45 protein-coding genes and 1 tRNA gene (1 of these 46 running past the window's edge) are annotated in these 51,084 nt (G+C 71.4%); 22 read left to right on the top strand and 24 right to left on the bottom strand.

What is annotated here, in order from left to right; genetic code table 11:
• On the bottom strand, positions 1–277 hold the beginning of the coding sequence (locus tag N5I75_RS12060; RefSeq protein ID WP_476676701.1) for a methyltransferase domain-containing protein. The gene continues 716 nt to the left of window position 1, outside the view; 277 of the gene's 993 nt are visible here — the first part of the coding sequence; the start codon lies at positions 275–277; its stop codon lies off the left edge, out of view.
• Between the two features lie 82 nt (positions 278–359).
• Here N5I75_RS12060 and N5I75_RS12065 point away from each other — a divergent pair, with 82 nt between their 5' ends.
• The 4 genes from N5I75_RS12065 to N5I75_RS12080 all read left to right on the top strand — a co-directional run bounded on the left by N5I75_RS12065 (position 360) and on the right by N5I75_RS12080 (position 8,093).
• Positions 360–764, top strand: coding sequence for a globin (locus N5I75_RS12065; RefSeq protein WP_476676702.1), 405 nt, complete (start codon positions 360–362; stop codon positions 762–764).
• A 106-nt stretch (positions 765–870) separates the two neighbouring features.
• Positions 871–4,233 carry an FtsX-like permease family protein gene (locus tag N5I75_RS12070; RefSeq protein ID WP_476677028.1) on the top strand — a complete coding sequence of 1,121 codons (3,363 nt, stop codon included), beginning with the start codon at positions 871–873 and terminating at the stop codon, positions 4,231–4,233.
• A 1-nt stretch (position 4,234) separates the two neighbouring features.
• Positions 4,235–7,024, top strand: coding sequence for an FtsX-like permease family protein (locus N5I75_RS12075; protein ID WP_476676703.1), 2,790 nt, complete (start codon positions 4,235–4,237; stop codon positions 7,022–7,024).
• Between the two features lie 106 nt (positions 7,025–7,130).
• Entirely contained in the window at positions 7,131–8,093 is a 963-nt protein-coding gene (locus N5I75_RS12080; protein WP_476676704.1) for an ABC transporter ATP-binding protein, read from the top strand.
• A gap of 26 nt (positions 8,094–8,119) precedes the next feature.
• Here the strand turns inward: N5I75_RS12080 and N5I75_RS12085 are convergent, their stop codons facing one another.
• From N5I75_RS12085 to N5I75_RS12100, 4 genes are all read right to left on the bottom strand, one after another.
• Positions 8,120–8,818 (bottom strand): DUF8010 domain-containing protein, encoded by a 699-nt coding sequence (locus N5I75_RS12085; protein WP_476676705.1) that lies wholly within the window; start codon positions 8,816–8,818, stop codon positions 8,120–8,122.
• On the bottom strand, positions 8,815–9,228 hold the full coding sequence (locus N5I75_RS12090; protein WP_476676706.1) for an acyl-CoA thioesterase: 414 nt from the start codon (positions 9,226–9,228) through the stop codon (positions 8,815–8,817). The genes N5I75_RS12085 and N5I75_RS12090 overlap by 4 nt, the downstream gene beginning before the upstream one ends.
• Positions 9,228–10,892: an energy-dependent translational throttle protein EttA gene (gene ettA / locus N5I75_RS12095; protein ID WP_476676707.1), complete on the bottom strand. Its 1,665-nt coding sequence runs from the start codon at positions 10,890–10,892 to the stop codon at positions 9,228–9,230. The genes N5I75_RS12090 and ettA overlap by 1 nt, the downstream gene beginning before the upstream one ends.
• 284 nt (positions 10,893–11,176) lie before the next feature.
• The gene (locus N5I75_RS12100) at positions 11,177–11,803 is read right to left on the bottom strand and encodes a hypothetical protein (protein ID WP_476676708.1); all 627 of its coding nucleotides are present in this window, start codon (positions 11,801–11,803) and stop codon (positions 11,177–11,179) included.
• A 240-nt stretch (positions 11,804–12,043) separates the two neighbouring features.
• Between N5I75_RS12100 and N5I75_RS12105 the strand changes: the two genes are divergently transcribed.
• Positions 12,044–12,967 carry a hypothetical protein gene (locus tag N5I75_RS12105; protein WP_476676709.1) on the top strand — a complete coding sequence of 308 codons (924 nt, stop codon included), beginning with the start codon at positions 12,044–12,046 and terminating at the stop codon, positions 12,965–12,967.
• Between the two features lie 14 nt (positions 12,968–12,981).
• Complete coding sequence (locus N5I75_RS12110) at positions 12,982–13,515, top strand: hypothetical protein (protein WP_476676710.1); 534 nt, start codon at positions 12,982–12,984, stop codon at positions 13,513–13,515.
• A 373-nt stretch (positions 13,516–13,888) separates the two neighbouring features.
• On the opposite strand, the gene cutA is transcribed toward N5I75_RS12110, so the two are convergent.
• Positions 13,889–14,209: a divalent-cation tolerance protein CutA gene (cutA, locus tag N5I75_RS12115; protein ID WP_476676711.1), complete on the bottom strand. Its 321-nt coding sequence runs from the start codon at positions 14,207–14,209 to the stop codon at positions 13,889–13,891.
• Positions 14,206–14,817, bottom strand: a complete 612-nt coding sequence (locus N5I75_RS12120) for a helix-turn-helix transcriptional regulator (protein WP_476676712.1) — start codon at positions 14,815–14,817, stop codon at positions 14,206–14,208. Before N5I75_RS12120 ends, cutA begins: the two co-directional genes overlap by 4 nt.
• Before the next feature lie 163 nt (positions 14,818–14,980).
• Here N5I75_RS12120 and N5I75_RS12125 point away from each other — a divergent pair, with 163 nt between their 5' ends.
• From N5I75_RS12125 to N5I75_RS12180, 12 genes are all read left to right on the top strand, one after another.
• Complete coding sequence (locus N5I75_RS12125) at positions 14,981–15,337, top strand: SCO3933 family regulatory protein (RefSeq protein WP_476676713.1); 357 nt, start codon at positions 14,981–14,983, stop codon at positions 15,335–15,337.
• A gap of 3 nt (positions 15,338–15,340) precedes the next feature.
• Positions 15,341–16,699, top strand: coding sequence for an FtsK/SpoIIIE domain-containing protein (locus N5I75_RS12130; protein ID WP_476676714.1), 1,359 nt, complete (start codon positions 15,341–15,343; stop codon positions 16,697–16,699).
• A gap of 18 nt (positions 16,700–16,717) precedes the next feature.
• On the top strand, positions 16,718–16,936 hold the full coding sequence (locus N5I75_RS12135; RefSeq protein WP_476676715.1) for a hypothetical protein: 219 nt from the start codon (positions 16,718–16,720) through the stop codon (positions 16,934–16,936).
• A gap of 4 nt (positions 16,937–16,940) precedes the next feature.
• Positions 16,941–17,144, top strand: coding sequence for a hypothetical protein (locus tag N5I75_RS12140; protein ID WP_476676716.1), 204 nt, complete (start codon positions 16,941–16,943; stop codon positions 17,142–17,144).
• A gap of 216 nt (positions 17,145–17,360) precedes the next feature.
• A complete protein-coding gene (locus tag N5I75_RS12145) occupies positions 17,361–17,534 on the top strand; it encodes a pRL2-8 (RefSeq protein WP_476676717.1) in 174 nt (57 codons plus the stop codon).
• Between the two features lie 87 nt (positions 17,535–17,621).
• The gene (locus N5I75_RS12150; RefSeq protein WP_476676718.1) at positions 17,622–18,263 is read left to right on the top strand and encodes a DUF2637 domain-containing protein; all 642 of its coding nucleotides are present in this window, start codon (positions 17,622–17,624) and stop codon (positions 18,261–18,263) included.
• 13 nt (positions 18,264–18,276) lie between these two features.
• A complete protein-coding gene (locus N5I75_RS12155; protein ID WP_476676719.1) occupies positions 18,277–18,432 on the top strand; it encodes a hypothetical protein in 156 nt (51 codons plus the stop codon).
• 28 nt (positions 18,433–18,460) lie between these two features.
• Positions 18,461–18,781: a SpdD-like protein gene (locus N5I75_RS12160; RefSeq protein ID WP_476676720.1), complete on the top strand. Its 321-nt coding sequence runs from the start codon at positions 18,461–18,463 to the stop codon at positions 18,779–18,781.
• Between the two features lie 89 nt (positions 18,782–18,870).
• Positions 18,871–19,059 carry a hypothetical protein gene (locus N5I75_RS12165; RefSeq protein WP_476676721.1) on the top strand — a complete coding sequence of 63 codons (189 nt, stop codon included), beginning with the start codon at positions 18,871–18,873 and terminating at the stop codon, positions 19,057–19,059.
• The gene (gene repSA, locus N5I75_RS12170; RefSeq protein WP_476676722.1) at positions 19,056–20,441 is read left to right on the top strand and encodes a replication initiator protein RepSA; all 1,386 of its coding nucleotides are present in this window, start codon (positions 19,056–19,058) and stop codon (positions 20,439–20,441) included. Before N5I75_RS12165 ends, repSA begins: the two co-directional genes overlap by 4 nt.
• Positions 20,442–20,443: 2 nt before the next feature.
• Positions 20,444–20,641 carry a helix-turn-helix transcriptional regulator gene (locus N5I75_RS12175; protein ID WP_476676723.1) on the top strand — a complete coding sequence of 66 codons (198 nt, stop codon included), beginning with the start codon at positions 20,444–20,446 and terminating at the stop codon, positions 20,639–20,641.
• On the top strand, positions 20,641–21,903 hold the full coding sequence (locus tag N5I75_RS12180) for a tyrosine-type recombinase/integrase (protein WP_476676724.1): 1,263 nt from the start codon (positions 20,641–20,643) through the stop codon (positions 21,901–21,903). The genes N5I75_RS12175 and N5I75_RS12180 overlap by 1 nt, the downstream gene beginning before the upstream one ends.
• A gap of 253 nt (positions 21,904–22,156) precedes the next feature.
• On the opposite strand, the gene argG is transcribed toward N5I75_RS12180, so the two are convergent.
• The 5 genes from argG to N5I75_RS12205 form a co-directional block, all read right to left on the bottom strand.
• Complete coding sequence (gene argG, locus N5I75_RS12185; protein WP_476676725.1) at positions 22,157–23,605, bottom strand: argininosuccinate synthase; 1,449 nt, start codon at positions 23,603–23,605, stop codon at positions 22,157–22,159.
• Between the two features lie 138 nt (positions 23,606–23,743).
• Entirely contained in the window at positions 23,744–25,186 is a 1,443-nt protein-coding gene (locus N5I75_RS12190) for a Cys-Gln thioester bond-forming surface protein (protein WP_476676726.1), read from the bottom strand.
• A gap of 337 nt (positions 25,187–25,523) precedes the next feature.
• Positions 25,524–26,012, bottom strand: a complete 489-nt coding sequence (locus tag N5I75_RS12195; protein WP_476676727.1) for a single-stranded DNA-binding protein — start codon at positions 26,010–26,012, stop codon at positions 25,524–25,526.
• A gap of 96 nt (positions 26,013–26,108) precedes the next feature.
• Positions 26,109–28,427 carry a GTPase gene (locus N5I75_RS12200; RefSeq protein ID WP_476676728.1) on the bottom strand — a complete coding sequence of 773 codons (2,319 nt, stop codon included), beginning with the start codon at positions 28,425–28,427 and terminating at the stop codon, positions 26,109–26,111.
• A 9-nt stretch (positions 28,428–28,436) separates the two neighbouring features.
• Positions 28,437–30,083 carry a dynamin family protein gene (locus tag N5I75_RS12205; RefSeq protein ID WP_476676729.1) on the bottom strand — a complete coding sequence of 549 codons (1,647 nt, stop codon included), beginning with the start codon at positions 30,081–30,083 and terminating at the stop codon, positions 28,437–28,439.
• Between the two features lie 378 nt (positions 30,084–30,461).
• Between N5I75_RS12205 and N5I75_RS12210 the strand changes: the two genes are divergently transcribed.
• A tRNA-Arg gene (locus N5I75_RS12210) sits at positions 30,462–30,534 on the top strand.
• 115 nt (positions 30,535–30,649) lie between these two features.
• Here the strand turns inward: N5I75_RS12210 and N5I75_RS12215 are convergent.
• Complete coding sequence (locus N5I75_RS12215; protein WP_356494882.1) at positions 30,650–30,871, bottom strand: hypothetical protein; 222 nt, start codon at positions 30,869–30,871, stop codon at positions 30,650–30,652.
• A 171-nt stretch (positions 30,872–31,042) separates the two neighbouring features.
• Between N5I75_RS12215 and N5I75_RS12220 the strand changes: the two genes are divergently transcribed.
• Entirely contained in the window at positions 31,043–31,504 is a 462-nt protein-coding gene (locus tag N5I75_RS12220) for a cytidine deaminase family protein (RefSeq protein WP_476676730.1), read from the top strand.
• On the opposite strand, the gene N5I75_RS12225 is transcribed toward N5I75_RS12220, so the two are convergent.
• The 3 genes from N5I75_RS12225 to N5I75_RS12235 form a co-directional block, all read right to left on the bottom strand.
• Entirely contained in the window at positions 31,489–33,276 is a 1,788-nt protein-coding gene (locus N5I75_RS12225) for a GMC oxidoreductase (protein WP_476676731.1), read from the bottom strand. The two genes, N5I75_RS12220 and N5I75_RS12225, sit on opposite strands and share 16 nt — an antisense overlap.
• A complete protein-coding gene (locus N5I75_RS12230) occupies positions 33,269–35,251 on the bottom strand; it encodes an AMP-dependent synthetase/ligase (protein WP_476676732.1) in 1,983 nt (660 codons plus the stop codon). The genes N5I75_RS12225 and N5I75_RS12230 overlap by 8 nt, the downstream gene beginning before the upstream one ends.
• A 200-nt stretch (positions 35,252–35,451) precedes the next feature.
• Complete coding sequence (locus N5I75_RS12235) at positions 35,452–36,132, bottom strand: TetR/AcrR family transcriptional regulator (protein WP_476676733.1); 681 nt, start codon at positions 36,130–36,132, stop codon at positions 35,452–35,454.
• 95 nt (positions 36,133–36,227) lie between these two features.
• On the opposite strand from N5I75_RS12235, the gene N5I75_RS12240 reads away from it, so the two are divergent.
• A complete protein-coding gene (locus tag N5I75_RS12240; RefSeq protein WP_476676734.1) occupies positions 36,228–36,695 on the top strand; it encodes an SCP2 sterol-binding domain-containing protein in 468 nt (155 codons plus the stop codon).
• Between the two features lie 20 nt (positions 36,696–36,715).
• The gene (locus N5I75_RS12245; protein ID WP_476676735.1) at positions 36,716–37,936 is read left to right on the top strand and encodes an acyl-CoA dehydrogenase family protein; all 1,221 of its coding nucleotides are present in this window, start codon (positions 36,716–36,718) and stop codon (positions 37,934–37,936) included.
• Positions 37,937–37,946: 10 nt separating this feature from the next.
• On the opposite strand, the gene N5I75_RS12250 is transcribed toward N5I75_RS12245, so the two are convergent.
• The 8 genes from N5I75_RS12250 to N5I75_RS12285 all read right to left on the bottom strand — a co-directional run bounded on the left by N5I75_RS12250 (position 37,947) and on the right by N5I75_RS12285 (position 50,670).
• The gene (locus N5I75_RS12250) at positions 37,947–39,500 is read right to left on the bottom strand and encodes a vWA domain-containing protein (protein ID WP_476676736.1); all 1,554 of its coding nucleotides are present in this window, start codon (positions 39,498–39,500) and stop codon (positions 37,947–37,949) included.
• A 196-nt stretch (positions 39,501–39,696) separates the two neighbouring features.
• A complete protein-coding gene (locus tag N5I75_RS12255; protein WP_476676737.1) occupies positions 39,697–40,599 on the bottom strand; it encodes an ABC transporter permease in 903 nt (300 codons plus the stop codon).
• A complete protein-coding gene (locus N5I75_RS12260; RefSeq protein ID WP_476676738.1) occupies positions 40,596–43,364 on the bottom strand; it encodes an alpha/beta fold hydrolase in 2,769 nt (922 codons plus the stop codon). Before N5I75_RS12260 ends, N5I75_RS12255 begins: the two co-directional genes overlap by 4 nt.
• Positions 43,365–43,493: 129 nt before the next feature.
• On the bottom strand, positions 43,494–44,960 hold the full coding sequence (locus tag N5I75_RS12265) for an APC family permease (protein WP_476676739.1): 1,467 nt from the start codon (positions 44,958–44,960) through the stop codon (positions 43,494–43,496).
• 407 nt (positions 44,961–45,367) lie between these two features.
• Positions 45,368–46,900: a CoA-acylating methylmalonate-semialdehyde dehydrogenase gene (gene mmsA, locus N5I75_RS12270; RefSeq protein WP_476676740.1), complete on the bottom strand. Its 1,533-nt coding sequence runs from the start codon at positions 46,898–46,900 to the stop codon at positions 45,368–45,370.
• A gap of 34 nt (positions 46,901–46,934) precedes the next feature.
• Entirely contained in the window at positions 46,935–48,863 is a 1,929-nt protein-coding gene (gene iolD / locus N5I75_RS12275; protein WP_476676741.1) for a 3D-(3,5/4)-trihydroxycyclohexane-1,2-dione acylhydrolase (decyclizing), read from the bottom strand.
• Positions 48,860–49,726 carry a 5-deoxy-glucuronate isomerase gene (iolB, locus tag N5I75_RS12280; protein WP_476676742.1) on the bottom strand — a complete coding sequence of 289 codons (867 nt, stop codon included), beginning with the start codon at positions 49,724–49,726 and terminating at the stop codon, positions 48,860–48,862. Before iolB ends, iolD begins: the two co-directional genes overlap by 4 nt.
• Before the next feature lie 44 nt (positions 49,727–49,770).
• Positions 49,771–50,670, bottom strand: a complete 900-nt coding sequence (locus N5I75_RS12285; protein ID WP_476677029.1) for a Cgl0159 family (beta/alpha)8-fold protein — start codon at positions 50,668–50,670, stop codon at positions 49,771–49,773.
• Positions 50,671–51,084 lie beyond the last annotated feature (414 nt).

Below are 51,084 nucleotides of genomic sequence, written 5' to 3' on the forward strand. Positions count from 1 at the left end.
GGGTGGCCAGGGGCTGGTCGGCGTAGGCCCCGCGCAGCCAGCGTTCGCGCCGCTCGGGGTCGGGGTGCTCGCCCCAGAGCCGTTCGTAGCCGCCGGGTACGCCGAGGAAGTAGTACGGGACGAAGAGGTGGCGCGGCACTTCCTCGAACGCGGTGCGCCAGCGGCCGCCCGGGTCCCCGTCCGCGTCCCACACCCCGCTCTGCGCGATCTCCCGCGCGAGCGCGGCCCGCGCCCGTACGGCGAGCAAATCGAGGTCACCGACAGCACCAGGTCCCATACGTCCACTGTGCTGCCGCGACGCCGGATCAGCGAGACCTAAGCCCCGAGTCCTCGGTCCGGCCGTCTGAGAGCATGGACGGGTGACTGAGATCCCGCGCGACACGCTTCAGGAGCAGACGTTCTACGAGCAGGTGGGCGGCGAGGAGACCTTCCGCCGCCTGGTGCACCGCTTCTACGAGGGCGTCGCCCAGGACCCCCTGCTCCGCCCCATGTACCCGGAGGAGGACCTGGGCCCCGCAGAGGAGCGTTTCGCCCTGTTCCTCATGCAGTACTGGGGCGGCCCCCGCACGTACAGCGACAACCGGGGGCACCCGCGCCTGCGGATGCGGCACGCCCCGTTCCAGGTGGACCGGGCGGCGCACGACGCGTGGCTCGGCCACATGCGGGACGCGGTGGACAGCCTGGGGCTCAGCGAGGAGCACGAGCGGACGCTGTGGAACTACCTGACGTACGCGGCGGCGTCCATGGTGAATACAGCCGGATGAACACCGCGGGCTGACAAAGCCCTCCCCTCGTGACAGCATCCGGACATAGTTTCGGGGGCGCACGACCAGCGCGTGCAGCGTGTACGGGGATGTGGGGACGGCACGGGTGTGGGGTTTTGTCCTCCTACGGGTACGGGCGCACCGCCTGCTGCTGACCGCGGCGGTGCTCGCCGTCCTCCTCACCACCTCGGTGCTCGCCATGCTGAGCGCCTTCTCCGCGGCGGTCGGTGACGCCTCGCTGCGCCACTCCCTGCGCACCCGGGACGCGGCGGCGACCGCGCTCGTGGTCCGCGCCGACGTCCCCGCCGAGGGGCGGGAAGCGGCCGTCGTCGCGCTCGACAAGGGCGCCCGGCACACCTTCGACGGACTGCCCGTACGCCGTGAGTCGTTCCTCACCTCGGGCCCGTACGCGCTGCCGCACGTCCCGCGCGGCAGGCAGCCGGACCTGACGAAGTTCGCGGCGATCGAGCGCGCGGAGGTGCGGATCACCGCGGGCAGGATGCCGCGCGCGCCCCGCGGCCGGGTGATCGAGGCGGCGCTTCCGGCCGTGGCGGCGCGGCAGTTGCGGCTGGAGCCGGGCGACCGGCTCACGCTCACCGACCGGCTCGGCGGGCCGCAGGTCACCGTCGCGCTGACCGGCGTCTACCGCCCGGCCCGGCCGCAGTCCCCGTACTGGACGCTCGACGAGCTCCGCGGGCGCGGGGTGCAGAAGCTGGGCTTCACGACGTACGGGCCGCTGCTCGCCGACGCGTCGGTGCTGACCGGCGGCGAGGTGAGCGACGGGAAGTCGGCGTGGCTGACGTCGGCGGACTTCCGGACGATGACGACCGGGCGGCTCGACGCGCTGCGGGACGCCGCCCGCTCCGGCACGCGTGAGCTGCTGGCGAGCAAGGCGCTCGCGGGCACGACGGCGGTGGGCACGGACCTGCCCGACGTGCTCGACCGGGCCGAGCGGGCGCTGCTCGTGGCGCGTTCGACCCTGCTGATCGTCGCCCTGCAGATGGTGTTGCTCGCCGGGTACGCGCTGCTGCTCGTCGCGCGGCTGCTGAGTGCCGAACGGGCGGGCGAGACCCGGACGTTGCGGGCCCGCGGCGCCTCCCGCGCCCGGATCACCGGGCTCGCGGCGGCCGAGGCGCTGCTCCTGGCACTCCCCGCCGCGCTGGTCGCACCGCTCCTCGCGGGCCCGCTGACCCGGCTCGTCGCCTCGCAGGGCGCCCTGTCGCGGATCGGCCTACGGCTGGACGGCGCGGGGGCGGGCGGCTCGGTGTGGCTGGTCGGCGTGGCCGTCGCCGTCGGCTGCGCGCTCGCCGTGACCGTGCCCGCGCTCACCGCGCAGGCCCCGGAGCGCGGCCGGGCCCGCGCGCTGCCCGCGCCGCTGCGGGCCGGGGCCGATCTGGGGCTGCTCGTCCTCGCCGGTGTCGCGTACTGGCAACTGGACCGGCAGACCGGCGGCTCGGGCGCGATCAACGCCGACCGCGGCGGCCGTCTCGGCATCGACCCGCTCCTCGTAGTGGCCCCGGCGCTCGCGCTGCTGGCGGGCACCGTCCTCACCCTGCGGCTGCTTCCGCCGGTGGCACGGCTCGCGGAGCGGCGGGCGGCGGGCGGGCGCGGGCTGCCCGCCGCGCTCGCGGGCTGGCAGTTCAGCCGCCGCCCGATGCGCGGCGCGGGGCCGGTGCTGCTACTCGTCCTCGCCGTCGCCATGGGCATGCTGGCGATCGGGCAGGGCGCCTCGTGGGACCGTTCGCAGGAGGACCAGGCGGACTTCCGCTCCGGCGCCCCGGTCCGCGTCCTGGAGACCGAACCCGGCATGGACCAGGCCGCCCGCTACGGCGAGACGCCCGGCGTGCGCGACGCCGCACCCGGCTACCGGCTCCCGGTGCCGCTCGGCGACGGCCGCACCGCCACCGTCCTCGCGCTCGACACGGCGCACCTGAAGGACGACCTGCTGCTGCGCGACGACCTCACCGACGCGTCGCCGCGCGAGGTCGTCGCGGCGGTCCGGCCGGAGAAGGCGGCGGCCCGCGGCATCCAGCTCCCGGCGAACACCTCGCACGCCCGGTTCGCCCTGCGCGCGACGAACCTGTCCGGCACCGGCAGCAGCGGCCACGGCGAGAGCCCCGGGGAGATCACCACCGTCTCCGCGACGCTCCAGGACCGGTACGGGCTCAGCTACCAGCTGCACGTCGGCGACCTCCCGGTGGACGGCCGCGTACACCGGCTCGGCCTGGACCTCGGCCCGGCGGCCGGCCCGCTCTCCGTCATGGGCCTCGACTTCGACACCGACCTGCGGGTCGGCAAGGGCGCACGGCACCGCATCGCGCTGGAGGGAGTCACCGCCGCAGGACCCGGCGGGCGGGCACGGGCGGTGGACGCGGAAGGCACCGCGTGGACGACCTCGTTGGAGGGGCGCGGCACCCAGGAGGCGGGCAGCCAGGGCGCCCCGACCCCGCCGGAACTGGACACGGACCGGCCCGACAACACCCTGGCCCTCCTCTACGGCACCGGTTTCGTGCCCCCTCTGACGGAGACCGGCGGGGCCCCGCCGAGCGTGAACGTCCGCCTCGACATCGCCCGCCCTGAGGTCAAGGAGGTCACCGCCGTGGCCACCGACCGCTACCTCGACTCATCCCACACGCGCACGGGCCAGCGCGTCGACGTGAACCTGGGCGGCGCCACCGTACGCGTGCGCATCGTGGACAGCGTCCGCGCGCTGCCGACGACCGGCCCCGAGGCCGGTGCCGCCACCGGCACGGGTACGAGTACGGGTACGGGTACGGGTACGGGTACGGATACGGCTGCGGACACGGCCTCCGACGGAACGAAGGACGGCGGCGCGCTCCTGCTCGACCTGCGCGCTCTCAACCAGGCCCTCGCCACCGGCGGCAGCGACCCGGTCGCCCCGAACGAGTGGTGGCTGTCCACGGTCCCCGGCGGCGCGGAGAAGGCGGCGGCCTCGCTGCGCGCCCTCCCCGACCTCGACCCGTCGCAGGTCGTGGTGCGCGCGGAGACCGGTGAGCAGTTGCGGGACGACCCGCTGGGCGCGGGCCCGCAGTCGGCGCTGGTCGCGGCCGCGCTCGTGGCGGCCCTGCTCGCGGCGGTCGGCTTCGCCGTGAACACGGCCGGGTCCCTGCGCGAGCGGAGCGCGGAGTTCGCGATCCTCGGCGCGCTCGGGGCGTCGCGCCGCCGCCTGGCCCGCCTGGTCGCTGCCGAGCAGGGCATCCTCGTCGCGCTGGCGCTGCTCGTCGGGGCGGCGCTCGGCACGGTCCTGACCCGGGCGGTGGTCCCGCTGATCGTGCTGACCGGCGAGGCGACGAGGCCCGTACCGGACGTGCTGGTGCGGCTGCCCCTGTCCCAGGCGGCGTTGCTGCTCGCGGGCGTGGCCTGCGCCCCCGTGATGATCACCGCGGGGCTCGCGCTGCGGCGGCCGCCGCGCGCCGCTGTCTCGCTGCGCGTCCAGGGAGGCGAGTGAGATGGCCGCTCCGACGAGGGCGCGTGCCGGGCGTCGCGACGGCACGGGAACCCGTCCGAAGGACGTGCGGGCCGTGGCGCCCTGGGTGCGGACCCGGCTGCGGACCGCGCCGGGGGCGGCGGCGGGCCTGTTCCTGCTCGTCCTGCTCACGTCGTGCCTGGCGGCGGCGTTCCCGCGGGCCGTGGACCGGTACGAGGACCGCGGGCTGCGGCAGGCCGTCGCCGCCGAGGCGCCCAGCCGCATGATCCTCGACGTCGCCTCGACCGACCCCGGCGTCGAACTCCCGCCGGACGAACTGGACGAGTCGCTCACCGGGGCCGTCACCCGGGCCGCGTTCGGGAAGATCGTCGCCACGGTCCCGAAGCCGTTCGTCACGGACACGGACGAGTCCTCGTACGGGGTGCGCACCACCTCGGACGAGCTGCCCGGCCGGGACGACTGGCTGCCCCGTCCTGACGGTCTGGCGCCGCAGCTCGCCCTGTACGCGCAGAACGGGCTCGCCGACCACGCGAAGGTGGCCGCGGGGCGGCTGCCAGGGCCCGGTCACACGGCCACGCGCGTGGAGGCCGCCGTCACCCGGGAGACCGCGCGCACGCTGCACCTGAAGCCGGGATCGGTCGTCCATGTGCCGAGCGTAGACGCGCGACTGATCGCCGTGCACATCACCGGCGTCGTCGTACCCCGGAACGCCTCGGGCGCGTACTGGTCGGCGACGCCGCTGCTGCGGACGCCGCAGACGCGCCTCACCCAGTCCATGCCGCCGATGCGGTTCTGGTCCGCCGCGCTGCTCCTGCACCCGGACGCCGCGCCGACGCTGCCGAAAACGGGCCCGGTCGAGCGGTACTGGCACCTGTCCCCAGACACGTCGACGCTCAAGGCCCGCGAACTGCCGGCGCTGCGCGACGCGTTGGCGTACACGACGGACGGCCCCGGTTCGCTCGAGGTGCAGGACGCCGCGCGGAGCACGTCCACGGACGTCACCACCGGCCTCGTCGAGGTCATCGCCCGCTTCGACGAGCTGCGCGGCGGCATCACCCCGGTCGTGTCGGTCGCCGCATATGGCACCGGGACCGTCGCCTGCGTCGTGCTGTTCATGGCGGCCGGGCTGACCGCGGACCGGCGGCGCGGCGAACTCGCCCTGCTGCGGGCGCGCGGCGGCTCGCTGCGCGGCATCGGCGGGCGGCTGCTCGCCGAGACGGCCGTGGTCGCGGTGCCCGCCGGGGCGCTCGGCTGCCTCCTCGCGGCCGCGGCCGTGCCCGGCGGCCGTCTGTCCCCGGCCGTGTACGGCGCGGGCGCGGTGGTCCTCGTCGCCTGCGCGGCGCTGCCCGTGCGCGCGATGGCCGCGCACCGCCGCGCCCACCTGCACGACGCCCGCGACGACGTGGCCACGGCCCGCCCCTCCGCCCGCCGCACGGTCGCCGAACTGACCGTGCTCGTCCTCGCGGTCGGCGCCATCGTGGCGCTGCGCCGCCGGGGCGCGACGGACGGCGGCGACAGCCTCGTCGCCCTCGCGCCGGTCCTCGTCGGCGTGGTCGCCGCGTTCGTCCTCGTACGGGTGTACCCGCTGCCGCTGCGTCATCTGGTCGGCCCCGCCGGTCGGCTGCGCGGGGCCGTCGGCCACCTGTCGCTCGCCCGCGCGGCGCGCGCCAAGGCGGGCACGGGAACGACCGTCCTGCCACTGCTCGCCCTGCTCACGGCGTTGACGACGGCCGCGTTCGGCGGCAGCGTCCTCGCCGGGATCGACGCCACCCGCGACCACGCGGCGCTCCTCGCGACGGGCGCGGACGCGCGGGTGGACGGCGACGCCCCGCTCTCCGCGGCGCGCGTCGCCGAGGTCCGGCGGACCCCCGGCGTCGCCGCCGTCACCCCGGCCACGATCCGCCACGACGCGCAGGTCAAGGAGGGTACCCGCCACCTGTCGCTCGCGGCGGTGGACCCGGAGTCGTACGCGCGCCTGGCGCACCGGACGGGTCTCGGCGCCTTCCCGGCCCGGGAGTTGACGGCGGCGGGGGGCGGCGACGCGCTCCCGGCCGTCGTCTCCCCGTCCATGGCGGCCCTCTTCGCGGACGGCCGTCTCGACCTGTGGATGGACGGCGAGGTCGTGCCCCTGCGCGTCGCCGCCGTCCGGGACACGACCCCCGCCCTCTCCGACGACTTCCTGATCGTCGACCGCGCGGCCCTCTCCCGCGTGACGGGCACCCCGAACCGCCCGACGACGCTGCTCCTCACGGAGTCGGACACGGGTGCGGGGATCGACGCGGCGGCCCTGCGCGCGGCCGCCGCCCCCGACCGGCTCTCCGTCACCCTGTGCGCCACGGAACGCGCCCGCTACGTCGACTCCCCCCTCCAGACCGGCGCCACCGGCATCTACGTGGCCGCGGTCGCCGCCGGCGCGGGCTTCGCCGCCCTGGCGCTGCTCCTGGCCCTCGCCCGCGCGGCCCCGGAACGCCTCGCGCTCCTGGCCCGCCTGCGCACCATGGGCCTCACCCGGCGCCAGGCCCGCCGCCTCCTCGTCCTGGAGGCGCTGCCCCAGGCCCTGCTCGCGGCGGCGGGCGGCGCGCTGACCGGCTGGGCCGCGATCCGCCTCCTCTCCCCCGGCCTCGACCTGACGAGCCTGGCCCTGGCACAGACCCCGGGCACGGCGGCGAACCACCTGTCCACGGACCCGTTGTCGCTGCTCCTGCCCGCCGCGGCCGTGGTGCTCCTCGCCGTGGGGGTGGCGTCGGGCCAGGCGTGGTGGGCGGGCCGGGCCGGGTCCGTACGGGAGCTGCGGGCGGGTGAGGGGACGTGAGGACGCGGATGCGCGCGGGCCACGACGAACGCAGCACCTCGGGAGACGTGATCACGCGGATGCGCGCGGGCCTTGACGAACGCACCACCTCGGGAGACAGGACCTCATGACGACCGACCACACCGGGACCCCGACCCTCGCGGAGCTGGAGGCGCGGGCGTCCGCCCACCGGGACCGCCCCGCCTACGGCCACTCCGCGCTGATCACCTGCGACCGCCTGGTCCGCATCTTCACCACGGACGGCGTCGAGGTGCAGGCGCTCCAGGGCCTCGATCTCCTCGTCCAGGAGGGCGAGTTGATGGCCCTGGTGGGCGCGTCGGGCAGCGGCAAGTCGACGCTGATGAACATCCTCGCGGGCCTGGACGAGCCGACCGCGGGCGCCGCCAAGGTCGCGGGCTACGACCTGCTCACCATGGGCGCCAAGGAGCGCCTGCGCTACCGCCGCGAGGCCGTCGCCTTCGTCTGGCAGCAGACGGCCCGCAACCTGCTCCCCTACCTGACGGCCGCGCAGAACGTGGCGCTGCCGATGCAGTTGCGCGGCCGGACGCGTCGTACGAAGAAGGCGGAGCGCGCCATGGAACTGCTCGACCTCCTCGGCGTCGCCGACTGCCGCGACCGCCGCCCCGCGCAGATGTCCGGCGGGCAGCAGCAGCGCGTCGCCATCGCCGTGGCCCTGGCCAACGAGCCGAAGGTGCTGCTCGCCGACGAGCCCACCGGCGAGCTCGACTCGCACACCGGGGAGCAGATCTTCGCCGCGTTCCGCACGGCCAACGAGGAACTGGGCACGACCGTCGTCATCGTCACGCACGACCAGACGGTCGCCGGCGAGGTGCGCCGTACGGTCGCGATCCGCGACGGCCGCACCTCGACGGAGGTGCTGCGCCGCACCCACGTGGACGCGGCGACGGGCCAGGAGTCCCTGGTCTCCCGTGAGTACGCGATGCTCGACCGGGCGGGCCGCCTGCAACTCCCGACGGAGTACACGGAGTCGCTGGGGATGCGGGACCGGGTGCTGCTTGAGCTGGAGGAGGACCACATCCAGATCTGGCCGGACGATCAGGAGAGGTAGGAGGGGGCAGGGCGGCTCGCCCCGGTTCAGGCAGGCGTGACCGAGAGTCCGCCGAGCCCCCCGGAGCCGCCCCGGCGCAGCGCCACCGACCCGTACGGCGTACGCAACCGCACCCACGCCCCGGCCGCGAGCACGTCGACGAGGTCGCCGCGGAGGAAGCCGAGCGAGGCCGCCGCGTGGGCGAGCCGCACAGGGACGCCGCTGGCGCCGATCTCGCGGGACCAGATCTCGCGGCCGATCCCGTCGAGCCCGGCCCGGGTCCGCGCCTGCGGCGCAAGCTCCTCGACCCGCGCCTTGAACTCCCGTACGGCGGCCTGCACGAGGCCGCGCAACGTCTCGGCCCCCGGGAATCCGGCGAGCCGCTCCCAGCCGCCGCGCGGCGGCAGCATCCCGGCCCACGGCGGACCGGTGACGGCCGCCGGGACGCGGGCCGTGGCTTCACCCTCGTCGACGGATTCGAGCAGCTCACCGGCCGAGACGGTCACGTCGAGCGCGTCGTCGATCCCGTTCTCGTACGGCTTGAGGAGCCGCGCCGTACGGATCGCGAGGACCTCGAACGACGGCGGGCGCCCGAACACGGCGAGCGCCCGCCCGCCGGCCTGGGCCTGAAGGCGTACGGCGGCCGCCTTGTCGTAGTGCACGAGCCGGCCTAGGAAGGCGGCGACGTCCGCCGCCTCCCCCGCGTCGGCGAAGTGCAGCACCGGAGACGGTGCGGGCGCGCTCATGCGGCGAGCGCCTCCGCGCCGTCGTCGAAGTACTCCCGCAGGAACGACTTCTCGTCGTCGGTGATCCGGCGGGGCCGCTGGGCCTCGAAGTCGAACGGCACGATGACCGTCGAGGCCCGGACGTACACGGTGTCCGCGTCCTTCACCTCGTAGGCGAGGGTGAAGGAGGCGGCCCGTATCTCGGAGACCCACAGCTCGATGTCGACCGGCGCGTGCCGGTGGACGAGCTGCCGCTTGTAGTCGATCTCATGGCGCGCCACGACGGACCCCTGCTGGAAGTCCTTGTCCGGGCGGAACAGGAAGTCGATACGGGCTTCTTCGAGGTACCGAAGAAACACCACGTTGTTGACGTGGCCGTACGCGTCCATGTCCGCCCAGCGCAGGGGGCAGGCGTATACGTGGCGAGCCATCAGCCGCGGGTCAGCTTCTTGTACGTGGCCCGGTGCGGACGGGCGGCGTCGGCGCCGAGCCGCTCGACCTTGTTCTTCTCGTACGACTCGAAGTTGCCCTCGAACCAGAACCACTTGGAGTCACCCTCGTAGGCGAGGATGTGCGTGGCGACCCGGTCGAGGAACCAGCGGTCGTGGGAGACGACGACGGCGCAGCCGGGGAACTCGAGCAGCGCGTTCTCCAGCGAGCTGAGCGTCTCGACGTCGAGGTCGTTGGTCGGCTCGTCGAGGAGCAGCAGGTTGCCGCCCTGCTTGAGGGTGAGCGCGAGGTTGAGGCGGTTGCGCTCACCGCCGGAGAGGACGCCGGCCGGCTTCTGCTGGTCCGGGCCCTTGAAGCCGAAGGCGGACACGTAGGCACGGGACGGCATCTCGACCTGGCCGACGTTGATGTAGTCCAGCTCGTCGGAGACGACGGCCCACAGCGTCTTCTTCGGGTCGATGTTGGCGCGGTTCTGGTCGACGTAGGAGATCTTGACGGTGTCGCCGACCTTGATGGAGCCGGAGTCCGCCTCCTCCAGGCCCTGGATCATCTTGAACAGGGTCGTCTTGCCGGCGCCGTTCGGGCCGATGACGCCGACGATGCCGTTACGGGGCAGGGTGAAGCTGAGGTCGTCGATGAGGACCTTGTCACCGAACGCCTTGCTGAGGTGCTCGACCTCGACGACGATGCTGCCCAGGCGCGGGCCCGGCGGAATCTGGATCTCCTCGAAGTCCAGCTTGCGCATCTTGTCCGCCTCGGCGGCCATCTCCTCGTAGCGGGCGAGGCGCGCCTTGGACTTGGCCTGACGCCCCTTGGCGTTGGACCGCACCCACTCCAGCTCTTCCTTGAGCCGCTTCTGCCGCTTCTCGTCCTTCTTGCCCTCGACCTTGAGCCGCTCGGACTTCTTGGTGAGGTAGGTCGAGTAGTTGCCCTCGTAGGGGATGGCGCGACCGCGGTCGAGCTCAAGGATCCATTCCGCGACATTGTCGAGGAAGTACCGGTCGTGGGTGACGGCCACGACGGCGCCCTTGTACTGGGCGAGGTGCTGCTCCAGCCAGTTCACGGACTCGGCGTCGAGGTGGTTGGTGGGCTCGTCGAGGAGGAGCAGGTCGGGCGCCTCGATGAGGAGCTTGCAGAGCGCGACGCGGCGCTTCTCACCACCGGAGAGGTTGGTGACGGGCCAGTCGCCGGGCGGGCAGCCCAGGGCGTCCATGGCCTGCTCCAGCTGACCGTCGAGGTCCCACGCGTCGGCGTGGTCGAGGTCCTCCTGGAGCTTGCCCATCTCCTCCATCAGCGCGTCCGAGTAGTCGGTGGCCATCAGCTCGGCGACCTCGTTGAAGCGCTTGAGCTTGCCCATGATCTCGGCGGCGCCGTCCTGCACGTTCTCCAGGACGGTCTTCGACTCGTCGAGCTTCGGCTCCTGCATCAGGATGCCGACGCTGAACCCGGGCGAGAGGAACGCGTCACCGTTCGACGGCTGCTCCAGGCCCGCCATGATCTTCAGCACGGTCGACTTACCGGCACCGTTCGGACCGACGACACCGATCTTCGCCCCCGGCAGGAAGTTCAGGGTGACGTCGTCGAGGATCACCTTGTCGCCGTGCGCCTTACGCGCCTTGCGCATGGTGTAGATGAACTCAGCCAAGAGAAACCGTCCGGCAGTCGAGTGTGGCAGCGAGGGGCCCGCGTATGCGGCTCCACCGCGTGAGGGCAGATACACCCCATCTTGCCTGACCGCCACCCCTGGGGGGAAACCCGTATGGCCCCGGGCTTCCGACCTGGGCGTTATCCGCGGACGGTCGTGAGTGACCTGTCACTGTCGGTCGCCTTTGGCCAGCCCTGAGCACCCTCGCACGGCCCAGAGACGGCCCCAGACTGAGTCGAGTGCGCAGCGGAGGCCGGGCCACTGGTCCGCCGCATCGACACTGGTCATTCAAGCGGCATGGGCGCGACTGGGAGCTGTTCCCTGTAGAGCCAGGTGAAGGTGCGGTCCGGTTCGAGGTGGGCCTCTCCCCAGTGAATGACATGGATGCCGTTCTCCGCGTCGGCAGTGAAGAACAAGCACACGAGTCTTGTGGAGGCTCCGAGTTCCTCGAACGCCTCGTGCAGCCCTTCGTACTCCTCCGTCGTTAGACCCGCGTCGACCTCGAACAGTCCGTCTGGGGCCTGCGGACCATGGGCGCCAAACAGTCTCCGGCGGGTGGGCGACGCGTTGGCAGGCAGCCTCGCGCGATCGATGGGCCGGGGCTTGTCCGCGTACCTGAAGGGGAACAGCGCATGCTCGTTGATCACGGCGTACTCGTATCCACGTATGTCCCGCACGGACTCCCCTAGTTCCCGTGCTGCGTCGGCCAGCCCCTCACGCACAGCCCCGGCAAGGGCGACACCGTAGGGGCCGCGCTTCTTCAGCCCCGCCGCTATGTGTGCCGCGTGAGCCTTGGCGTGTGCCTTCGCCAGCTGGAATGGCACCGCAGCGGCGAGGGCGCCAGCATGCCGACCGAACCGCTCGATCGCCCAGTCCGATGATGCTCCTGGGCCATGACCCTTCACCGACATACAGCGCCCCCTCCGCCCGATCACCCGCCTTTCAACTGTGTGACAGGTACGCGAACTGGACACAAGGGGGCGATCTGGCCATGCCCGGGCTGCCTGCCTTGCCTCAGCACAGCCGAAACCATCTCAAAATGGCATACACGTTCGCATTTTGCCAGCCGAGTTGTTGGACTTAGCACTTTCACATGCCATTAAGGAATGTATTCCTGTACCGTATCCACACGTTCGTCGGCGGGGGTGGTCATGGCACGTCATCAATTCACCATATACGAGCTTCGGGTTCGCCCCATCAGGGAGACCAAGTCGTATCGAAAGGTTGCAAAGTTCAACGCCTTGGGCGCCGACTTTCGGGAGGCCTATGCGGACTTCCTAAAGGCTGCTGTCGGTACAAAGGGTCTGCGAATTGACCGAGGGGAGCGCTACATACGACTTCAGCAACTTGAAGAGGACCATCGCATAGTGTGGTTCACCGTCGAATCTGGACGGTACGGCGTTCCCGGCAAGGTAGTCGCCACAGCGACAGGCAATGACTCACATGAGATCACGAACGATGAGGCCGCTTCCTATCCTCTCCGTCAGGCGCTAATCGTCCCAACTAGCGGCGAATACGCTCTCTGGGCGACTGAGGTAGTTGGACATACATCCGCAATCTCTGCTCTGCATACCGCCTTCAAGGACTGGTTCCGAAAGCAGTACGAGGCCGAAAGACTGATCGTCGAAATCAACCAATTCCAGGACGCCAATTCCTGGAACAAGTTCATCGCAGAGGCCTCCCTGGAAGAGCTTGTGTACGTGGTACATGAGCAGGATTCAGATCGAGCGAAGGGCACTCGCACTCAAGAACATCGCGTGAAAGCGGGGCTTCAAAGTCGCTTGCCTAGGGCGTGGATAAAGCGGGCCATGGAGCGGGAGCTTCCTGCTGACTCGGTGTTCTCGGTACAGGGATTGCCCGAGGCCGACGAAGTGCGCATGCAGATCGAAAGAAACGGGCGATCTAGGACGATCGTAGTGGGAAGAGACTTCCCTCGCTTCTTCTACGAGTTGGACGGTGCGCCCGGGCTCCGACCGTCTGACGAAACGTTCAGGTCAGAGGTGTTGTCAGAGGTAGGTGCTTCACTGGAGTACATGAAGGTCGACGCGAGGACGTGGCGACGACAAATCACCTGAGCCGGGGGGCTGCCGTGAGCGAGAAATGGGATGTTCGAGATATCGCGGCAGCCAATTTCAACACGTTTGTTGACGCGCGAACACAAAAAAAGCGTGTTGCCGATTATGTGGCCTTCCTTGGGGTTCCGTTGCTCCTAGGTGTCGCTACCGCCTTGCTGCGACATTGGAACCATTTTCATCTATACGACGTTTCCAAATTCGTCGGTGGAATTGGCATATTTACCGGTCTCTTGTTTGGCTTGTTGACTAACGTCTTCACTCTCAGTCTGCGATTGCAGAGGGACGATGATCTGGCGGATCATGACGTAGCTTTGAATGTGCGGGAGCTCTTCGCTAACGTGAGCTGGGCAGTGGCTGTGGGTTTGACGCTGGTTGTTGCTCTCGTGGTCACCGGCTCCGTCCATAATCCGAAAAAGCCGCTTGACCCCATTTGGACCGGCGTGCTGGTTTTGCTTTTCTCGCACCTAATTCTGATGGTACTCATGAGCTTGAAGCGCATTTGGCTCGCTCATGCTGCAATTTCTAGGCTTCCACCGAAAGCTCAGTGAGTCGACACCGGCGATTCCCACGGGTGAGGTGAGGTATTAGGTCGGCGGAGCGGCTTTGGGCGGGAGCTGCTTTGGGGCGAGTGATCTTGGCCCCGTAAGCTTCCGGCGAGTCGGGCAGTCTGTGGAGCTGCCCGCTAAAGCACGACGTTGGGGCCAAGATCTTAGAGGCTCGCCCCAAAGTGGCTGCCTAAAGCCGTGGAGCCGACCGCCCCAGCCACAGCGGGTTTCTCCCCTTCGCCCGCTTAGGACGCGAGCGGGCCGCCCGGCCCGGCCAGCCGTGGCGAAGCCAAGAGGCGGGCCGGGGCTGCATGGCGGCACGCGCCCGCGCCGTGCGCGGGCCTTGATGAAGTAGGGAAACTTTCACCGCGCCCGGCTATGCCGGGTTCGACTGCTCGATGATCCACGCCCGGTAGGCAGGCGTCGCATCGCGGATCGGCATCGTAATGACGCTCGGCACCTCGTAAGGGTGCTCACGGAGTGTCCGATCCATGATTGCTGGCACTCGGTCCGGCACCGTACGCACGATGGCAAGGGCTTCGCCTGTGTCGTGAACTTCGCCCTCCCACCTGTAGATAGACCTGACTGGCGACACGTTCCCTGATGCGCACAGCCGATCATCAACTAGGCCACGCACGAAGGAAGTCAGCCATTCGGCATCCGGCGCGGTGATCAGTACTGCGCAGACCTCTGTCACAGGGACGCTCCTTGATCCTCTCGGAGCCTCGTGTTCAGCTCCAAGGCTTCGTCCTTGGTTCGAGCTGCCGTTCCCCAGCCGGTCATGATCTTGCCGTCGTAGCCTAGGCCGACCCATCGACCGGACATGCTGCCCCCGTGGGGGTGGAGTACGAAATACAGGGTCCCCTTCGACCGTACGGGGCCGTCGTTAGCCACGTACCACCCCATGAGGACTTCTTGGTCCCACAGTCGGAGCTCACCGCGCCAGTGGTAACCGCCCTTCTCGGCGCTGAGGCCTCGGGCCACTGTGTCGAGGTGGATCAACTCCTCTTGCTGGGCGAAGTTGACCTCTTGTACAGCAATGGCCTCCTCGCCGTCCCGTGAGGTCTGCCACGACATCCACCAGGCGCCTGAGAGGTCGATTCGGTGCGCGGGTTGACCTGCCAACTCGTTGACGGTGATCCCAAGGGCGTGCGCGATGGCTACGGCCACGGATAGCACCGGCTGCTGCTCACCAGCCTCGTACCGCCGGATCTGGCGCCGATCAACGCCTGCTGCTGCGGCCAAGTCGGCCTGCGACATGTTCAGCTCGCCACGCCGCTTGCGGATCACTTCATGCAGGTCCATCCCCTCATTATCAAGGGACGTTCTAGTCCTTGACAAGCGGACTCATAAGCCCCCACGATGGCGAGGACGGAAAAGTCCCCCTCTCGGGGACTGAAAAGCCGGGAGCGACGCCCTACCGCCAAGCAACGCGCCGCCCCCGCCCCTCTCTCAAGGGAGTTCCATCATGCGTCAGATCCCCGTCGACACCTCCGCCGCCGCCGTGATGGTGGCCAAGCCCCCGCAGCCCAAGGTCAAGGACCGTCGTTCCGGCGAGATCGCCACGGACACTGAGACCGGCGCGACGCTGATGACCGTCGAGGTCATGTTCTCCGCCAACGACGAGGTCGAGATCCTTCCCGTCACCGTCCCCGAGCCGGGGATCTCCGGTGACCTCACGATGGGCACGCCCGTCGCGCTGACCGGGCTGATCGCCCGGCCGTGGGAGAACGACTTCGGCAACGGCAAGCGCCACGGCATCTCGTTCCGTGCGGTCGCCGTGACCTCGCTGGCCGCGGGCGCCTCGAAGCCCAAGGCGGCCTGAGCCATGACGTGGCCGCTCGCATTCATGTTGCTGGTCGTCGCCTCTGCATTGATCCTGCGGTGGCGGCGCCCCGCCTGGTACTGGATGACCTTCGGGGTCACCCTCGCAACCGTCCGGGTTCTGAGGCGCTACCGCGCGTCGATGGAGGCGTGCCGTCTGGTCGTCTCCCACACTCCGGCGAAGGTGGTCACATCCGCGCTGCTGCAAGAGCCGTTACCGCCCGCTCACCCGGCGAAAATACGGCGGGTCCGGCCGACACGTACCGGCCTGGTCCTGCGGCTGAAGCTGCGGCCCGGACAGGACGCGGAAGCGTTCACGATCGCCGCGGACCGGCTCCGCCACGCGTTCACCATGCACGCGGTCACTGCCCGCGAGGTGGGGCCGTCCTTCATCGAGCTGCGCATGACTGGCTTCGATGTCCTCAAGCGCATCCACATGCCGGTCCGGGCCGCGGCGAGCGTGCTGAAGGTCCCCGTTGCGCTGACGGACGACGGTGGCACCTACTACCGCGACTACCGGGCGGTGCCGCATTCGCTGATCCTGGGCGCCACTCAGTCGGGCAAGTCCGTCATGCAGCGCTGCTTGGTCACCGCCCTGGCCCCGCAGCCGGTGGCCCTGGTCGGCATCGACTGCAAGGGCGGCGTGCAGCTCGCTCCGCTCGCCCGGCGCCTGTCGGCACTGGCGGACAACGCCGACGACGCCGCCGACATGTTGGACGCGCTGGTGGCCCGGATGCCCGCGATCTACAAGCTGATCCGTCGTGAGCAGCGCATCAGCGCCGACACCACGGATGAGGAGATCACCGACAATATCTGGGGCCTGCCCGCCTACCTGCGGCCCGTGCCGGTCGTCGTCCTCGTCGACGAGGTCGCCGAGCTGCTGCTGTACGCGAACACCGCGGAGAAGCGGCGCCGTGAACGCATCATCACCGCACTGATCCGCCTGGTCCAGCTCGGCCGGGCGGCCGGGATCTACGTCGAGATCTGCGGGCAACGCTTCGGCGCCGAGCTGGGCGATGGCGTGACCATGCTGCGGGCCCAGTTGACCGGCCGCATCGCGCACCGCGTCAACGACGAGTCGTCGGCCAAGATGGCGTTCGCCGACATCTCGCCCGAAGCCGTGTGGGCGGCCACGCAGATCCCCAACGACCGCCCCGGCACGGCCATCGTCGGTGACTCGACCGGTGGCTGGGCCAAGGTCCGCACCCCGCACGTCTCCCTGCGCCGCGCTGTGAACGTCTGCAACCGGTACGCGCACCTGACCCCGGCCCTGTCTGAACTCAGCCCGTGGAGCCCGGTGCTGGCGCCTGCTGCGCCGTCTCCGGTTCCTGCTCCGGCCGCTGAGCTGGCCGACCCCATCTGACCTGAAAGGAGCACCGCCATGCCTCGACGTCATAGCCGCTCTCAGGTCCGGACGGACTGGGCCCGAAGCCAACGCATCTATCAGGACGCTCAAGACCTCGTCGACTTCTCCGAGTACGAGTCGGAGGACTACGAGTTCGGCGAGTTCATCGAGTCTGTGATGAAGGCGCAGATGCGGCGGGAGAACGACGGCGATTACCCGCCCGAGGGTCACACCTACCCGAAGCATCGGTGGTGATCTGGTGGACACCTTCGAGGACTTCGTCCGCACCATGACGCTGCTCGGCGACCTCGCCGTGTACGCCCACTCGCTCACTGCGGATCACGAATTCGTCGGCGTCGTGGCGCCGTCCTTGGCCGCCTCGTTGCCGGAGCCTCCGCCCGGCCTGCTGCCCCCGGGCTACGACCCGAACGAGGGCCCCGAGTACCCGGGCCAGGGGTGGTGACCATGGCGACCGCCCGCAAACGCGCCCCGCGCAAGCCCTCGGCTCCGCCGCCGTGCCCGGCCTGCAAGGGCTCCGGAGAGGTCTCCGTCTCGGTCCGGGTCGGTGGCCGCCGACAGCGCACCACCGGTGATCAGCAAACGGGCCTGTGCCTGAACTGCCTGGGTTCCGGCGAAGCGCCGGAGAGCTGAAGCACCTTCCCCGTGAAAGGAGCCCGTGATGGGCCTGTTCGGAAACCCGCCGCGTACCACTGAACGAGCGTTGATCGTCCCGAAGGGCGAGTGTCCGCAGTGCTGGCGCCACGCCTACGACCCCGACGCTCACCGGGGTCTGCAAGGCGACTGCCCGAAGTGCATGGACCACCTGATCAACGGCTGCCCGACCCGCCGCTGAGCGTGCCGTGACGGGGCGGCTGGCTTCCACACCCCGCCCCGCCCCGGCCTCGATTCTTCACCCCTCAAACCCTCAGAGGAGGCGGACATGAAGCGCTCGATCCACCCGGACGCCGTACTCATCCAAGCCGTGATCGCTGGCGCGCTGTCCTTCGCCCACCTGCACGACCTTGCTGCCGCGGCCGGACAGACCGGCTGGAAGGCATGGGCCTACCCAGTCTCGGTCGACCTGCTGCTGGTCGCCGCCTGGCGACGGCTGCGCGCTGTCGGGCCGTCCCGGCTGGCCTGGTGCTGGTTCCTGGTTGCCCTGGTCGCCTCGCTCGGCGCCAACGTCGCCACGGCCGGATTCCTCGACCTCGCGCATCCTCCGGCGTGGCTGCGGTTCGGCGTCGCCGGTTGGCCCGCTCTGGCCTTCCTTGGCGGCACCCTCTTGGCGCACTCGCCGACTGCTGCCGGGGACCGGGTGCCGGTTCCGCCGGCGCCCGCAGCCCCGGCCCCCGAACCCGCTCCTGCGGAGTTCCTCCCGGATGTTGACGAGGCTCCGGCGCTTACCGCTGCTGCCCCTGCGCCTGGTCCTCCGGTTCCCGCCGCGCTGGTCGAGCACGCCCGCAAGGTCGCCGACGACCACTGGGCCCGGACCGGTACCTCGATCGATACCGACACCCTGCGCGCCCGCCTCGGCGTCCCGGCTGCGATGGCCGACGCAATCGCCGCCCGACTCGACGACTAGGAGAAACCCCGCCATGAACGTCCCGCTCTGGTTCTTCGTCGCCTGCGTCGGCGTGCTCGGCATCCGACTCGTCCGCGTGCCCTGGTGGCTGATCGCCCTGCTCCTACTGGGCGGCTACCTCCTCGCAAACAGCCTGTTCGCCCCCGTCATCGACCCCGCCCTCAAGTAACCAACCACTCACAGACAGGAGATCTGCCATGGCACTTCGCCCCAAAGTCCCGACTAACGACCAGCCGACCGGCCACGTCCCCTCGACCGTCATCGAGCCGACCACGGTCGTCCCCGCCCCGTACTACGCCCCGACCCCGCCCCCGGCGCCCGTGGCGTCGTCCCGGCCCACGGTCCAGCTCACCCCCGGCGCCCTGCTTCTCGCCGTCGGCGGCGGCACCGCGGCCATCCTCGTCGTCGGCGCCGTCCTGGTCTCCATGCTGCTTGCCGTCGCCGTCACCGCCGCCTCGGTGGCCGTGTGCGCCGTCGTCTTCCGCTCGCTTATCGCCTCCGAGCACAAGCACCGCTGACCGGCCCCGGGCGGCCTCCACTACCAGGTTTCCGCCGCCCGGGCCCGCGCCTCCTGCCCGAACTCACTGATCCGGAAGGAACCACCATCATGACCGACCGCACCGACTCATCGGCGCGGGTCTGCCCAAACTGCGACGGCTTCCCCACCGTCGCCGTTACCCTCGGCGGCCGTACCCGCGCCGGACACCTGCGCACCATCACCGTGCACTGCCCGAAGTGCCACGGCATCGGCACCCTGACCGCCCGCAGCACCGCCCTGGCCGGGGGGCGCGCATGAGCGACACCGTGACCTTCGCGGGCCTCGACCCGGTCACCCTCGCCGACGCGCTCCGGGTGGCCGGGTCCGAGGGCTTCGACCGCTGGCAAGACCAGATCCGCCGCACGGGCGGCTGCACCAACCCCATCCACCTGACCGGCTGGACGCTGACCAAGGACAAGACGACCGGGCAGACCCTGCACCACTACTCCACCGAGAGCGAGCCCGGCGGCCGTCTCCGCGTCGCCTGCGGCAACCGCCGGGCCTCCCGCTGCCCGTCCTGCGCCTGGACCTACGCCGGAGACACCTACCACCTGATCCGCGCCGGACTCGTCGGCGACGACCGCCGCGACATCACCGCCACGGTCCGCGACCACCCCCGCGTCTTCGCGACCTTGACCGCCCCGTCGTTCGGTCCGGTCCACAACCGGCCCGACCGCGAAGTCTGCCGCTGCGGCGCCCGGCACGCGCCGGATGATCCTGCCCTCGGCACGGCCCTTGATCCGGTCACGTACGACTACGCGGGCACGGTTCTCTTCAACAACCATTCCGGCGACTTGTGGATGCGCTTCGTCAACCGGCTCCGCCGCGAGATCGCCACCTGCGCCGGACTGACCCAACGCGAACTCGCCGAATGCGCCCGCGTCTCGTACGGCAAGGTCGCCGAGTTCCAAAAGCGCGGTGCCATCCACTTTCACGCCGTGATCCGGCTCGACGGCCCGGACGGGCCGGACACCCCGCCGCCCTCCTGGGCCAGTGTGGCCCTGCTCGACGACGCGATCCGGGCCGCTGCCGCGCACGCCTACACCAGCGTGAGCGCCCCCGCCGCCGACAGCCAACCGGCCCGTACCTTCCGCTGGGGGCGACAGCTCGACGTACGCCCCGTCAAAGCCTTCGGCAACGGCTCCGAGATCACCGAACAGGCCGTGGCCTCCTACGTCGCCAAGTACGCCACCAAGGCCGCGGAGAACACAGGCACCCTCGACCGCCGGATCGGCGAACTCGCCGAACTCGACCGCTACGGCGTCCCCGACCATGCCCGCCGACTGATCAAGGCGTGCAGGCTGCTCGATCCGCTCTACCCGGACCGTCGGCTCTGGGCCTGGGCCCACATGCTCGGCTTCCGCGGCCACTTCTCCTCAAAGTCCCGCCGCTACTCGATCACCCTGGGCGAACTCCGCCAGGCACGCGCCGACTTCCGCGCCGCCCAAGAACGCCACGCCCTCGGCCTGCCCGACTACGAGCCGGACACCGTCCTCGTCCTGGCCGACTGGCAGTACGCCGGACACGGCCACACCCCCGGCGAATCCGCCCTCGCCGCGTCCATCGCCCGCGACCTCCAACTAAACCGCGAGACAGCACGCGAAGCCCTGGCCGACCTCGTCGACGAGGGGGTGTGGTGACCATGCAGCACGCCTTACCCGACCGCTACCTGACCCCGGACGACCTGGTGGAGCTGTTCGAGCTGCCCAGCGTGGAGACGGTCTACCAGTGGCGCCGCAAGCACACCGGACCCCGTGGCTTCCGCGTCGGCCGATACCTTCGCTTCGACCCGGAGGACGTACGCGTCTGGGTGCAGTCCCAAATAGAGGCGGCTGCCTGATGGCCGGACACATTCAAGACCGCTGGTTCAAGGTCGAGCCCGGCCCGGACGGCAAGCCCGTCAAGGTCAAGACCGACCGTCACGGGGTGGGCTCGCGTTACCGCGCCCGGTACATAGGCCCGGATGGATCGGAGAAGTCCAAGAGCTTCCCCGACCGACAGAAGCGGCTCGCCGAGCAGTGGCTGACCAACATCGAAGCCGACATGACACGCGGGCAGTACATTGACCCGAGAGCCGCCCGAACCACCTTTCGGGAGTACACAGAACGCTGGCTCGCTGCGCTGACGACTGACCTCACGAGCCGGGCCGCTGTCGAGGGCCGCCTACGTCTGCACGCCTTGCCGCACCTCGGAACGCGCCCCATCGGTTCGTTCCAACCGGAGCACATCCGCGAGTGGAACCGGCAACTGGAAGACACCGTGGCGTCGCCGTCGTACCGGCGGCTGATCTTCGATGCGGTCTCGTCGGTGCTCAATGCGGCCGTTGACGACCGCCTGCTGGCCTCCAATCCGTGTCGCGCCCGCTCGGTCAAGGCCCCGCGCCCCGCACCGTCACGCGTCCATCCGTGGTCGGCTTCGCAGGTGTTCGGCGTCCGGGCTGGGTTGCCTGAGCGCTACCAGGCAATGACCGACGTAGGCGGCGGCTGTGGACTCCGCCAAGGCGAGATCTTCGGTCTTGCCGTCGACAACATCGGGAATCTCGGCTGGCTGTACGTCCGGCAACAGGTCAAAAAGGTGCGCGGCACACTCGTCTTCGCCCCGCCCAAGCGCGGCAAGCTCCGTGACGTTCCCCTCGACCCCGAGGTGTCGGCGGCGCTCACCGCCCACATGGAGCGGTTCCCGCCGGTCGAAGTGACATTGCCGTGGCTGACTCCGACCGGGCCGAAAGTCACGCACAAGCTGATCTTTACGAGCGGTGTCGGCACGGCGCTATGGAGCAACGCGTTCAACGATCGCTTCTGGAAGCCAGCGTTGGCGTCCGCCGGGATCATCCCCGTACCGGAGAAGGGGCAGCGATACGCCGCCGCCCGCGAGCACGGAATGCACGCCCTTCGGCACTTCTACGCCTCGGTGCTGCTCGACGCTGGGGAGAACATCAAGGCCCTGAGTCTGTACCTCGGGCACAGTGATCCGGGGTTCACGCTTCGGGTCTATACGCACCTCATGCCGTCCAGCGAGACCCGGACCCGGAAGGCCATCAGCGCCATGTATCGGGCCGCCGGTCACGCTCACGACGGCCCTGGGACGGCCCAGGCTGCCTGAGACGGCCCATCATCGACGGGAAACCGCTGGTGAGGGGCTGTTTCATGCCCTCGTTTGGTAAGTAACACCCCATCTTGCCGCATCGCCAGTGCTGGGCGGAAACCCGTATCGGGGGGTGGGCTTGAGCTGGGGGTTTATGCGGGCGGACACGGGTGCGGGGCGGAGCGAGGGGGCGTGAACGACTGGGGGGCCGCCCCGGGCCGGGTGGCGGCGGGGCGGCCCCTCAGTACGGGGTGCGGAAGGTGCGGCCGGGTCAGTCCGTGCCGAACTCCATCGCGGCGCGGTCGAGCAGCTCCGCGTCGGCGTCGGAGACGTCGCCGCGGGAGGCGATCGCCTCGGCGCCGCCCTCGGGCATGGTGCCGATCAGGCCCGTCGCGGCGGCCTGGGCGGCGCCGATCGCCGGGTTGGCGGTGCCGATGAGGCCGATGCCGGCGTACTGCTCCAGCTTGGCGCGGGAGTCGGCGATGTCGAGGTTGCGCATGGTGAGCTGGCCGATGCGGTCCACGGGCCCGAACGCCGAGTCCTCGGTGCGCTCCATGGAGAGCTTGTCCGGGTGGTAGCTGAACGCGGGGCCGGTCGTGTCGAGGATCGAGTAGTCCTCGCCGCGCCGCAGCCGCAGGGTGACCTCGCCGGTGACGGCGGCGCCGACCCAGCGCTGGAGGGACTCGCGGACCATGAGGGCCTGCGGGTCGAGCCAGCGGCCCTCGTACATGAGGCGGCCGAGGCGACGGCCCTCGTTGTGGTACTGGGCGAGGGTGTCCTCGTTGTGGATCGCGTTGACCAGGCGCTCGTAGGCGGCGTGCAGGAGGGCCATGCCGGGCGCCTCGTAGATGCCGCGGCTCTTGGCCTCGATGATCCGGTTCTCGATCTGGTCGGACATGCCGAGGCCGTGGCGGCCGCCGATCGCGTTGGCCTCCATCACCAGGTCGACAGCGGAGGCGAACTCCTTGCCGTTGATCGTCACCGGGCGGCCCTGCTCGAAGCCGATCGTGACGTCCTCGGTGGGGATCTCGACCGAGGGGTCCCAGAACCGGACGCCCATGATCGGCTCGACCGTCTCCACGCCCGTGTCCAGGTGCTCCAGGGTCTTCGCCTCGTGGGTGGCGCCCCAGATGTTGGCGTCGGTGGAGTACGCCTTCTCCGTGGAGTCGCGGTAGGGCAGGTCGTGGGCGACCAGCCACTCCGACATCTCCTTGCGGCCGCCGAGCTCGGTCACGAAGTCCGCGTCGAGCCACGGCTTGTAGATCCGCAGGTTGGGGTTGGCGAGCAGGCCGTAGCGGTAGAACCGCTCGATGTCGTTGCCCTTGAACGTCGAGCCGTCGCCCCAGATCTGGACGTTGTCCTCGAGCATCGCGCGGACGAGCAGCGTGCCGGTGACGGCGCGGCCGAGCGGCGTCGTGTTGAAGTAGGCGCGGCCGCCCGAGCGGATGTGGAACGCCCCGCAGGTCAGCGCCGCGAGCCCTTCCTCGACGAGCGCCTCGCGGCAGTCGACCAGGCGGGCCACCTCGGCACCGTAGGCCTGCGCGCGACCGGGGACCGAGTCGATGTCGGGCTCGTCGTACTGGCCGATGTTCGCCGTGTAGGTGCAGGGGACGGCGCCCTTGTCACGCATCCACGCGACCGCGACCGAGGTGTCGAGGCCGCCCGAGAAGGCGATGCCGACGCGCTCGCCGACGGGGAGAGAGGTGAGGACCTTGGACATAGGAAGAGTATGCATGATTACGCATGACCATGCAACGGGGTGGCGCGATGCCCTACCGGCCGGCGCTTCAACGGGCGCGTCCCCGCCCCGCTGAGTGCGGGACGGGGACGCGCGTACTGCCGGATGCCGAGGGGCTGCTTACTTGCCCACGCTCGGCTTCTTCTTGCGGACGAGGACGACGGCGACGCCGCCGAGCAGGACGAGCACGATGGCGACACCCGCGATGACCGGCGTGGCGTTGGAGCCACCGGTCGCGGCGAGGTCCTGGTCCGAGCCGGAACCGCTGTCGCTGCCGGTGCCGCCGACCGAGGCCGGGCTCGGCTGCGCCGCCGTCTGCGGGGTCACGCCCTCGTCGTCACCCTTCACGACCGTCTCGCCGGCCGTCTTGCAGTCGAGCACCCCGCGCAGCCGCGTCTCGAAGCCGTTGGGCCCCGTGATCGTGAAGTCGTACGCCTGGTCCTCCTTCAGCGGGATCGTGACCGTGCGCGAGGCGCCCGCCGGGGTGGTGTACTCGGTGCCCATCAGCGTGTAGGTGAACGGCTCGTCGCCCTTGTTCACCGCCGTGATGTCCACACCGCCCTTCGCGCAGTTCTTCTGCGCGGACAGCGCGGGCACCGGGCCCGTCTTCGCCCAGTTCGCCGTCGCGGTGGCGGCGACGGTGGACTCGCTGGAGCCCGCCAGGATCTGCGTCTGGCTGCGGCTCTCGGAGGCGAAGGCGCGACCGACCGGCACGGTCGTCGACGCCTGCACCGTCAGCGCGGCGGAGCCCGCCTCCGCGTCCTTCGGCACGTCGAAGAAGATCTGGCTGCCGTCGGCCGCGGAGGTGACCGGCTGGCCCGCCTTGTCGACGATCTTCACGCCGTTCGCGGCGAGCGACGCCGGGGGCGCCACCGAAGCGGCGTCGGCGTTGGTGTGCACGGTGACCGGGCCGAGCCGCTCGCCCGGCGCGCCGGACACGGCGTTCGGCGACAGGGTCAGCGACGCACCCGGCTCGCTGAGCTGCCCGGCGCTCTTCTGCAGGTAGTCCGCGAGCTTCTCGGCGGCGGGGCTCACCGCGTCGACGTCGGCCTTGTCGGAGTAGCGCCAGATGGCGACCTGGGTACCGGCCGCCGCCTCCTGCTCGGTGAGGCTGCCCGCGCCGGCCTTGCTCGCCAGCGAGGCCAGGTCGTTGACCTGGGGGTAGGAGTTCTGCAGGATCCAGCGGATCCGGCCCGCGTCCGCGTTGCCGCTCAGGGACGTGCCGCTCCAGGGCGTCTCCTGGTACTTGGCGTCCGTCTGGGTCGGGTTGTGGATGTCGATGCAGTAGGTCTGCAGCGTGCCGCCGCCGTCCACCGTCATCTTGAACAGGCCCGCGGAGACCTGCTTGTCCTTGCCGCCCTCGTGGATCACGGCGGTCCCGAACGTCTCCAGACCACCCAGGGTGGCGCTCGCGCCGCCCGGCTGCTTGGCGGCGTCGTCCGCGTGCGCCGTCCCGGTGGTGGCTATCGCGCCGGTCATCGCGAGGCCCGACACCAGGGCCGCCGCGGCGAGGCGAGCGGTGCCTCGTCCGCGGTGCCCGGTCCGTGAGAACAGAGAAAACACGTAATCCCCTTCAGGCAGGACGTGATGACACTGGGGGCGCCCCGCCGACAGAATCGCTGAGTCTTTCGAGCCCCTCTGGGGCTCCCAAGCTCCTTACGCTCATGAGCTTTCTGAGTGCCCGTCAACCTCTGGGGTCCCTCGAAGCTCATGGAGCTATGCCCGGCATCCTAAGGAAGCGGCTCATCACGATCCCCCCGGAGGCGACCTCAGGCAACCGATCCGACTCGCAATCGTTATCGCCAATACCGTTCATGAACTGGGCTTATCGACAAATCTCCGGAACGCAGTCGCTGATAAGCCGCACTTCGGTCATGCGGTCGGGGCGCGCTGCCACGGCTCATCCCACCGGTTCACCCACCAGGTCCGGTTCCGGCTGTTGTCCCGGTCCCGGCTGTTGTCCCGGTCCCGCGTCCGGCTCGATCTCGAACGAGAGCTCTGATGCGTCCTGTTGTGCTGCCGGCCGTACGGCGCCTCGCGTGCGCCGGAACGCCGACGTCCCGCGCGACAGGTCGTGCCCCACCGATGTCGCCTGGATGTCCGCCGACGTCCAGTGCTGGCCGCCCCGTTCCTCGTCCCGCACCTTCAACCGGCCCTGCACGATGACCGGTTCGCCGATCGACACCGACCCCTGCACGTTCGACCCGAGCATCCCCTTGGCCCACACCGTGAAGAAGTTGGTGTGCCCGTCGACCCACGTGTTCTGCACCGCGTCGAACCGGCGCGGGGTCACCGCGAGCCGGAACCGGGCCACCGGCCCCGTCGGCAGCTCCCGGTAGACCGGCGTCGTCGCCACGTTCCCCACAACTGTCAGCAGCGTCTCGTTCATCTCGTACGTCCTCCCCGTCCGCGTCGCGGCCCGAGCCCCTCCCGAACCGTGGTGCCAGACTGCACCCGCGCCGCGATCCGCGCCGACGCCTGTGTCCTACCGGCCAGTTGTGGAAAACCCGGCCACCCGTACGTACTGCTCGCGCACCTCCCGGTACCGCAGCAGCTCGGCCGCCACGGGGTCCAGGACCCGGGCCCGGCCACACGCCGCGGCGGCGTCCCGCAGACGTCGTTCCGCCTCGTGGCCGTACCGGCGCGCGGGGCCCCTGGCCGCCAGTCGGCAGGACCATTCGACGCACGGGCCGCCGACGATCCCGACCAGGACCAGCAGCGCGGGTGCCCACCAGTTCGACGGCAGCGCGCCGGTCGCCTGCGCCACCAGCCAGACCACGCCGAGGACTTGGAACGCCGTCATGGCCGCCTGCGTGAACACGGCGAGCGGCCACCATCCGGGCCGCGGCGGCTTTCCCGCTCCGCTGTGCGCCGCGCCGGGGGTCTGCCGGTCGTGCCGGCCGCCGTCCAGCGCCGCGTCGCTCTCCGCCGTGATCTCGTCCAGCGCCTCGGGCAGCCCGCTCGCGCCCCGCGTCGCGGCCTCCCGTACGGCCTGCCCCCAGGCGGTGGGCAGCCCGGTCGCGGCGGCCTCGCCGACCGCGCGCACGGCGTGCTCGACGCGCTGGCGCGCCGTGACCTGCTCCTCGTCACCCGGCTCGGTGGAGGCGGGGACGGACGAGGTGAGGGTGCGCTGCGCCTCGTACCAGCGCCACAGCCGGAGCCAGGGGGTGCCGCAGGCCCGGTTGGCGGAGCGGGACCAGGCGCGTTCGGCGGCCTGGCCTGCGGCGGCGGCGCCCACCGCGTCGGCGAGCCGGTCGGCGAACTCCTCGCGGGCGTCCTCGCTCAGCCCGGTCTGCCGCCCGGCGCCGTACACCGGCCGCAGGTTCTCGGCGGCGGCGTCGACGTCGGCGGCGATCCGGCGGGCGGCGGCCTGCCGTTCGGCCGTGAACCGGCCGAGGGCGTGCCGCAGCTCGCCGACGCCTTCGCCGCTCAGGGCCGACAGGGGCAGGACGGTGGCGCCGAGTTCGCCGTGCTCGCCGAGTGCGACGCCGTCCTCGTCGAGCAGGCGCCGCAGGTCGTCGAGGACCTGGTCGGCGGCGTCCCCGGGCAGCCGGTCGATCTGGTTGAGGACGACGAACATGACCTCGGCGTGCCCCGCCATGGGCCGCAGGTACCGCTCGTGCAGCATGGCGTCGGCGTACTTCTCCGGGTCGACGACCCAGATCACGGCGTCCACCAGGGCGAGCACTCGGTCGACCTGCTCGCGGTGCGCGGACGCCGCGGAGTCGTGATCGGGCAGGTCGACGAGGACGAGCCCGTCCAGGGGCGCCTCGTCGTGCGGCCGTTGCAGGGGGCGCCGCCGGGAGCGGCCCGGGATGCCGAGCCGGTCGAGGAGCCCGGCCGCACCGTCCGTCCAGCTGCACGCGATCGGCGCCGACGTGGTGGGGCGGCGCAGTCCCGTCTCTGAGAGCGGCACTCCGGCGAGGGCGTTGAACAACGTCGACTTGCCGCTTCCGGTCGCCCCCGCGACGGCGACGACGGTGTGCCGCGCGGAGAGCCGCCGCCGGGCGGCCGCCTCGTCGAGTACGTGTCCGGCCTCGGCCAGCGTCTTCCCGTCGAGTCGCGTGCGCGACAGCCCGACGAGTTCGCGCAGCGCGTCGAGCCGCTGCGCGAGGTCCTGGTGCAGTTGCCGGTCGGTCAGCGCGTCCGGGCGCGGGGTGAGGCGTGGCGCGGGGGGCGCGGCGGCGGGGGCGGGAAGCGGGGCTTGCGTCGTCGTGGGTGGCATGGCGCGGTGGCTTTCGTACGTTCCTGGTGACGTCTCCGGCGCTTGAGCGGGCAGCCCGGCGGCGGCGCGGCGTGCGATGAGGCCGTCGTCCCAGGGGGTGGCGCGGTCGCATTCGCCGGGTTCGGGGCGGTGTGCGTCGCCGGCGCGCGTGGGGCGGCGTTCCGGGTGGGGCGAGTGCTGCGCACCGTCTGCCTGCTCCACGCGAGGGAGGTCGCGGCTCGTGGCGCCGGCAGGGCTGCCCGCGTCGCCCGGGCGGCGGCCCGGTTCGCCGGGGTATCCGCCCTCGTCGCCAGGGCGGCGGCCGGATTCGCCGAGGTACCCGCCCTCATCGCCAGGGCGGCGGCCAGATGCACCGAGGTACCCGCCCTCATCGCCAGGGCGGCGGCCCGCGTCGCTGGTGGGGCGGGCGCCCGTCCCGTCCGGGCGATGGCCGGTGTCGTCGGGGCGGTGGTGGCCCGTGCCCTTCGTGTCATCCGTGTCCGTGGCGTAATCCGTGCCCTTGGCGTAATCCGTGTCCGTGGCGTAATCCGTGTCCGTGGCGCGATCCGTGTTCCTGGTGTGATCCGTGACGGCGGTCATGGCCCTTCCTCACCTCTCCTTCTGCAGCAGCGACAAGGCCGCGATCAGCGCGGCCTGTGGTTCGGGTCCGATGCCGAGGGCGTCCACGGGCGCGAGGCGGCGGTCGCGTTCCGCGTCGAGGACGGCGTCCAGGTACTCGTCGAGCAGCCGTCCGCCGCGGTCGCGCAGGCGCAGGGCGCTCTGCGCCCCGATCCGCTCGGCGAGGGTCTCCCCCGCGGCCCTGGCCCGCCGCCCGCCCAGCAGGGCGGCGGCGACGAGGGCGGCGACGATCTCGGGGTCGGGCGGTGACGCGCCCTGCGCCTCGCCGGCGGCGCGCACCTCGTCCTCGGCGTACTCCTCCAGGACACGCCGCCATCGCCGCACGGCCAGCCCGATCCGGTGCTCGGCGCTGTCCGGTTCCGGGGCGCGGGCGGCCAGTTCGGGGGCGCTGCCGGCCGGTTCCCGTCGCCATGCCTCGTCGATGCGCTCGTCGGCGGCGGTGACCGCGCACAGCAGGAGCGCGCCGAGGCTCTCGACAAGGGCGTCGAGGAGTTCACCCGCCGAACAGTCCAGCGGATAGCTCTGCCACCGCTTGAGGGCGTCCCCGGTCAGCACGGCGCCGCCCTCCAGCCTGGCCCCCACGCGCGCGTGCTCGCTGTCGTACGCGTCCTCGACGGCGGCGGTGAGCCGGACCGCGGCGGAGTACTGGGCGGCGACCGCCCCGGCCAGCTCCGGCATCCGGGCCCGCAGCGAGTCGAGCACGCCGCGCGCGGTACGGGCCATGACGCGCGTACGGGCGTCACGGTCCTGGGCGCGGTGGGCGAGCCAGGCCCGCAGCGGCGCGACGGCGGTGGACGGCAGCAGGCCGCCGTTGCCCGTCGACTCGGGCAGCTCGGGCACGGTGAACCGGGGCACGTCGCCGAGTCCGGCCTTGGAGAGCAGGGCCCCGTACTGGCGCGACACCTCGGCGAGGACCTGGTGCGGCACGCGGTCGAGCACGGTGACCAGGGAGGCGTCGTGCTCCTTGGCGGTGCGCAGCAGGTGCCAGGGCACGGCGTCGGCGTACCGGGACGCGGTGGTGACCATGACCCAGACGTCCGCGGCGCTGATCAGCCGGGCGGCCAGCGCCCGGTTGTCGGCGACGAGCGAGTCGACGTCCGGCGCGTCGAGGAGTGCGAGCCCGCGCGGCAGCGTGTCCGCGGTCTCGATGCGCAGCGCCCGTTCCTCGTCCTCCAGGAGGGGCGTGAGCGGGTCGTCCTCGTCGCCCTCGCCCTCGTCGGTCCCGGCGTCCGCCTGGCGGGGCACCCACACGCGCGTGAGGTCGGGCAGCACGCGCATCCCGGCGAACCAGTGATGGTCGTCGGGGTGGCAGACGAGGACGGGCGTGCGTGTCGTCGGCCGCAGCACCCCCGCCTCGCTCACCACACGCCCGACGAGCGAGTTCACCAGGGTGGACTTGCCCGCGCCCGTGGAGCCGCCGACGACGGCGAGCAGCGGCGCTTCGGGGGCGCGCAGGCGGGGCACCAGATAGTCGTCGAGCTGTGCGAGCAACTCGTCGCGGTTGGCACGCGCGCGTGGAGCCCCCGCGAGCGGGAGCGGAAAGCGCGCGGCGGCGACACGGTCGCGCAGCGCGGTAAGTGCGTCGAGCAGCTGAGGCCGTACGTCCAAGGTCACCACATGCGAAGAATGCCCAATTTTGACGGCTTTCTGAAGCATATGACCACCCCTGCGTGCCGATACGGCACCGCAAGACACCCGTCAGCAGGCATGGGAGCCCGAACAAGGTGCCCGTTTCAGCACAGGAAGCACACAGCGGGACGGAAGGGGAGGCAGGGGGCGCAGGCATAACGAGTGCACAACACCCGGGGCGTGAGACGCCAAAAGCGCTGCAGGATTCGCACCTGCCTGCGATTATCGGGATCGCTTCACTGAACCTCCACATCGTGGCGCGGAGGCGAAGCAACAAGGACCGGGAGTCGGGAGCCCTATCCTTGTCCCCGGCAAGGTCACGGATCATCCACCCCCTCATCCGTCCAAGCCACCGGCCACACACCGGCCCCCGTAGCTCAGTGGATAGAGCAGGCGCCTTCTAAGCGCTTGGCCGCAGGTTCGAGTCCTGCCGGGGGCGCCTCCACACGGCTCCGCTTCGGCGGGGCCTTTTCGCTGTCCCGCGCGCGGGGCGGCCCGGACATGACGAAGCCCCGGGTGTCCCCCGGGGCTGTCCGCCGTTCAGGGCGTGAGCGTCAGAGTTTGTCCATGTGGGTGTAGGGGCTGCTGATGCGGGCCTGGCGGGAGCCGAAATCGACGAGCATCGCGACGCCGTTCTCGACGCCGATGATCCTTCCCAGGCCGTACCGGTCGTGCGTGACGCGGTCCCCGAGGTCGAAGTGCTTGGGGGGAGCGGCGGACGGAGCGTTGAAGGGGCTTGTCGGCAGGTGGCGCCGCGGCGCGGAGGGCTTCGTCATCGTGCTGCCAGTATGCGCCCCCGCAGCCGCGAAATGTCAGGGCCTAAGAAACCAGTAAGGCAACGAAACCGGGCCCCGCCGGGAGCGAACTCCTCGACACGGGGCCGATCTCCGTGGGGAGGATGAGGCACCGGCGTGCGTGGGCCGCCGGTCCGGAACCAGGGGGAGAGCATGACTGCGCAAGCACCGCACGGCACCTACGAGCCGGGTGAGCCCGGTGAGCCCGGTGGCCCTGACGCCGTGGACCAGGAGCTCATCGACGCCGCCGCCCATGTCGCCCGCACCCGCAGCCACGGCGACAACCACACCGTCGCCGCCGCCGCCCGCGCGCGCGACGGCCGGATCGTCACCGGCATGAACGCGTACCACTTCACCGGCGGGCCCTGCGCCGAGCCGGTCGTGATCGGTGCGGCGGCCGCCCAGGGCGTGTACGAGCTGGACACCATCGTGGCCGTCGGGGACCGCGAGCGGGGCGTCGTCCCGCCGTGCGGGCGGTGCCGCCAGGTGCTGCTCGACTACTTCCCCCGGATCCGGGTCATCGTGACCGGGGAGGACGGGCGGGTGCGGGCCGTCCCGGTCGGTGAGCTGCTGCCCTTCACGTATGTGTGGGCCGATCATCAGCTGGAGGAGTGACCGCCCGTCGTACGTCGTAGTGCGCCGTAGGCGCCCTTCGGGACGGCCGGGGCGCTCGGGGCCACCGGTTCCAGACGGCGGTAGGCCGTGCCCTGAGGCGGGCGCGGGTCCTCGTCCCCCAGGTTCGGCCAGTACGACATCGCGCGTTCTGCCTGGGCCGTGATGGTCAGCGACGGGTTGACGCCGAGGTTCGCGGAGACGGCCGAGCCATCGACCACCGAGATGCCCGGATGCCCGTACAGGCGGTGGTAGGGGTCGATGACGCCGCGCTCGGGGGTGTCGCCGATGGGGCAGCCGCCGAGGAAGTGGGCGGTGAGGGGCTTGCCGAGGAGTTCGCCGAGGTTCGTGCCCGCGAAGCCGTTCAGGGATTCCGCGATCAGCCCCGCGACCTGCCAGCCCTCCGGGATGTGGACCGGGTTGGGGCTGCCGTGGCCCTGTCCGGCGGTGAGGTGGCCGCGCCGGGTCAGGCGCGTCGTCAGGGAGTTGTCGTGGGTCTGCATGACGAGGCCGATGATCGTCCGCTCCGACCAGTGCCTCAGCAGGGCCGTACGGGCGACGAGCACCGGGTGGGAGGCGAAGGCGAGCGCCGCGGCGAGCGGTTTCGGCAGGTTCTGCTTGTACTGCGGTACGCAGATCAGGGCCATGAGGTTGGAGCCCTTGCCGTAACGGACGTTCTCGATGTGGGTCGTGGGGTTCGGGTGGATGGACGAGGTGATCGCGATGCCCCGGGTGAAGTCGATGTCCTTGCGGCCCAGGCGGCGCGGCCAGGTCAGGGCGCCGACCAGCGCCTCCGAGTTGGTACGGGTGAGCACGCCGAGCCGGTCCGAGAGGCGGGGCAGCGTGCCGGCGGCCTTCATGCGGTGCAGGAGGGTCTGGGTGCCGTAGGTGCCCGCCGCCAGGACGACACGGCGGGCGCGCAGCACGGTGCGGGGGCCGCGCCGGGGGCGGTTCGTGGGGACGGTCGTCACCTCGTACCCGGCGTCGTCCGCGGCGGCGCCGGGCCGTTCGCGTACGGACGTCACCGTGGTCATGGCGCGGACCTCGGCGCCCGCGCGTTCGGCCAGGTACAGGTAGTTCTCCGTCAGGGCGTTCTTGGCGCCGACCCGGCAGCCGGTCATGCACGAGCCGCACTCCGTGCAGGCGGCACGGGCCGGCCCCGCGCCGCCGAAGTACGGGTCGGGAACTTCCTGGCCGGGCTCGGCCGTTGTACTGCCGTCGGCGTCCCGCCCGTCGCCGAAGAACACGCCCACGGGCGTCAGCCGGAAGGTGTCCGCCGCGCCCATCCGTCCGGCCGCCGCCCGCAGCAGCTCGTCGGCCTCCGTGGTGGTCGGGTTGGTGCGTACGCCGAGCATGCGCCGCGCCTGGTCGTAGTGCGGGGCGAGTTCGGCCTGCCAGTCCGTGATGTCCGCCCACTGGCGGTCCCGGAAGAAGGCGGGCGGCGGGACGTAGAGGGTGTTCGCGTAGTTCAGCGAGCCGCCGCCGACCCCGGCGCCCGCAAGGACCATCACGTTCTTCATCAGGTGGATGCGCTGGATGCCGTACATGCCGAGGCGGGGCGCCCACAGGTACTCGCGCAGTCTCAGGGACGTACGGGGAAGGGTGGCGCGGGTGTGGCGGCGGCCCGCCTCGATGACCGCGACGCGGTAGCCCTTCTCGGTCAGCCGGAGGGCGGATACGGAGCCGCCGAACCCGGAGCCGATGACTATGACATCGTAGTCGTACCCCCGATCGTCCCCGTCATCAAGGGCTGCGGCCGAGGTGGTCTCACGCACCGTACAGCTCCTCGATCTCCCGTTCGTACGTCGCCATGACCGCCTGGCGTTTGATCTTCAGGGACGGGGTCAGCAGCCCGTTGTCCTCGGTGAACTCGCCCTCGACCAGCGAGAACTTGCGGATGGACTCGGCGCGCGACACGGCCTCGTTGGCGAAGTCGACGGCCTTCTGCACGGCCGCGATCATGCGCGGGTCGCGGATGACCTCCGCCATCGGGGTGTCGGCGGGCAGTTTGCGCACGCTCAGCCAGTGGGCGACGGACTCCGGTTCGAGGGTGATGAGCGCGGCGACGTAGGAACGGTTGTCGCCGACGACGATGCACTGGCCGACCGGTGACCGGCTGCGCAGGCGGTCCTCGAGGACGGCGGGCGAGACGTTCTTGCCGCCGCTGGTGACGAGGATGTCCTTCTTGCGGCCGGTGATCGTGAGGTAGCCGTCGTCGTCGAGGGCGCCGAGGTCGCCGGTGCGGAACCAGCCGTCCGGGTCGAGCGCTTCGGCGGTCGCGTCGGTGTTCTGCCAGTACGAGCCGAACACGATGGGGCCCTTGACCAGGACTTCTCCGTCGTCCGCGATGCGGATGGCGGTGCCGGGGACCGGGAGGCCGACGGTGCCGGGGCGCGGTCGCAGCGGCGGGGTGATGGTGGCCGCGGCGGTCGTCTCGGTCAGGCCGTAGCCCTCGTAGACGACGATTCCGGCGGTGTAGAAGAAGAGGTTGAGGCCGCGGTCGAGCGGGGAGCCGCCGCTGATCGCGTAGCGCAGGCGGCCGCCGAGCTCCTTGCGGACGCGGCGGTAGACCAGGAGGTCGTAGAGGCCGGTGGCGAGGGTGAGGCCGAGCCCGGGACCGCGCCCCCTCCCAGGTTCCTCCAGGAACTTCGCCAAGCTGCGCTCGCCGAACTTCACCGCGATCCGGTCGGCCCGGTCGAAGGAGGCGCCGCGTCCGATCTTCTCGGCCGTGGCCCGCCCCGTGTCGTGGATCTTCTCGAAGAGGTACGGGACGCCGACCACGAACGTCGGCCGGAACGAGCGCAGTTCGGGGCGCAGTTCGTCCGGCTTGATGCTCGGGCAGTGGCCCAGTTCGATACGGGCGAGCAGGCACGCGATCTGGATGGTCCGGCCCAGGATGTGGGCGAGCGGCAGGAAGAGGAGAGTGGAGGCGGTCTGGCCGGTGATCGCCTTGAAGATGGGGTGCAGCAGTTCGACGGTGTTGGCGGCCTCCGCGTAGAGGTTGCCGTGCGTGAGGACACAGCCCTTGGGGCGGCCGGTGGTGCCGGAGGTGTAGCAGATGGTGGCGATGGTGTCGGGGGTGAGGGCGGCGCGGCGTTTGGCCACCTCGTCGTCCGGTATCTCCCGTCCCAGCCGGGCCAGTTCGGTCATGGCCCCGCTCGCGGCCTCGGCGGCCGGTGTGGGCGCGGGGGCGGGGGCGAGCTGCCAGACGCGGGGCCGGTCGGCGTCGGGGAGTGCGGCGAGTCCGGCCTCGGCGGTGACCGCGTTCTCGGGGGTCTCGACGATCAGCAGCCGGGCGCCCGAGTCCCGCACGATCCATTCGATCTGCTCGGGCGAGGAGGTCGCGTAGATCGGGACGGTCTGGCCGCCGGCCGCCCAGATCGCGAAGTCGAGGACCTCCCACTCGTAGCGCGTCCGGGACATCAGGGCGACGCGGCCGCCCGGTTCGAGTCCTGCGGCCATCAGCCCCTTCGCGGCGACGGTGACCTCCCGCGCGAAGGCCGTGGCGGTGACCGGCCGCCACTCCCCCGATCCCGCCGCTCTGCGTCGTACGACCACGGCATCCGGCGCCTCGGCCGCGTTCACGAACGGGATGTCGGCCGGTGTCGTGCCGTCCGGCGGGGGCGCGGCGAGGGGTGCGGTGCGGGCCTCGCGGACGACGCCCCGTTCGTCCCTGGTGAGTTCGGGCTTCGCGCGGTCGGCCAGGTCGCTGCGTTTTCTGGCCCGTTTCAGATCCTTGCGTACGCCCATGACGGCTCCCGGTCGCGCGGCGGCTGGCGGTCGGTGCAGGTGCTGTGCAGGTGCTGTGCAGGTGCTGGGTTCTGCTCGCTCGTACTTACTCAGGAGTCAACTTACCCACGCGTAACCAAAAATCAATGGGTCGCGCCGAGATCCGCTCATCGCACGGAACCGCCGAAATCCGCTCACCGCCCGGAGCCGCCGGGCGCCGCTCACGCCTCCGGCAGCCACGCCCCGCCGTCGAGGACGTCCCGCATCCCCACCCACACCATGTTCATCAGCCGCAACGCCATACCCTCGGGCCCCTGCCCGGGGTGGCGCTCCATCCAGTCGGTGAGCGAGTCTGCGGCGCCCACCAGCGCGTGCGCGACGAAATCGGCGTCCTGCGCGTCCAGTTGAGCGCCCCGGCCGCTGTCCGAGATGCCGTCCCTGACGAGGCCCGCGACCTCCGCCATGACCGCGCGCCGCGCCTCCGTGACCGCCCCGGCGATCGCCTCGGTCAGCTCGGACGCCTGCCGGTGCAGGACGACCCAGCTGTCCCGGTGTTCGGCCACAAAGGCGAAGAACGCCGAAAGGCCCGCGTACAGGCGCAGTTCGGGAGCGGCGCCCGCGCCTCGCGCCGCCTCCTGGAACGCGACGACGAGCCGGTCGGCCTCGCGGCGCAGGCAGGCCAGGAAGAGGCCCTCCTTGGATTCCAGGTAGAGGTAGACCATCGGCTTGGAGATCCCGGCGAGTTCGGCGATCTCGTCGACGGACGCCGCGTGGTAGCCCCGCTTGGCGAAGACCCGTACCGCCACGTCGATGATCTGCTGCTCGCGCACGGGGCGCGGCACGCGCTTGCGACGCGCCCCCGCCGCCTTCGGCGTTCCCGTCTCCCCTGGCGTCCCCGTCACTCTTGTCAGCCTACCTACGTAGCCGTAACCTTACCAATAAGTAATCTTACCCAGTAGTAAGTTCAACCGTCACGGCAGGGGAGAGTGAGAGTTCCATGAGCGGTGCCGACGACATCGCGGCCCTCGACTTCGCGAGCGTCACGCCCGAGGAGTTCGCGCGGCTCGTGAAAGGCCTGTCCAGCAAGGAGATCAACGAGATCGCGCAGGACGGCGCCTTGCGCGCCCGTGTCCTGAAGGAGGTCTTCGGGCGCATGGAACGGCAGTTCAAGCCCGATGTCGCCGGATCGCTGGAGGCGCTCATCCGCTGGAAGGTCACCGGCCTGGGCGACGTCCCCGACGCGGTCTACGAGACGCGGATCAGCGGCGGTACGTGCACCGTGACCGAGGGCCGCTCGGACGCCGAGCCGCGCACCACCCTCGTCATGGCCGACGCCGACTTCCTCAAGCTCGTGTCCGGCAACTCCTCACCCGTCACGATGTTCATGCTCCGCAAGGTGAAGATCGCGGGCGATGTCGCGCTCGCGGCGGGCCTGACCCGCTACTTCGACATACCGAAGGCATAAGGGCCCAGGGAGGCGACGACATGGCTTTCTCTCTGGAACTGGACCAGGACCAGCGCGATCTGCGCGACTGGGTGCACGGGTTCGCCGTCGACGTGGTGCGGCCCGCCGCCGCCGAGTGGGACGAGCGCGAGGAGACGCCCTGGCCGGTGATCCGGGAGGCCGCGAAGATCGGCCTCTACGGGTTCGAGTCCCTGGCCGAACTCTTCGGCGACCCGAGCGGCATCTCGCTGCAGATCGCCAACGAGGAGCTCTTCTGGGGTGACGCGGGCATCGGCATGGCGCTCTTCGGCACCTCCCTCGCCGTCGCCGGGATCTTCTCGTCCGGCACCCCCGACCAGCTGGCCGAATGGGTGCCGCAGTGCTTCGGCGACGCGGACGACCCGAAGGTCGCGGCGTTCTGCGTGTCGGAGCCGCAGGCCGGTTCGGACGTCGCGGCGATGCGGACGCGGGCCCGCTACGACGAGGCCAAGGACGAGTGGGTGATCAGCGGCCAGAAGGCCTGGATCACCAACGGCGGCATCGCGAACGTGCACGTCGTCGTCGCCTCCGTCGACCCCGGGCTCGGCTCGCGCGGACAGGCCGCGTTCATCGTGCCGCCCGGCACGCCCGGCCTCGAAGGCGCGAAGAAGATCCGGAAGCTGGGGCTGCGCGCCTCGCACACCGCGGACGTCTTCCTCGACGACGTACGGGTGCCAGGGCACTGTCTGCTCGGCGGGAAGGAGAAGCTCGACGCGCGGCTCGCGCGGGCCCGCGAGGGCTCCCGGGGCGCGGCCGGTCGCAGCCAGGCCGCGATGTCGACCTTCGAGGTCAGCCGGCCGACCGTGGGCGCACAGGCGCTCGGCATCGCGCGCGCCGCGTACGAGTACGCCCTCGAATACGCCGGTGACCGCGAGGCGTTCGGCCGCCCGATCATCGAGAACCAGGCCATCGCGTTCGCCCTCGCGGACCTCCGTACGGAGATCGAGGCGTGCCGGCTGCTGATCTGGCAGGCGTCGTGGATGGCCCGCAACGACAAGGTCTTCGACGCCGGGCAGGGCTCGATGTCCAAGCTCCGTGCCGGTGAACTCGCCGTGTCCGCCAGTGAGAAGGCGATCCAGGTCCTCGGCGGCGCCGGGTACAGCCGGGAGCACCCCGTCGAGCGCATGTACCGGGACGCAAAGATCTACACCATCTTCGAGGGCACGAGCGAGATCCAGCGGCTCGTCATCGCACGGGCGATCTCGGGGCGCCAGATCCGCTGACCGCCGTCCGTCAGCTCCCGTTCCGCAGTCCGGCCGCTTCGCGCACCGCCTTCGCCAGCGCCCGTACGTCGCTGTCCTCCGTGGCCGTCGTCAGCGCCTCGGCCCGCTCCACGAGTTGGTCCAGGCGCGGTTCGGCCGGCCAGGGGTGGTCCTGGGCGCTGCCCAGACGGTGGGCGAGGTATGCCGCGACCGCTGCCACCCGTAGCCGGGGCGGTGTCCCGCCGGACCAGAGGGAGTCGGCCAGGGCCGAGGCGCCGAGCGTGCCGGAGGTCTCGCGGGGTGCCCGGCTCTCCGGGTCGAGCCAGCGGACCGTCACCCTGGCGACCTGGCCGTCGGCGCCTTCGCGGAGCTTGACCGCGTAGAGCGCCGTCACCGTGTGGCCGGGGCCGACCTCGCCGCCGTCGACGCGGTCGTCGCGGAAGTCGTCGTCGGCGACGCGGCGGTCGTCGTAGCCGAGGAGCCGGAAGTCGGAGACCGTGTCCTCGTCGAAGGTGACCTGCGCCTTCGCGTCCCGCGCCCGCAGCTCCACGTTGGACGGCAGTTGTTGCGCGAAGACCTTGCGGGCTTCGGCGGGCGAGGAGACGTAGGTGGTGTGGCCATCACCCTTGTCCGCGAGACGTTCCATGAGCGCGTCGCCGTAGTCGCTGCCGACGCCGACGCCGAAGAGGGTGATGCCGTGGTCGCGGCGGGCGTCCGCGATGCGTTCGAGGAGGGCGTCGGCGGAGGTCTCGCCGTCGTTGGCGAGGGCGTCGGAGAGGAGGACGACGCGGTTGGTGCCCCCGGGCCGCGCGCCGTCGACCGCCGTCGCGTAACCGGTGCGGATGCCCGCGCCGAGGTTGGTGGAGTCGGTGGGCTCCAGGGTGTCGACGGCTTCGTGCACGCGGGCCCGCACCTCGCCGCCTTTCGCCCCCAGCCGGGTCATCGGCAGCACCGTCCGCGCCTCGTCGCTGAAGGTGACCAGGGCGATCGAGTCGTCGGGGCGGAGTGTGTCGGTGAGCGTGGCCAGGGACTCCCTGACCAGGTCGAGGCGGCCCGGCTCACCCATGGAGCCGGAGATGTCGACGACGAACGTCAGCACGGCGGGCGCCCGTTCACCGCTCGACGGGGCCTGCGCCGTCGCGAGGCCCACCCGCATCAGGTGCCAGCCGTCGTCCCCGGTGCGGGCACCGTCCACCGTCACCGAGAAGCCGTTGCCCTTCGGGCGCGGGTAGCCCTGCCGGAAGCTGTTGACGAACTCCTCGGGCCGTACCGACGCCGGGTCCGGCAGGCGGCCCCCGGCGAGGGTGCGGCGCGCGTAACCGTACGACGCCGTGTCGACGTCGAGGGCGAAGGTGGAGCGGTAGTCCGCCGCGCTGTCCCGGTCGCTGCCGTCGCGGTCGGTGCCGTCCGGGGCCACGGAGGCGGCGGGGCCGTTCTCGGATCCGTCCCCGCCCGTGTATCCCTGGCCGCTGTGCGGTGCCCTCTTCTGCGAGGCGTCCGACGACGTATCGGCTGCACCGCATCCGGTGAGCAACAACCCCCCGGCGACGACCGCGGCCATCAGCATCCCCCCATTGCGGCGCATACCGCCCCGAGCACCCCGCATGATCGCCCCTCCCGTACGTCCGGTCGCATCCACGTCCTGTGACTGTGACGCGGGAGGCGGGCGAAGTGTTCGTCCCGGGCGGTTGCGCCTTGGCCTCAAAGGGGTTACGGGAGGTGGCAGTTGTGACCGGCGGGTGATCCTCCGGAGACCCGCGCGCCACTGGCGGGGCGGGCCGCTACGACACCACGTCCTTCCGCGCGAACCCCCGGAACGCCAGCGCGAACAAGACCACCGCGTACGCCACCGACACCGACGCCCCCTGCACCATGCCGCTCCACTCGGGCTGCGCCTGGAACAGGTCGGCCCAGGCGAACTGCCAGTGCGCGGGCAGGAAGTCCCGCCAGTGGTCGAGGGCGGTGACCGCGTCCAGGACGTTCCCGACGATGGTCAGGAAGACCGCGCCGCCGACCGCCCCCAGCGGGTTGTCCGTCTTCGTCGACAGCCAGAACGCCAGACCGGCGGTGACCAGCTGCGACACGAAGATGTACGCGATCACGACGAGCAGCCGCTGCGCCGCCGTACCGGACGGCAGGGCTCCGCCGGTCGGTATGTCCAGGGGACCCCAGCCGTACGCGACCGCGCCCACGCCGAGCGCGACGACCGGCAGCAGCAGCATCGCGCCGAGGCTGAGCCCGAGCGCGACGACGAGCTTGGACCAGAGCAGGCGGGCGCGCGGCACGGGGGCGGCGAGCAGATAGCGCAGGCTCGACCAGTTCGCCTCGGAGGCCACCGTGTCGCCGCAGAACAGGGCGACGGGGATGACCAGCAGGAAACCGGCGGAGACGAACAGGCACGTCGCCGCGAAGTTCGCGGCGGACGCGGTCGCGGTGTCCATCAGCGTGACCCGGCCGTCGCGGCCCTCCGGCTGCCCGCCGATCGCGAACGCGGCGACCAGCACGAACGGCAGCAGCGCGAGCACGGCCCCCATGACGAGGGTGCGCCGCCGCTTCACCTGCCGGGCCAGCTCCACCCGCAGGGGGAGGGTGCGGCCGGGCCGGTAGCCGTCGGCGTGCCCGGCGGCGGCTGCTGTTTCCGGTGCGGGCGGGGCGGGGCTGGCAGCCCCGGTGCTGCTGCTCATGCGGAGCCTCCGATCAGCGTCAGGAACGCGTCCTCGAGTCGCCGGTGCGGGCCGAGCGCCTTCACGGGCACGTCGAGCCGGACCAGGTCGGCGAGGAGGCGGGCGGCGGGGTCGGTGCCGGGGCTGCCCTCGGGGTCGGTCCCCGGGTCGTCCAGGGCACCGGCTGTCCCGGGACGAGGCGTGAGCCGGACCAGCAGTCCCTCCTCCGCCCGGACCACCGACTCGACCCCCTCCAGCGCCGCCACCTTCTCCAGGAGCGGGTCGGAGATGTCCGCGGCCAGGCCCACGAGCACCGTGTCGCCGGAGCCGACGATGTCCTCGACCCGGCCCGCCTCGACGAGCCGGCCGCGGTCCATGACGACGAGGTGCGTGCAGGACTGCTCGACCTCGGCGAGGAGGTGGCTGGAGACGATGACGGTGCGGCCGCCGCGCGCGTACCGGATCATGACCTCGCGCATCTCGCGGATCTGCGGCGGGTCGAGGCCGTTCGTCGGCTCGTCGAGGATCAGCAGGTCCGGGAGGCCGAGCATGGCCTGCGCGAGGGCGAGGCGCTGCCTCATGCCCTGCGAGTAGGTGCGGACCGCGCGGGCGAGTGCGTCGCCGAGGCCGGCGATCTCGAGGGCCTCGTCCACGTGGGCGTCGCCGGGTGGACGCCCTGTGGCCCGCCAGTACAGCTCCAGGTTCTCCCGGCCCGAGAGGTGCGGCAGGAAGCCCGCGCCCTCGACGAAGGCGCCGACCCGGGAGAGGACGGGGGCGCCGGGGCGGATCGCGTGGCCGAAGACCCGGATCTCGCCCTCGTCGGGGCGGATGAGGCCCATGAGCATGCGCAGGGTGGTCGTCTTGCCCGCCCCGTTCGGCCCGAGCAGGCCGAGGACCTGGCCCTTCTCGACGCCGAAGGACAGGTCGCGGACGGCGTACCGGTCCGTCGACTTGGCGTACCGCTTGCTCAAGCCGGTGATCCGGAGCGGGACTTCGGCCAGGTCCGGGTCGGGCGCGGGCGCCGTCGTGCGCCTGCGCGCGGTGAGCAGCAGGGCCGCCGCGACGACGAGCGCGGCCAGCGGCAGCCACCACACCCAGGCGGGCAGCGGCGTGGACGCGGTCTCGACGGCGGGCGCGGTCGGCAGGCTCAGCGGTGCCTTGACCGAGACCTGGTACGTGGCCGCCTGCGCCGGGGACGCGTAGCCGAGGTCCGTCGCGGAGAGGACGAGGCGCAGGGTGTGCCCCTTCTGCACCTGATGGTCGATGGCCGGAAGGGTGATCGTGACGTCCTTGCCGGTACCGCCCGCGTCCGTCACCCGTACCGGCGTGACGAGTTGGGAGGGCAGCACCTGGCGGGCGCCGCCGGGCCCGGCGTCGTAGACCTTCGCGAAGAGGACGGCGGTGCCGGTGGAGGACTTCACGTGGGCCGTGACGGTGGGCGAGCCCGTGACGCGTACGGATTTCTTCAACGGTGCCGAGTCGAAGCGGGCGAACTGGCCCGGGAAGTCGAGCGAGAGGCCGACGCCGAGCGACGACGACAGCTGTGACGCGCTGCCGAGGCCCGGCACGGAGGAGATCGACGGCGGGGCGCCGCCCGGCGGGTTCTGGAACGTCTCCGTGGCGGACTTCAGCGGCACGGAGACCCGCTTCTCGCCGCGCAGCCCGGGGTAGGTGTCGCCGCTCGCGCCGCGCAGGGTGGCCGCGCCGTCCGTGGAGTCGACGCCGCCGGTGCGGGTCACGCGGAACGCGGGGCCCGTGTCGGCGTCCTCGTCCTTCAGGTAGCGGTCGAACCACGACGTCACGCGGGCCTCGGTGCGGTCCGACTCCATGTCGCCGCCGTCGTGGCCGCCCGCGATCCAGTCGACGTCGACGGGGGCGCCATTGGCCTTGATCTGCTGGGCCATCGCGTCGGAGTGGCTCAGCGGGAACAGGGAGTCGGTCTGCCCCTGCGAGATGAGGGTGGGCACCTTGATGCGCTCGCCGACGGCGGACGGGCTGCGCTCCTCAAGCAGCTTGCGCGCGGCGGCGTCCGGCTTCCCGGCGACGGCGACCCGCTGGTACATGGCGCACAGCTCGTCCTCGAAGCGGCCGCAGTGCAGGCCGGCCTCGCTGGTGCGTGCGCCGATGTCCGCGGAGCCCGTGGTGAAGAAGATGCCGGTCCACAGCTTCTTGAAGACGCCGTCGGGGAACAGCGCGTCCGCCAGGTTCCAGTACGTGATGTGCGGGGCTATGGCGTCGACGCGCTTGTCGTACGCGGCCGCGAGCAGGGAGACGGCGCCGCCGTACGACGCGCCGGAGACGCCCACGCGCGGGTCGCCCGCCTTGTCGAGCCGGACCTCGGGCCGGGTCGCCAGCCAGTCGATGAGGCGTGACACGTCCGCGACCTCGCCGCGCCGGTCGTTGAGGCCGATCTTGCCGGTCGAGCCGCCGAAGCCGCGCGCGGTCCACGTCAGTACGGCGTATCCGTGCCGGGCGAGCTTCTCCGCCTCACCCCGCACGTCCTCCTTGCTGCCGCCGAAGCCGTGCGCGAGGAGCACCGCGGGGCGCTTCCCGCTCTCGTCACCGGCCGTGAAGTACGAGGTCTTGATGCGGACGCCGCCGCCCATCGGCATCGTCCGGTCCTGCCGATGAACGGCCGGTCCGTCCCCGCCACCGGTGGCCGCGGCGACGGACCAGGTCCCCGCCCCGACCAGCACGATCAGGGCCGCCACGACGGCTCCCCACCGCCACGGCCTCCCGCGTACCCGCTCGCGCCATCCGCGCCCTGGGCGCCCTCGCAGCTCCATGGCACCAACCGTAAGCGCCACCACTGACAGTCACCGCACCCCCCGGTCGGAACCTGCCGCCCTCCCCGGGGAGTACGTGCCGCGCACGGCATACAGCAGGCGCGGTACGCGGAGAGTGCACGCCCAACTTCAGTGCGCGGGGCCGCTCGTGACCTCGTCCTCCGGGATCGAGATCACCCAGCGTTCCTGTGGGCGAGGGCGCAGGTACAGGGCCCAGTACGCCGTCGCCGCCGCCGTGATGCCGCCCGTCCAGAGCAGGTACGAGACCTCCTGCCGGCTGAGTACGTAGGCGAGGACCACGATCAGGAGGGCCGGGACCGCCGGCCACAGGGGCATGCGCCAGGCGGCGCGGGTGCGGTGGGCGCCTCGGCGGGCGAGGAGGGCGGCGATCGCGACCAGGATGTACATGCCGGTGACGGAGACGCCGGTCACGCCGTACAGGGTGTCCAGGTTGACGAAGCACAGGGCCGCGCCGGGGACGCCCACGACCAGCGTCGCGACCCACGGGGAGCCGAAGCGGCCGAGGCGGGCGAGGGCGCGGTTGACCGGGCGGGGCCACGCCTTGTCGCGGGCCGAGGCGAACAGGACGCGGGAGTTCTGGATGACCATGACGATGCCCGCGTTGATGATGGCGAGCGCGACGCAGAGGGAGACGAAGGTGCCGACCGCCGAGTTGGACCACGCCTCGACCATCGTGCCGATGTCACCCGAGGTGAGCGCCGCGAGGTCGGGGGCGCCCATCGTGATCGCCACGACCGGGACGAGGATGATGACCGTCGAGATGGCGAGCGTCGCGAGGACCGTGCGGGAGACGGACGTACGGGGGTTCTCCAGCTCCTCGGAGAGGTAGACGGCCGTCGAGAAGCCCTGAGTGACGAAGAGGGCGATGGCCAGGCCGGAGACGATCAGCATCGCCGTCACGGTGTCCGGGTGGGCGGCGCCGCCGCTGCCCGCCACCTGCATCGAGACCAGCGAGCCCGCGCCGCGTTCCGCGTGGGCGAAGCCGAGGACCGCCACCACCGCCGCCGCGATGACCTCCAGGACCAGGAAGACGCCGGTGATCCAGGCGTTCGCGCGCAGGTCCAGGAGACCCGCCAAAGTGGCGAGCAGCATGACCGCCGCGCCCGCGATCGACGGGTCCAGGTGGACCAGCGGGGCCAGGTAGTCCGCCGTGCCCATCGCGATCACCGGGGGCACGATCATCACGACCAGGAGGGACAGGACGAAGACCAGCCAGCCCGCCAGGCGGCCCGCGAGCGTGGAGACCATGGCGTACTCGCCGCCCGCGCTGGGGATGAGCGTGCCCAGCTCCGAGTAGCAGAACGCCACGCCTATGCAGAGCAGCGAGCCGATCGCGATGGTGAGCGCCGTCGCCGTGCCCAGGCTGCCGAACAGGTCGGGGACCACCACGAAGAGGGTGGAGGCGGGCGTCACGCACGACAGCGTGAGCAGGGTGCCGCCGACGACGCCGATGGAACGCTTGAGCGCTTGGGGAGAGCCGAGGCCCTGGGACGCCGTCGCCGGGTCCGGAGACGTCTCCACCGCTTCGGGGACGGGGGTGGCGGTGGCGGTCGGCGGGCGAAGCGTGTCGGTCATCCAGTGGTTCCGATCGGCTCGTGCGGCAGATGGTTCTCGGGCAGGAGCGCTATCGCCTCCGTGGGCTGGTCGAGGGGGGTGTGCGGTCGCTCCTGGCGCGTCATCGAACCCCGTACGTATCCGGAACGTCAACGGCCGTTTTCCTGCGGATTCCGTAGCTGACAGACCGTCCAACTATCGGCGCATCCATAGCCGTTCGACGCAGTGGCCGAGTTCAGTACAGCGAGTGCTCCTTATCGCCTTCGATTGGAAGGGGGTGGCCGGTGGACACCTTCGGCGTCCCATTCGTCCTCTACGTGCGGGAACCGCAGCCCCGCCGTCGAACTTCCTCCAAAAAATAATGTGCCCCGGCCCGCCGGGAGGGGTGGCGGACCGGGGCGCTCGCCCGGGTCGAGGGGCGCGCGGGGTCAGTGGTTGCGCGGGAAGCCCAGGTCCACGCCGGCGGGGGCGTCCGCCGGGTCCGGCCAGCGGGTCGTGACGACCTTGCCGCGCGTGTAGAAGTGCGTGCCGTCGTTGCCGTAGATGTGGTGGTCGCCGAAGAGGCTGTCCTTCCAGCCGCCGAAGGAGTGGTAGCCGACCGGGACGGGGATGGGAACGTTCACGCCGACCATGCCCGCCTCCACCTCCAGCTGGAAGCGGCGCGCGGCACCGCCGTCCCGGGTGAAGATCGCCGTGCCGTTGCCGTACGGCGAGCTGTTGATGAGGGCGACCCCCTCGTCGTACGTGTCCACGCGCAGGACGCACAGGACCGGGCCGAAGATCTCGTCCTGGTACGCCTTCGCCGACGTCGGGACGTTGTCGAGCAGGGAGAGGCCGATCCAGTGGCCGTTCTCGTGGCCCTCGACCGTGTAGCCCGTGCCGTCGAGGACGACCTCGCAGCCCTCGTCCGCCGCGCCCGCCACGTACGACGCCACCTTGTCGCGGTGGGCGGCCGTGATGAGCGGGCCCATCTCGGACGCCGGGTCGTCGCCCGGACCGATCTTGATCTTCTCGGCGCGGTCCTTGATCTTCGCGACCAGCTCGTCGGCGACGGAGCCGACCGCTACCACCGCAGAAATCGCCATGCAGCGCTCGCCCGCCGAGCCGTACGCCGCCGAGACCGCCGCGTCCGCCGCCGCGTCCAGGTCGGCGTCGGGCAGCACCAGCATGTGGTTCTTCGCGCCGCCGAGCGCCTGCACGCGCTTGCCGTTCGCCGACGCCGTGGTGTGGATGTGGCGGGCGATCGGCGTCGAGCCGACGAAGGAGACCGCCGCCACGTCCGGGTGTTCGAGCAGGCGGTCCACGGCCACCTTGTCGCCGTGGACGACGTTGAAGACGCCGTCGGGGAGTCCCGCCTCGGCGAGCAGCTCCGCGATCTTGACCGACGCGGACGGGTCCTTCTCCGACGGCTTCAGCACGAACGTGTTGCCGCACGCGATGGCGATCGGGAACATCCACATCGGCACCATCGCCGGGAAGTTGAACGGCGTGATGCCCGCGACGACGCCGACCGGCTGGCGGATCGACGCCACGTCCACCCGGCTCGCCACCTGCGTCGACAGCTCGCCCTTCAGCTGCACGTTGATCCCGCAGGCCAGGTCCACGATCTCCAGGCCGCGCGCGACCTCGCCGAGCGCGTCCGAGTGCACCTTGCCGTGCTCGGCCGTGATCAGCTCAGCGATCGCGTCCCGGTTGGCGTCGAGCAGCGCGCGGAACCGGAACAGGATCTCCGTCCGCTTGGCCAGCGACGACGTGCCCCAGCTCGCGTACGCCGCCTTCGCGGCGGCGACCGCCGCGTCCACCTCCTCGACGCTCGCGAAGTCGACGCGCGTCGTGACGGCACCGGTCGCCGGGTCCGTCACCGGGCCGTGGTTGCCCGAGACGCCCTCGACGGTCTTGCCGCCGATCCAGTGATGGACGGACTTCAGGTCGGAGGTGAGGTGGGGCTTGGCGTCGGACATGGGCAACTCCTGTTGCGTCTTGAAACGTCTCGGCTCAGAGGTGGCGGCGCCGGGCGGTGGCGCGCCTCTCGTACTCCTCGCGGGCCTTGACCGCCGACGGTGTCGCCGTGGCGTCCGCCGTCTCGGCCACGGGCACATCCCACCACGCCTGCGCCGGGGGCGGGCCCGACACTGTGTCTGCCGTTTCTGTCTCCACATAGACACATGTGGGGCGGGTCGCGGCGCGGGCCGTCGCGAGCGCCGCGCGCAGTTCTCCGACCGTTCCCGTCCGGAGTACGTCCATGCCGAGGCTCGCCGCGTTCGCCGCGAGGTCCACGGGGAGCGGTGCTCCCGTGTACGGGCGGCCGTCCGCGCCCGGGAGGCGGTACTGGGTGGCGAAGCCCTCCGCCCCGACGGACGCCGAGAGGCCGCCGATCGACGCGTATCCGTGGTTCTGCAGCAGCACCATCTTGATCGGCACGTTCTCCTGCACCGCCGTCACGATCTCCGTCGGCAGCATCAGGTACGTGCCGTCGCCGACCAGCGCCCACACGGGGCGCCCGGGGGCGGCCAGGGACACGCCGATCGCGGCCGGGATCTCGTAGCCCATGCAGGAGTAGCCGTACTCGACGTGGTACTGGTCGCGCGAGCGCGTCCGCCACAGTTTGTGCAGGTCGCCGGGGAGGGAGCCGGCCGCGTTGATGAGGATGTCGTCGTCCGACACGAGGTCGTCGAGGAGGCCCAGGACCTGGGTCTGGGTGGGGCGGGCGTCGTCGTCCTTCTCGTCCTTGCGCGCGGCGTAGGTGGTCGTGACGCGGTCCTCCCAGTGGTGTTTTGCCGTCGTGTACGCCTCTACGTGGGTGGGGTTCGCGGAGTAGTCCCGCAGCGCCCGCGTGAGCGCGGTCAGCGACTCGCGGGCGTCCGCCACCACCGGGTGCGCGGCGCCCGGTTTGTGCGCGTCGAACGGGGCGACGTTCAGGTTCACGAAGCGGACCGCCGGGTTGGTGAAGAGGGTGGCCGACGCCGTGGTGAAGTCCGTGTAGCGCGTACCCACGCCGATCACCAGGTCCGCTGTCCGGGCCAGTTCGTTCGCCGTCGCCGTGCCCGTGTGGCCGATGCCGCCCACATCCGCCGGGTGGTCGTGGCGCAGCGAGCCCTTGCCCGCCTGCGTCGACGCCACCGGGATGCGGGTCGCGTCCGCGAACGCCCTCAGCGCGTCCTCCGCCTCGCTGTGGTGGACGCCGCCGCCCGCGATGAGCAGCGGGCGTTCCGCTGCGCGCACCGTCTGTGCCGCGAGTTCGATCTCCGCCTGCTCCGGGGGTGGGCGGCGGATCGTCCACGTACGGTCCGCGAAGAACTCCTCCGGCCAGTCGTACGCCTCCGCCTGCACGTCCTGCGGCAGCGACAGCGTCACCGCGCCCGTGTCCACGGGGTCCGTGAGGACGCGCATCGCCTGCAGCGCCGCCGGGATCAGCTGCTCGGGGCGCGTGATCCGGTCGAAGTACCGCGACACCGGGCGCAGGCAGTCGTTCACCGACACGTCGCCCGCGTACGGGACTTCCAGTTGCTGGAGCACCGGGTCCGCCGGGCGGGTCGCGAAGACGTCGCCGGGGAGGAGGAGTACGGGGATGTGGTTGATCGTGGCCAGCGCCGCGCCCGTCGTCAGGTTGGTCGCCCCCGGGCCGATCGACGTCGTCACCGCGTGCGTCGACAGGCGGTTGCGCTGGCGGGCGTGGCCGACCGCCGCGTGCACCATCGCCTGCTCGTTGCGGCCCTGGTGGAACGGCATGTCCTCGGCGTACTGGAGCAGCGCCTGGCCCACGCCCGCCACGTTGCCGTGGCCGAAGATGCCCCATGTCGCGGAGATCAGGCGGTGGCGGGTGCCGTCGCGTTCCGCGTACTGGTGGGTGAGGAAGCGGATGAGGGCTTGGGCTGTGGTGAGGCGGGTGGTGGTTTTGGCTGTCTCGCTCGAGCTTTGCGTCATCGGTAGCCCTCCGTCGCGTGGTCCGGGTGGAAGGTGATGCTCCACTCCCTCGTCCCGTCCGGGCCCGCCATCACGTTCAGGTAGTACATCGCGTGGCCCGGCTGGGCGATCGACGGGCCGTGCCAGCCGTCCGGTACGAGGACCGCGTCGCCGGTGCGGACCTCGGCCAAGAGGTCCGTGCCGCCGGGGCGGGACGGGGACACGCGCTGGTATCCGTAGCCCTCGGCGCCCGTGGCCTCGTCCGCGGCGATCTCGTAGTAGTAGATCTCCTCCAGGCGGGTCTCCGTGCCAGGCTTGTGCTCATCGTGCTTGTGCGGGGGGTACGAGGACCAGTTGCCGCCCGGGGTGATCACCTCCACCGCGATCAGCTGGTCGCACTCGAACGTGTCCGCCGCCGCGAAGTTGCGGACCGTCCTGGCGCTGATGCCCGCGCCCCTTTCCTCGATCGGTACCTCCGGCGCGGGGCCGCGGCGGACGGGGAGTCGTCGTCCGCACTTCGCTCCTGCCAGGGCGAAGCGGCCTCCCGCGCCGGAGGCGATCTCTGCGCGGGTGTCGCGCGGGACGTACGCGAAGTCGCTCGCGCCGCTGAACACGTCTGTCCTGCCCGCGAGTTCGATGGCCCGGCCGTCCGCCGTCACCGAGCAACCGCCGGTCAGCGGCAGCACGATCCATTCGCTGTCGCCGGTATCGAGGGTGTGGGTGGTGGCGGGGGGCAGTTCGAGGATGCGGAGTGCTGCGCGGGACCAGGTGGCGTGGTTTGTCTTGTCCGGGTCCACGGCCAGGGTGTACGGGCCGTCTGCGGCGGTGCCGTGGGGGAGGTGGGTGTGGGGGAGGTGGGTGTGGGGGAAGATGGCGTTTGTCATCCGGGTGTTTTCCCTCCTTGCTGCTGCTGTGCGTGCCTCGGTCATCACAGCAGGCTTACCGCCGTGTCCACCGCCTGTGCCACGTCGCCGTCCGGCGGGTACAGCAGTGAGCGTCCCGCCACCAGGCCCTGCACCGTCGGCAGGCGCAGCGCGCCGCGCCACTTCTCGTACGTGGCCTCCTGGTCGCCGTCCTTGATGTCGCCGCCGAGGAGTACGGCGGGCAGCGTCGAGGTCTCCATGACCCGGGCCATCGCCTCCGGGTCGGCGGGGTCGTCGGTGACCGGGAGTTTCAGCCAGGTGTAGGCCGAGGTGCCGCCCAGGCCGGAGGCGATCGCGATGGATCTGGTCACCGCCTCCGGGCCGGTGTCGTTGTGGAGGAGGCCGGTGGTCGGGTCCCGGCGGGTGAGGAACGGTTCCACGAAGACGGGGAGGTGGCGGGTCGCCATGGCGTTCACGGTGCGGGCGGCGGTGTGCAGCGTGCGGACGGATGCGTCGGTCGGGTCGTCGTAGTCGATCCGGAGCAGGAGCTTGCCCGCGTCGAACCTCATGCGGTGCAGGTCCTCCGGGGTGTAGCCGGTGAATCTGTCGTCCAGTTCGAACGTGGCGCCTGCCAGGCCGCCTCGGTTCATCGACCCGATGACGATCTTGTTGTGCAGGGCGCCCAGGAGGAGCAGGTCGTCCAGTACGTCGGCGGAGGCGAGGACGCCGTCCACGCCGGGGCGGGACAGTGCGAGGCACAGCCGTTCGAGGAGGTCGGCGCGGCGTGCCATGGCCAGGGGGCGGTCACCGGCGGCGAGCGCTCCGCGGGCCGGGTGATCGGCGGCGACGATCATGAGGCGGGCGGCTGGGCCGGGGAGCAGCTTCCGCTGGGTACGAGTTGCGGCGGCTTCCGCGACGGCGTGCGGGCGCTCCGCGCGGATGCGGGCGAGTGTGCGGGGGTTTATGGGTGACGGGACGCTGGGCTGCGGTGTCGGGTACGTCGTGGGGGCGGGGCCGCGCCGGGGTGCCTCCTCGGCCGGATCGGTCCCGTCGCCACCCGACGCCATAGGCGGGTCGTCCGGCGCTGAGTTCCCGCGGAGTCCTGCGGGGGCACCCCGACGCGTCCCCTCCCGAGCGCTCCCACCCGCGCCACCATCCCCCTCACCGTCCAAACCAGGAACCACACCGGCGCTCCAGTTGCCACCCCGCCCCGCCCCCGCCTTGGGCAATCCGCCGCCCCCTCCCCCAACTCCCACCTCACCCAGCCCCGCCATGGGCCCGACTCCCACCTCGCCCCGCCCCGCCTCGGGCCCGGCTCCCACCTCACCCAGCCCCGCCTTGGGCAATCTGCCGCCTGGGGCGGCAGGGTGGGCAAGGCG

The organism is Streptomyces sp. R818, assembly GCF_056172735.1.

Coding starts and splice junctions, on each gene's coding strand:
- N5I75_RS12075 (WP_476676703.1), top strand. CDS start 4,235: ATGGCCGCTCCGACGAGGGCGCGTGCCGGGCGTCGCGACGGCACGGGA.
- N5I75_RS12080 (WP_476676704.1), top strand. CDS start 7,131: ATGACGACCGACCACACCGGGACCCCGACCCTCGCGGAGCTGGAGGCG.
- N5I75_RS12085 (WP_476676705.1), bottom strand. CDS start 8,818: ATGAGCGCGCCCGCACCGTCTCCGGTGCTGCACTTCGCCGACGCGGGG.
- N5I75_RS12090 (WP_476676706.1), bottom strand. CDS start 9,228: ATGGCTCGCCACGTATACGCCTGCCCCCTGCGCTGGGCGGACATGGAC.
- N5I75_RS12100 (WP_476676708.1), bottom strand. CDS start 11,803: ATGTCGGTGAAGGGTCATGGCCCAGGAGCATCATCGGACTGGGCGATC.
- N5I75_RS12105 (WP_476676709.1), top strand. CDS start 12,044: ATGGCACGTCATCAATTCACCATATACGAGCTTCGGGTTCGCCCCATC.
- N5I75_RS12120 (WP_476676712.1), bottom strand. CDS start 14,817: ATGGACCTGCATGAAGTGATCCGCAAGCGGCGTGGCGAGCTGAACATG.
- N5I75_RS12125 (WP_476676713.1), top strand. CDS start 14,981: ATGCGTCAGATCCCCGTCGACACCTCCGCCGCCGCCGTGATGGTGGCC.
- N5I75_RS12130 (WP_476676714.1), top strand. CDS start 15,341: ATGACGTGGCCGCTCGCATTCATGTTGCTGGTCGTCGCCTCTGCATTG.
- N5I75_RS12135 (WP_476676715.1), top strand. CDS start 16,718: ATGCCTCGACGTCATAGCCGCTCTCAGGTCCGGACGGACTGGGCCCGA.
- N5I75_RS12145 (WP_476676717.1), top strand. CDS start 17,361: ATGGGCCTGTTCGGAAACCCGCCGCGTACCACTGAACGAGCGTTGATC.
- N5I75_RS12150 (WP_476676718.1), top strand. CDS start 17,622: ATGAAGCGCTCGATCCACCCGGACGCCGTACTCATCCAAGCCGTGATC.
- N5I75_RS12155 (WP_476676719.1), top strand. CDS start 18,277: ATGAACGTCCCGCTCTGGTTCTTCGTCGCCTGCGTCGGCGTGCTCGGC.
- N5I75_RS12160 (WP_476676720.1), top strand. CDS start 18,461: ATGGCACTTCGCCCCAAAGTCCCGACTAACGACCAGCCGACCGGCCAC.
- N5I75_RS12165 (WP_476676721.1), top strand. CDS start 18,871: ATGACCGACCGCACCGACTCATCGGCGCGGGTCTGCCCAAACTGCGAC.
- repSA (WP_476676722.1), top strand. CDS start 19,056: ATGAGCGACACCGTGACCTTCGCGGGCCTCGACCCGGTCACCCTCGCC.
- N5I75_RS12175 (WP_476676723.1), top strand. CDS start 20,444: ATGCAGCACGCCTTACCCGACCGCTACCTGACCCCGGACGACCTGGTG.
- N5I75_RS12180 (WP_476676724.1), top strand. CDS start 20,641: ATGGCCGGACACATTCAAGACCGCTGGTTCAAGGTCGAGCCCGGCCCG.
- argG (WP_476676725.1), bottom strand. CDS start 23,605: ATGTCCAAGGTCCTCACCTCTCTCCCCGTCGGCGAGCGCGTCGGCATC.
- N5I75_RS12195 (WP_476676727.1), bottom strand. CDS start 26,012: ATGAACGAGACGCTGCTGACAGTTGTGGGGAACGTGGCGACGACGCCG.
- N5I75_RS12200 (WP_476676728.1), bottom strand. CDS start 28,427: ATGACCGCCGTCACGGATCACACCAGGAACACGGATCGCGCCACGGAC.
- N5I75_RS12215 (WP_356494882.1), bottom strand. CDS start 30,871: ATGACGAAGCCCTCCGCGCCGCGGCGCCACCTGCCGACAAGCCCCTTC.
- N5I75_RS12220 (WP_476676730.1), top strand. CDS start 31,043: ATGACTGCGCAAGCACCGCACGGCACCTACGAGCCGGGTGAGCCCGGT.
- N5I75_RS12230 (WP_476676732.1), bottom strand. CDS start 35,251: ATGGGCGTACGCAAGGATCTGAAACGGGCCAGAAAACGCAGCGACCTG.
- N5I75_RS12240 (WP_476676734.1), top strand. CDS start 36,228: ATGAGCGGTGCCGACGACATCGCGGCCCTCGACTTCGCGAGCGTCACG.
- N5I75_RS12245 (WP_476676735.1), top strand. CDS start 36,716: ATGGCTTTCTCTCTGGAACTGGACCAGGACCAGCGCGATCTGCGCGAC.
- N5I75_RS12250 (WP_476676736.1), bottom strand. CDS start 39,500: ATGCGCCGCAATGGGGGGATGCTGATGGCCGCGGTCGTCGCCGGGGGG.
- N5I75_RS12255 (WP_476676737.1), bottom strand. CDS start 40,599: ATGAGCAGCAGCACCGGGGCTGCCAGCCCCGCCCCGCCCGCACCGGAA.
- N5I75_RS12260 (WP_476676738.1), bottom strand. CDS start 43,364: ATGGAGCTGCGAGGGCGCCCAGGGCGCGGATGGCGCGAGCGGGTACGC.
- N5I75_RS12265 (WP_476676739.1), bottom strand. CDS start 44,960: ATGACCGACACGCTTCGCCCGCCGACCGCCACCGCCACCCCCGTCCCC.
- mmsA (WP_476676740.1), bottom strand. CDS start 46,900: ATGTCCGACGCCAAGCCCCACCTCACCTCCGACCTGAAGTCCGTCCAT.
- iolD (WP_476676741.1), bottom strand. CDS start 48,863: ATGACGCAAAGCTCGAGCGAGACAGCCAAAACCACCACCCGCCTCACC.
- iolB (WP_476676742.1), bottom strand. CDS start 49,726: ATGACAAACGCCATCTTCCCCCACACCCACCTCCCCCACACCCACCTC.